Genomic DNA, 57,671 nt, shown 5'->3' with positions numbered 1-57,671 from the left:
AATGTTGCGGCGTGTCGAAGTTTGTTGATCAAAAAAGAAGGTCATTCTTCCGAAAACGACAAAAAATTCACCCCCTTCCGTCTATAATAGGGTCTGTTAGAAATTCAGACCATGCAAAAGGCGCAGGGGGTGTTTTTTTGCACTATGAGATCTTTCTGGATCTTCTCTTTGCAGAGAATCTTCTGCTGAATTATACTATTCTGCGCCTTTCCTCCTTTCTTCTGAAACGATCTGCCACGCGAAGAAGGAGTTTTGCGGCAGCCGCGCTCGGCGCCGGTTATGCGGTGCTGTATGCCGTGTTTGCACGGTATCTGCCGGGTGCGCTGCTCGCCCTGGTCGGAATCGGAATTACAACAGGGATGGTGAAATCTGGCTGCAGAATCACGACAGTACGGGATCTTGTGGTGGGAATGGCAGGCTATATACTGTCCGGTTTTCTGATCGGCAGTGCATACCGCCTGTTCCGGGAGCTGATGCCGGGAAGGGGAATTTTTCTTTTTCTTCTTTCCGGGAGTGCCGCATATGCGGGAACACTCCTCCTGCTGAAGATCCGAAAGGAGATACTCCTGGAACACGCCAGGCAGGTTACGGTACAGCTTGTGCAGAATGGGAAATGGAAAAAAGTAAAAGGACTGTACGACACGGGCAATACTTTGCGGGATGCCACAACCAAAAAGCCGGTCTCGGTCGTACCGTACACTGTGATACTCGAATTGTTCCCGGACGAAATGCGGACAGGGATTGCGGCGCTTGCAAGGCACGAGACGGTGCCGGAGCCGGAACGGCTTCTTGCGCTGCAGCCCCGTTACATACCGTTTCGCGGACTGGAAGGCCGGGGCTTTCTGCCGGTGATCCGGATCTCGGAAATGATTCTTGTGACAGAACATACAGCCAGGCACATAAGCGGACCGCTGATTGCGCTTGGCGGAGAAAATAGTTCATCTCCCAGGGGCTATGAAATAATTTTGCATCCAGATCTCATGGAAGGACAGGAGGAATGAAGTATGCTGCAGGCTGCACTGCCAAACGGATTCCGGCTTCGTATGCTGCCGCGGTCCGTGCCGGCTGTATTTCGTCAGACAGGGGAAATTTTTTATATCGGGGGCACAGATGTTCTCCCGGCGCCTTTGGAAGGACAGGAGGAGGCCGATGCGATTGCGGGGCTTTCCGATCCGGAAAACGAGACGGCAAGGAGCGAGCTGATCGAACACAACCTGCGTCTCGTCGTCTACATTGCACAGAAATTTGATAATACAGGAGTTGGTGTGGAGGATCTGATTTCGATTGGAACCATCGGCCTCATCAAGGCAATTAACACGTTCAATCCGGAAAAAAAGATCAAGCTTGCCACGTACGCGTCCCGGTGCATTGAGAACGAGATTCTGATGTATCTGCGGAGAAATAACAAGACACGGATGGAGGTCTCGATCGATGAGCCGCTCAATGTAGACTGGGATGGAAATGAGCTTCTTTTGTCGGATATCCTCGGAACGGAGGAGGATGTGATCTATCAGGGGCTCGAGCAGGAGGCGGAACATCGCGTGCTGGGAAGCGCAATCAGCAAGCTCTCTGAGCGGGAGCAGGTGATTGTGAAGCTCCGGTTCGGCATCAATATGCCGGAGGGACGGGAGAAAACGCAGAAAGAAGTCGCGGATCTTCTCGGGATTTCCCAGTCGTATATCTCGCGGCTGGAAAAACGGATTATGAAGCGGCTGCGGAAAGAGATTGCGCGGTATGAATAGAGCATAAAAATGCCCTGCCCGGAGGAAAAACCATTGTTTTGGTCCCGGGCAGGACATGATTTGCTGCTTGTTTTAAGAAATGATCGTTTTATCGTGTTTCAAAACGGCATACGCTGCAGGCGTGCGGAGCAAGAGAAGCAGAAAAACCGCCGTTTAAAGAAAGTGCTTTACCGCTCCAGAGTTCTTTCGCCGCAACAGACTCCAGTGGGCAGTCTGCATCGGCAAGTGTGGAAGAAACCGTCTGCGGTGCATCCGAAAGATTAAAAAGTGCAACGTAGGTTGTTCCGGTTGTGTCATCCTTTGCATACCACACAGCTTCATTGTCTGTACGCGTGATCTGATGCGGACGAACGGACGGAGGCAGCATCGCGAGAATATCCGTGTTCGTAAGAAGTGCCAGTGTATCGTCATCGAGAAGCGTCATTTCGGCACCGAGCATCAGTGGAGAGCCGAAGAGACACCAGAGTGTCATCATCGTTTTCTGCTCATCCGGGGTAAAATACGTATGATGTTCTGTAGCAAAACCTTTTCCGAGTTCGCCAAGCGGCAGCATATCACAGTCCGGATAACAGCCGGCAGAGACGTGGCTCTGCCAGAGCTCGCAACGCTGGAACATATCCTTTAACTGTGCCCAGTTGTCCCAGAAATCATCGGTGATGCGCCAGAGATTCGCGTGCTTTTCATAGAACCATGCTTTCTCTATGAGCGCAGGTCCCGGAGACAGAGAGAGGACGATCGGCCGTCCGCATTTTTGGATGGCATTCGAGAGCATCTCGATCTCATGCGCAGCTGCAAACGGATTTTTGTGCATGTTGGTATTACAGATATCATCGCATTTAATGTAATCAACACCCCAGGAAGCGTAGAGCTCCAGCAGGGAATCATAGTAAAGCTGTCCTTCCGGAAGATCGCGTACACCGTACATATCCGGATTCCAGCCGCAGATGACCGTAGGATCGGCAACGTGTTCAGCACCAAGAGAACTGTTCTTGATCTTTCCGTGATGATGTGCAGCGATTCGCGGAATACCGCGCATGATGTGAATTCCGAATTTCAGCCCCAGACTGTGTACATAGTCGGCAAGTGGTTTAAAGCCGGAACCGTCTGCAGAAGATGGAAAACGTTCGGGATCCGGCAGCAGACGGGAGTATTCGTCCATTTCCAGTTCAGAGAATGGAATATACTGATACCGGTCGCGCATGGAACCGGCCTTTTTTGCATACCACTGGATATCCACTACAATATACTCCCAGCCATATGCTTTTAAGTGCTTTGCCATATAGTCGGCATTTGCCTTTACCGCAGCCTCGTCCACGGTTGTATCATAGTAATCGTAGCTGTTCCAGCCCATCGGTGGGGTTGGTGCACATGTATTTTTGTTTGTCAGATGCATAAGAAAAAACTCCTTTCTAAAGCAATGCTTGTTTTTTTCTGATAAGAAAAGTATAATAAAGGACATAGTGCAAAACAAGAAGACAAACCGGATAAAAGAGGTAATTTTTTGATGGAAGATCTGATCGGAGTATATGGAATCCTGGATCTGGATCACTGGCCGAACGCTCCGTTTTTGCTGCTGGACGGCGGGGTGGAAAAGAGATGGAAGGAACCGTATGCATTTCATAATACAGACCGCGGAACATATTCCGGATGGCTGATGCAGTATACGCTTTCGGGAACAGGATGGTTTGAAAAAAACGGAAAAACGTATGAAATGCGTCCCGGGAGAGGATTTTTGTGTCAGATTCCGGAGAATAGCAGATATTATCTGCATCCGGAATCCGAAGAACCATGGATTTTTCTGTATTTTCATTTTCGTGGAAGTGCAGTGTCCTATGCGGCAGAACGACTGTTTGAAAAAACAGGAGATGTTTTTTATGCGGATGCAGATAGCGAGCCAATTCGGACTGCACTGCAGATGCATCGAAAACTGAAAAACGGTTACCGGTCGGAACCGTATGAATGCGGTGTGTTTTTGTATCAGTTTTTTTGTTCTCTTCTGCGGGAGGTACAGCGTCCGGAGCGGAAGCAGACACATTTTTTTGTTCGGGAAGCGATACGGCAGATGGATACCGACTGCGCATCTGTGCAGGGGATTGAACAGCTGGCAGAACAGAGCCGGGTTTCCTTTGCCCATTTTACGAGATGCTTCCGGGAGGAAACAGGCGTTTCTCCCATGCAGTATCTTCAGGAAGCGAGAATTCGCAAAGCGATGACGCTGCTCTTGAATACCGGAAAGAGTGTGGAAGAGATTGCAGCAGAAACCGGATTTTCCAGTGGAAACTATTTTGGAAAAGTATTCCGTCACCATATGGGAATCTCGCCGTCGGCATACCGGAAAGAACGGCAGAACGGTGCTGTCTGAAGTTTTGGTTTTGTACGAAGATGTACTTGCGGAGAAATTCCGGGAGTATGGAAGAAAAAAGGGAGGAACAAAAAGAAATGGAACGAGAAACATTCCAATCGCGCCTTGGCTTTCTTCTGCTTTCGGCAGGATGTGCCATCGGCATCGGAAATGTATGGAAATTTCCGTATATGGTAGGAAACAACGGAGGCGGCATTTTCGTGCTGTTTTACCTGCTGTTCCTTGCCATCATGGGAGTTCCGATTCTGTCGATGGAGCTTGCCATCGGAAGAGGAAGCAAAAAGAGTACCGTGCGCGCGTATGGGGAACTGGAAAAGAAAGGGCAGAAGTGGCATATCCACGGATACGTTGCCCTCATCGGAAACTATCTGCTGATGATGTTCTACACCGTCGTTGCAGGCTGGATGCTGTACTATTTCTACAGCTTTTTAATCGGAAAATTCAGCGGCCTGACAGGCGACGCCGTAACCGGAAAATTCAACGAGATGCTTTCATCTCCGTCGATTCTTGTCATTACCATGCTGATTATTACAATTGCAGGCTTTCTGATCTGTTCGGTGGGTCTGCAGAACGGCGTGGAGCGTGTTACAAAGGTGATGATGATCGTGTTGATGGTCATCATGATTTTCCTTGCGGTTTACAGCTTTACGATGCCGGGTGCCAAAGAGGGACTGAAATTCTATCTGGTGCCGGATATGCAGCAGATCGAACAGGTGGGACTGTTCCACATTATCACAAACGCGATGAGCCAGGCATTTTTTACGCTGAGCCTTGGTATCGGCGCGATGCTGATTTTCGGCAGCTACTTAAACGGCGGAAAATCCCTGCTCGGCGAGGCAGTCAGCATTGCAGCGCTCGATACGTTTGTAGCGATTACCGCAGGCCTCATCATTTTCCCGGCGTGCTTCTCCTACAACGTACAGCCGGACAGCGGCCCGAAGCTGATCTTTATGACGCTGCCGCACATTTTCACCTCGATGAAGGGCGGACGGATTTTCGGAAGCTTCTTCTTCCTGTTCCTGTTCTTTGCGGCGCTGTCTACCATCATCGCTGTATTTGAGAATATCATGTGCTGTTTTTCTGAGATTTTCGGCGTTTCCAGAAAACAGTCAGCCATCATCAACTGCATTCTGGTGATCTTAGGATCCCTGCCGTGTGCACTCGGCTACAATGTGTGGTCCGGATTCCAGCCGCTCGGCGCAGGAAGCACCGTTCTTGATCTTGAGGACTTTATCGTCAGCAACCTTCTGCTGCCGGTCGGCTCTCTGATTTACCTTCTGTTCTGTACTTCAAAATGGGGCTGGGGCTTCAAAAACTACCAGGCAGAGGCAAATAAGGGCGGGGGCCTGAAAGTGCCGGACTGGGTACGGGTTTATCTTTCTTATATTCTGCCGTTGCTGCTTCTGGTATTAATTGTCCAGGGACTGATCGGATAAGACAGGAACAAAAAGGTCAATATCAGACGAAAAAAAGATAAGAAAAGAACTGGAAAAAAAGCCAGGAATACGAGATAATAAAAGACAAGAGACCAGAACAGGTGCCGGGACCCGGAAGTATCAGGTGTCCCGGCACTTGTCGGATCAGAAAGGATACAGGAGAAAGGGGAACAAAATGGGAAAATTTACACCACTGGATTTCAACAAATATGCAGCACTGGCCCGTCAGGCAGCGGCAGAAGGCTGTGTACTTCTGAAAAACGAAAATGAGGCACTCCCGCTTCGAAAAGGAGACAAAGTGGCTGTTTTCGGAAGAATTGCATTCCACTATTATAAGAGCGGACTTGGCTCCGGCGGTCTTGTCAATACGAAATACGTTGTCGGTATTCTGGATGCCTTAAAAGAAGAAAAAGACATTACACTCGACGAGAATCTTCTTGGAACATACGAAAAATGGATCGAGAAAAATCCGTACGACGAAGGACAGGGCTGGGGCAAGGTGCCGTGGTCCCAAAAAGAGATGGAGCTGACCGACGAGATCGTGGAGAGTGCAAAAGGCGCCGATGCAGCCATCGTTGTTGTAGGCCGTACCGCAGGTGAGGATCAGGACAACAAAAATGAGGCAGGCAGCTATCTCTTAACCGATACTGAAAAAGAGATGGTAGAAAAAGTCAGCAAAGCATTTGCAAGAACAATCGTTGTGCTGAACGTCGGAAATATTATCGACATGAAATGGGTGAAAGAGTGCAATCCGGCAGCTGTTCTCTATGTATGGCAGGGTGGTCAGGAAGGCGGAAACGGTGTTGCCGATGTACTGATGGGAAGAGTCAATCCGTGCGGTAAGCTGACCGACACGATTGCAGAGAATATCGAGGACTATCCGTCCCAAAGCTGCTTCGGCGATCTGACCCGCAATGAGTACAAAGAGGATATCTACGTCGGATACCGCTACTTTGAGACCTTTGCAAAAGAGAAAGTATTGTATCCGTTCGGTTTTGGTCTTTCCTATACGACATTTGCCGTGACCGCAGAGGCAGAAGAGAAAGATGTTGACAATGTAACCGTGACGGCAACCGTTGAAAATACCGGCAAAACGGATGGTAAAGAGGTTGTTCAGGTTTATGTAAAAGCTCCGCAGGGTGTTCTTGGAAAACCATCCCGCGCACTCGTCGGTTTTGCAAAGACCGGTGTTCTTGCACCAGGCGCAAAAGAGACGCTGACGATCGATGTGACCAAAGAGAGCTTTGCATCCTACGATGACAGCGGTGCAACCGGCCACAAATCCTGCTACGTACTCGAAGAGGGCAGTTATGAGTTCTACGTCGGAAGCGATGTCAGAAGCGCAGCCTTTGCCGGTGCATACGAGCAGCCGTTCAAAGTGGTTGAGATCCTGACCGAGGCTATGGCTCCGGTAGAAGCATTTGAGCGCATGAAAGCTGTTCCGGGCGAAGACGGAACGTTAAAACCGGGATATGAGGCAGCTCCTCTGCGCACCGTAGATCCGATCGAGCGCATGAAAGAAAACCGCATGGAGCCGATCACCTATACCGGTGACAAAGGCTACAAGCTCGGTGATGTCCTGGATAAGAAAGTAACGATGGAAGAGTTCGTGGCACAGCTTTCCGATGAAGATCTGATCTGCATCTTCCGCGGCGAGGGCATGTGCAGCCCGAAGGTTACTCCGGGAACCGCAGCAGCATTCGGCGGCCTGACACCGGAACTGCAGGAATTCGGTATTCCGGCAGCCTGCTGTACCGACGGCCCGTCCGGACTCCGCTTTGACTGCGGAACGAGAGCCTTCTCCATGCCGAACGGAACCCTGCTTGGCTGTACGTTTGACCTTCCGCTGGTAGAAGATCTGTACGAGATGGCAGGACGCGAGATGAGACAGAACCGTGTCGATGCCTTGCTCGGACCTGGTATGAATATTCACAGAAACCCGCTGAACGGCCGTAACTTTGAGTATATCTCCGAGGATCCGTACCTGACCGGATGGATCAGTGCCGTACAGATTCTTGGTATGGAAAAATCCGATGTAACCGGAACCATCAAACATTTCTGTGCAAATAACCAGGAGTCCAACCGACATCATGTGGACGCCGTTGTTTCCGAGCGTGCCCTGCGTGAAATCTATCTGAAGGGATATGAAATCGCAGTCAAAGAAGGCGGCGCAAGATCCATCATGAGCACTTACGGACCGGTCAACGGCATCTGGACTGCAGGAAATTACGATCTTCTGACCACGATTCTGCGCGGCGAGTGGAACTACGACGGCTTCGTTATGACTGACTGGTGGGCAATGTCAAACCGTGAGGGATATGAAGCAACCAAAACAACCCATGCACCGATGGTATCTGCCGGAAACGATGTCTTCATGGTATGCACCGACTGCTCCGATATGGGACAGGACGATGTGAAAGAGGCACTGGAAAACGGCGAGATCACAAGAGGCGACCTGCAGAGAAATGCGATGAATGTCCTGCATTTCATCCTTGGAACTCCAAGCATCTTACGGTTCCTGGACCGCATCAGCGAGGAAGAGAAAGAAGCACAGGAGCAGATGGGCGACAACGATTTCGTTGCAGCAGATCTTGTAACATACGAGGCAGATCCGGCAACGGGAGATGTTGTGATTGACGCATCCGCATGGAACACGAAAAAAGGAAACAGTGAAGTATGCGGTGTTACGATTCTGGCTGACAAGATGGGAACGTACGATATCGAAATCGAGATGAAATCCGATCTGGAAGACCTCGCACAGCTGCCGGTAACCGTGTACATCGACAATATCGTAAAAACTATGATCAGCATCCGCGGAACAAAAGGTGAGTGGATCAAAGAGACGAGAGACCTTGGCTTCTTCTTCGGCCCGAACCACTACCTGAAGCTGTACTTCGGCGCAAATGGTCTGGAGCTTGGAAAGATCCGCCTGAAGTTAAGAGAAGGCATGGAAGTACTGAGCAAACACGAGGAATAAATAAAAAAAGAAATACAGAGAAAAACCGGAACCCGGGAGCCGCTGTTTGAAAGCGGTGCCGGGTTCCGGTTTTTCGTATGAAAGAAGATTTTTATGGAAGAAGCTGTTTTTTAGTGAAGCTCGTCCTCATCCACATCAATCACATTGTCATCGTGCAGGATTTTCTGCTGGTTGATCTCGGTCTGGATGACGTTTTTGATCCGGCGTTTTGCGCGGCCCATGTAGTAGGTGGTGACAAGATCGGAAATGCCGCTGTAGACAAGGCAGATACCGATGAAAATGTTTGTGGTTGCAACGGCATCAAACGGATTGGTACAGATGATGATGCCGAGAACGCTGGTTAAAAGAGCCAGCAGGAACTCAAGCCACCATTTTTCCAGCCCTGTTTTTTTGAGGTTGAACGCCTTCTGAATGCTGAGCAGTCCGTTTGCCAGAAGGATGATACCGATGACAACCGGGATGAATGCGATTACAAGGTCACTTTCAAAGATAACGAAGCAGCCGAACAGAATCAGTACCAGGGCAACGAACAGATCGTAGCGGAAGAAAAACGGCTCGCCGCGGCTTGCAATGTAGCGGATCAACGCAACAACGCCGCCAAACAGGAGCAGTGCTCCGGCGATATAACAGATCAGCAAACTCGTTTTTACGGGGTAGACGATCAGCACGATACCTAGTATAATAGAGACAGCGGCTGAAAGCAGGAAACTGTTTTTCACATCCTGAAAAAATTGTTTCATAAGGATTCTCCTTTCCACTTGAATGTGGTTTTTCGTTTGCTTTTATAGTAGCTTTTCAAAGCAGAAAAAGCAATGGACAAATTGAAAAAAATGTACGAAGAAATGGAATCGTGAAACGGAAGAAAGAGAGGGTAAAAAAGATGCAGGACGAACAGAAAAAGTTCCAGGAGAAGCTCTCCGAATTGCTGTCATACGCCAGAGACCATGAAAATAAAGTAACGATGAAAGAAGTCAGAGACTTTTTTGAAGACTTTGCACTGGATGAGCAGAAAGTCACCTTTGTCTGCGAATATCTGACGATGGAGCAGGTCGATGTGGCAGATTATGAGCCGGGCGTCGTGCCGGAGGAGACCGAAAAAGAAAAGAAAAAACCGGAGTTTTCCGAGGAGGAGCTGCGTGCCTTACAGCAGTATCTTGACGAACTGCCGGAGACAGAAACACCGTCGGAGGAAGAAACGGCAGAGCTTTACCGGAAAGCGGCAGAGGGCGATTCCCTTGCAAAGAGCATGCTCGTGCAGCTCTGGCTTCCGAAAGTTATTGAGACCGCAAAAGAAATGCACACCCGCGATTTCTTCCTGATGGATCTGGTGCAGGAGGGAAATGTCGGACTTTTAGTAGCGCTGGAGTCCGTTGTAAAAGCTGAGACGGCGGAGCAGGCGATTGATGCGGCTGTGCGTGAGACGATCAGCGATTTCATGGAAGAACACAGAGTTCAGAAACACAAGGACAATACTGTAGTCAATAAAGTAAACCGCTTAAAAGACGCCATCGAGGAACTCTCCGACGGCGATGACATGGATTTCAGTGTGGCAGAGCTTTCCGCGTATCTTGACATGTCCGTGGAAGAGATTGAGGATATTCTGCGGATTGCAGGCGAAGAGCCGTAACAAAAGGCTGGTATTTGCACAGAAACTGTGTGAATTGGCAATAAAACAAAAGCAAAGGAGAAAAATACAATGGTACATCATATTGTTATGTGGAAATTCAAACCGGAAGTAGAGGATGCAAAGAAACCGGAGCTGAAAAAAGCGATGGCAGAGAACCTGAAAAGCCTGGTCGGCAAAGTGCCGGGACTGTTGACGGTTGACTTTGTAGAAGCACCGCTTGCATCTTCCACCCATGATATGGCACTTGTCACAACACTGGAAAAAGCAGAGGATGTAGCTGTATATGCAAAACATCCGGAGCACGTAAAAGTAGCAGACACCTATGTACGTCCGTACACAACGGAGCGTGCAGCACTCGATTACGAAGAGTAAAAACAAGCACGGACTTTAGCTCGTTGCCCGTTTAAATAAAAAAGTATCCCGCTTCCCCAAAAGGAACGGGATACTTTTTTTGTGCCGAGAAGATCAATTCCTGATCTGGTGAATACGTTTCATTTAAGTGTTTTTCTGTTCTTCCTTCTGCAGTTCGTCAATTGTAAGCAGCAGCTCATCGATGGAAACCTTTTCGTCCTTCGGATTTTCCGTAAATTCTCTGACCAGTTCTTCGTACGTTCTTCTTCTGTGTTCCAGCGCTTTCCGCGACCGCTCCCGCCGGATGCGGCGGACATACCGCAGGCGGAGGACAAAGAGCAGAATCAGAACGAGAAGGACAAACGGCATCGCCAGAAAAACAGGATCTGCCTTCCGGATACGGGCAAAAAGGGATGCACCGGCCGAGGCAAGATGGCGGAACCAGGAAGCGGCATGCACAGTGCCTTTCCAGAACGCTGCGAAATGGGAAGCCACAGATGAGAAGGAAACCGTGGATGATGCCGGTGCTTTGGAAATGGCCGGTTCCGGTGTCTGGGTTATGGCCGGTGTTTCGGTCGGCGTCGCAGTGGCAGTCGGCGTCGGTGTCGCCGTCGGAACCGGTTCAAACGTTACGGCAAGGGTATGATCCTTCTGGATATCGGAAAATGTGTAGCTGTCCGGATATTCCGTCACCGGCAGATACAAGCCGTCCACCGAGAGCTTCGCGAGCCGGAAGCCTTCGTCTGCCGTGTAGGAAACGGTTTTTTCCTCTCCGCTGGAAACTTCCCCGCCCTCGGACACCGAGCCATGCTCCGCCGCGGAAGTGGAAACCGTGAACAGATACGGCACCCGGGTGCGGTAGAACTGCACGTACCGTCCACCATCTGCCTTTGTTACGTTTACAATCGCAATAAATTCCCCAGGATTTGTCTCACAGAGGCCCTCTGGTTCATTGATGGTGATATCGTCGGAAAAGCCAAAATCAACCGTGTCGTCCGCAAGCAGTGTTTTCTGCGAGAGCGAGTATGTCTGGATAAAGTTTCCGATTCCGAGATGCATCGTCAGCGGAAAAAGAAAAAAGAGATCGCCGGAAACACAGAGATCCTGAAAGTTTTCCATGTAAAAATCGAAGGGATACGTGCCCCAGTCATCCATCACCTGAAGTGAGGCATCGAGGAGTTTAAAGCCGTAGCCGCCGTCCGCATCGGTCTGGATCAGATAGCCGCCGGTGGAGGGAAGATAATCAATACCGAGAATATTGTAGCTTGTCGAGAGCTGGATCCGCTCTTTCTGCTCGAGAGTATCCGGGTCGAGGCGGAAGATACATCCGTAATTGGAAGCATCCGGGCTGCTGTAGCCGCTCACGAGGATTTCATGTGTGACGGGATTGTATGCCATACCGTTTGCGTGAGCAAAGTCTGCGTCCCTTACCTGATGCGCGAGGGAATACTGCGTAACGGGATTTCCGTCTGCGTCTGTATCATTTTTATAGTAGGCAGAGACTACGTCCGGCTCTGTCGTCAGATCATTAAAATTTTCGATGCAGATGATATAATCTTCCGTCGCACAGACGGACTGCACCGCGCCGTTGCTGCCGAGAATCGGATATTCCCCGACCAGTTCCCAGGAGGCACCGGTAAACGGCGTACTGGAGGCAAAACCAGCCTGACAGAGTATGGGATGAGCGAGGAAGAGAAAAATACCCAGAAAAAGGGCAAGAAAAAAACGGCCGGATTTCTTGCCAGTGGGAGATTTTATCGAAAAATTTGTAAATGCAAGCCGCATATGATGTGTAGGTCCTTTCTTACAGAAAAAAGGTGAACTTTTTCTGTCATCCTATCTTACCACGGAACCGGCGGAAAGTAAATGAAGGAGGGATGGAGATTTTCTTACATATCGTTTAAGAAAATGTAATAATTTTGTAGTGTTTGCCGATGCAAAGTAGTTGTAAACATTTTACCGTCTTGGTAAAATAAACATAACAGAATTCAGAAAATTGTGAAGAAAAAGGAAAGGCAGAGAACCGATGATTAGAATCAAAGATATTGCAGACCGCGCAGGAGTCAGCCCGACGACGGTTTCGAATGTAATACACGGAAAGACAGGGCGCGTCTCAAAGGCGACGGTCGAGAAAATCAACCGGATTTTAAAGGAGATGGAGTACGTGCCGAGTATCAGCGCGCGCATGCTGGCGAACAACAGCTCCGGTCTTATTGGTGTGGCGCTTGGTTTCATGAAGAAAGGAAATGCATCTTCCTTTGAGGATCCCTTTGTGTCGGCAATGCTCGGAAATCTGGAGTATCAGATCCGGGAACACGGCTACTATATGATGCTGGTTGCGCGCCATGAGCAGGATGATCTTATGCAGCAGGCGCTCGGCTGGAATTTTGACGGCATGATTGCGATGGCTCTGAAGGAAAAGGAGATTGCAGAGCTCTCGGAACGTCTCGGAAAACCGCTGGTAACCATTGATCAGTATCTCCCGCCGGAACTTGGAGTCCGCTCCATTACGATGGATGACCGCGGCGGTGCGTACCAGATGAGTCAGTACCTGATTGGAAAGGGACATAAAAAATTTCTCTTTTTATCCGACTGCGATCTCGGTGTTGACCACTATCGGTGGCTCGGTGTGCGTCAGGCAATGGAGGAGGCGGGAATTGAGGACTTTGAAAGCCGCCATATTGTGATCCCGTGGGATCCAGAGCAGAGGGAGAAGGCATATGAGGAGATGCTTCCGTTCTTCAAAAAACAGACAGCGCTCTTTTTTTCATCGGATTACTATGCACTTGAAGCATCCAACTTTCTGCAGAACAGGGGAATAAAGGTTCCGGAGGAAATTTCAATTGCGGGCTTTGATGATGTTACTTATGCGACACTTGCGCGGCCGAAGCTGACTACCGTGCATCAGATGGTGGATGGAAAAGCACGCCGTGCCGTAGAGGTCCTGATGCACCTGATCCAGAATGAGCCGGTACAAAAAGATATTCCGCCATTGCCGACAACGCTGGTGGAGAGGGAGTCGGTAAGAGATCTGACGAAGTAAATAGTTACCAAAATTACAGAAAAACTCTTGTAGAAACTGCTGGTTTTGCGCAAAACTATTGAAAAATCACCGTGAAGTATGGTAAACTGTGCTTGCAAACGACAGAATCAAAGAACCAGACACGTTCTGGGGATGAAATAAAGGAGGTAAAAAAATGGACAAAAAATGGTGGAAAGAAGCCGTAGTGTATCAGATTTATCCGCGCAGCTTCATGGACAGCAACGGAGACGGTATCGGCGATTTAAATGGTATCACATCCCGTCTGGATTATCTGAAGGATCTTGGCGTGGATGTTATCTGGCTGTCTCCGGTGTACCAGTCACCAAACGATGACAATGGATATGATATCAGCGATTACCAGGCAATCATGCAGGAATTCGGAACAATGGAGGATTTTGACCGCATGCTTTCGGAGATGCATAAAAGAGGCATCAAGCTGGTCATGGACCTTGTTGTCAATCATACTTCAGATGAACACAAATGGTTCGTGGAGAGCCGCAAATCGAAAGACAACCCGTACCGCGATTATTACATCTGGCGTGATGCAAAAGAAGGAAAAGAGCCAAACAACTGGGGAAGCTGCTTCTCCGGTTCTGCATGGAAATACGATCCGCAGACCGAGATGTATTACCTGCATCTGTTCTCAACAAAACAGCCGGATCTGAACTGGGAGAATCCAACGGTTCGAAAAGAAGTTTTCGATATGATGAACTGGTGGTGTGAAAAAGGCATTGACGGTTTCCGGATGGATGTCATCAGCATGATCTCCAAACCGGAAGGGCTGCCGGACGGAAAAATTCCGGAGGGCGGACTCTACGGTGATTCCGGCTGCGTAAACGGACCGCACGTTCATGAGTATCTGCAGGAGATGAACAGGGAAGTCCTCTCCAAATACGATCTGATGACGGTTGGTGAGTGTGCCGGTGTCACGATCGAGGAGGCAGAAAAATATGCATCCGCAGACGGCAAAGAGCTCAGCATGGTATTCCAGTTCGAGCTGGTTGAGCTGGCAAGCGGAAAATACGGCAAATGGACGGACAAACGCGTACCGCTCAAAGATTTCAAACGCGTCATGACAGCATGGCAGACGGAGCTTGAGGGCAAGGCATGGAACAGCCTCTTCCTTGGAAACCATGATCAGCCGCGCTGTCTGTCCCGTTTCGGTGATGATTCACCGGAATATCGCGTAGTCAGTGCCAAAATGCTGGCAACCTGCCTTCATATGATGCAGGGTACCCCGTACGTATACCAGGGCGATGAGCTCGGCATGAAGAACGTTCCGTTCCACGATCTGTCCGAATTCCGCGATATTGAGAGCATCAACGCGTTTCACGAGCTGACCGGAGCCGGAAAAGTAGCGCCGGACGATATGATGCGCTACCTGAACCTGCGCGGAAGAGACAATGCAAGAACTCCGATGCAGTGGGATGATACCGCTTCGGCAGGATTTACCACAGGAACCCCGTGGATCAAAGTCGGACCGGATTACGAGACCGTCAATGCAAAAAATGAGATGGCGGATCCGGATTCTGTATACAATTATTACAAGAAACTGATTCATCTCCGGAAAGAGAAGGATATCATGGTTTACGGAACGTACGAGCTGCTCGATCCGGAGGACGAGGCACTGTATGTATATACCAGAACCTTAGGCGATCAGAAACTCCTCGTGATGTGCAATTTTACAAAAGAGGAGCAGGAGTACACGGTTCCGGAAACCTTTGCAGGAGCAGAGGTACTGATCAGCAACTATCCGCAGGACGGCGCGGCAGCAGGGACACGAAAACTGCGTGCGTATGAGGCAGTTGTTCTGGAAACCAAATAAAAAATGCAGAGGAACCTGTGGCAGAACGGATTTTTGCCACAGGTTCCCGTTCTCAAAATACGGCAAAAACCGGTAAGAGTAAGAAAGGGGAAAATAAAACATGAAATCATATCTGAAAATGGAGACACATCCGCTTGCAGATCCGAAGAATGTAGTAAAGGGCGATAAATATCGTATCACGGTGCTGACGGAGCATCTTCTTCGGCTGGAATACAGTGAGGACGGTGAATTTATCGATGCGGCATCCCAGACGGTTGTAAACCGTGATTTTCCAGCAGTGGAATTTTCCGTCAAAGACACAGGCGATGAGCTGGAGCTGCGTACAAAGTATCTGCAGCTGAATTACAACAAAAAGGCATTCTCTGCAAACGGACTTTCCTGCAAAACAACGGCAGTCGGCATCAGTTCTGTACCGGCATGGCATTACGGAGATCCGACACAGGATCTTGGAGGAACGGCCCGTACGCTTGATCAGGTCAACGGAGCATGCGAACTGGAACCTGGTATCATGTCCTGGTTTGGTTCCGCTGTTCTGGATGATTCGAAGTCGCTTCTGATGACAGAGGACGGTTGGGTGACCCCGAGAAAGAAAGGAGTGCAGGATTTGTACTTCTTCGGCTATGGCTGGAATTTCCGTTTGGCATTAAAGGATTTCTACCACCTTTGTGGCAAGACACCGATGCTTCCGAGGTTTGCGCTTGGAAACTGGTGGAGCCGTTACTGGCGTTACAGTGAAACATCCTATATGAAACTGATGGAAGACTTTGACAAAGAGAACGTTCCCTTCTCGGTTGCTGTTATCGATATGGACTGGCACCGTGTAGACGATGTGGATCCGAAATACGGCAGCGGCTGGACCGGCTATAGCTGGAATAAAAAACTCTTCCCGGATCCGGAGCGTTTTCTTGGAAAACTCCATGCACGTGGCATGAAGACAACACTGAACGTCCATCCTGCAGACGGAATTCGTGCGTATGAGGACTGCTATCCGGAAGTAGCAGAAGCTATGGGAGTGGATGCAAAAAAAGAAGAGCCGGTCAATTTTGACATTGCGGATCCGAAATTTGTTGATGTATATTTCGACAAAGTTCATCATCCGATGGAAAAAGAGGGCGTCGATTTCTGGTGGATTGACTGGCAGCAGGGACAAAGTACCAAGATCGAGGGTCTTGATCCGCTGTGGATGCTGAATCACTATCATTTTCTTGACAGTGGAAGAGACGGAAAACGTCCGATGACCTTCTCCCGCTATGCAGGACCGGGCTCCCACCGCTATCCGGTCGGATTTTCCGGAGACACCCATATCACCTGGGAATCCCTGGATTTCCAGCCATACTTTACCAGCACAGCCTCCAACATCGGCTACGGATGGTGGAGTCATGATATCGGCGGCCATATGCTCGGCTACCGTGACGATGAGCTTGAAGCAAGATGGTATCAGTACGGAGTCTTTTCTCCGATCAACCGTCTGCACAGTTCTAACAGTGCCTTCAGTGGAAAAGAGCCTTGGAACTTCAGTATGGAAGTGCGCAGCACAATGGATGATTTCCTTCGTCTGCGTCATAAACTCGTACCGTATCTGTACACGATGAACTACCGTGCATGGAAAGAAGACACACCGATCGTTGTTCCGATGTATTATGATTACCCGGAGACGGTTTTCTGGGGCAAAAATCAGGCACCGAATCAGTACTTCTTCGGAAGCGAGCTGATGGTAACACCGGTGACAACGAAATGCATTCCGGAGCTGAAGCGTGCAAAAACAAAGGTGTGGCTGCCGGAAGGTACGTGGTTTGATTTCTTCAACGGAATGATTTACGAGGGTGGCAGAAGTATGGATCTGTACCGTACGCTCGAGGAGATCCCGGTTCTTGCGAAAGCAGGTGCGATTATCCCGATGACAGAGAAGATCAGTGCGCTGGATGTAGAATCCAACCCGGATGAGCTGACGGTACGCGTTTATGCGGGCGCGGACAATACATTTGCCCTGTACGAGGATGACAATACTACCATGGCATATGAGAAGGATGACTGTGCAAAAACATCGATGACGCTCGACTGGGGTGCGCGGAAATTTACGATTGCACCGGTTGAGGGCAATCAGAGCCTCGTTCCGGAAAGCAGAATGTACTGCGTAGAATTCGGCGGAAGTACGGCAAAAGAGGCGAAGGTCTTTGTAAACGGCGTGGAAGCGGATGCAGAAGTCAAAGAGAAAGACGGACTTCTTACGATCGCGGTAACAGATGTAAAACCGCAGGATACTGTGACAATCTGTCTGCCGGAAGATACGGAGATTGCAAAGAACGATGTCATGACACGTGCGATGGATCTGCTGCTGCACGCCGAAATCAGCTACATCACCAAAGAGCAGATCGCAAATCTTCTTCACAAAGCAGACGGAAAGGTAGCAATTCTGGCTGCAGAGCTGCAGAGCATGGAACTTTCAAATGATCTGCGCGGTGCGTTGCTGGAGATCATTACGGCATAAATTGCTGCAGAAAAACACGATTTGATTTACAGAAAAAGAATTCTGTGATACGATACATACAAAGAAAAGGAAGAGAGCGTGGCAGTGGATTCTGTCAGGCTCTCTTCTTGAAATGTGAGACAGGAGGATTTTTAAACGTGGGAAAATACATCATGGCACTTGATGCCGGCACAACGAGCAACCGCTGTATTCTGTTTGATCAGAAAGGACAGATCGTAAGCCTTGCGCAGAAGGAGTTTACCCAGCGTTTCCCGAAACCGGGCTGGGTGGAGCACGATGCCAATGAAATCTGGTCCACGATGCTCGGTGTAGCCGTGGAGGCAATGCAGAAAGCGGGCGCGTCCTACGAGGATATTGCGGCAATCGGCATCACAAACCAGAGAGAGACGACGATCGTCTGGGACAAAAAGACGGGAGAGCCGGTCTACAATGCAATTGTATGGCAGTGCCGCAGAACATCGGAATACTGCGATTCCCTGATGGAGCGCGGACTGGTTGACCGTTTCCGGGAGAAAACAGGTCTTGTGATCGATGCGTATTTTTCAGCCACGAAGCTGAAATGGATTCTAGATGAAGTTCCGGGCGTGCGCGAGCGGGCGGAGCGAGGCGATCTCTATTTCGGAACGGTGGAGACGTGGCTGATCTGGAAGATGACAAAGGGAAAGGTACATGTCACCGATTACACCAACGCGTCCCGTACAATGCTGTTCAATATCCATACCCTGAAATGGGATGAGGATATCTTAAAAGAGCTGAACATTCCGCTCTGTATGCTGCCGGAAGTCCGCCCGTCGAGCTGTGTCTACGGGGAGACGGCATCCACATATTTCGGCGGCCCGATTCCGATTGCGGGAGCAGCGGGAGACCAGCAGGCGGCGCTGTTCGGCCAGACCTGCTATGCGCCGGGCGAAGCGAAAAATACATACGGAACAGGCTGCTTCCTGCTGATGAACACGGGAGAAAAGCCGGTTTCTTCGACACACGGTCTTGTTACCACGATTGCATGGGGCATCGGGGACAAGATTACGTATGCGCTCGAGGGATCCATTTTCGTCGGCGGAGCCGCAATCCAGTGGCTGCGCGATGAGATGAAGCTGATCGAGTCCTCGGCGGATTCCGAGTACATGGCGCAGAAGGTGAACGACACGAACGGCTGCTACGTCGTGCCGGCGTTTACCGGCCTTGGCGCACCGTACTGGGATCAGTATGCGAGAGGAACCATTCTCGGCCTGACCCGCGGCGTCAACAAATACCATGTGATCCGCGCAACACTGGAGTCGATCACGTATCAGGTGGATGATGTCTTAAAAGCGATGGAGGCAGATTCCGGCATGAAGCTCTCTGCACTGCGTGTGGACGGCGGAGCAAGCGCCAACAATTTCCTGATGCAGTGCCAGGCGGACATCAGCCAGGCGCCGGTGGAGCGGCCATGCTGCATCGAGACGACCGCGATGGGAGCAGCTTATCTTGCGGGACTCGCCGTCGGCTACTGGCCGGATCAGGAGACAGTAAAACAGAACGGAGCCATTGACCGTACGTTTGAGCCGGAGCTCTCGAAAGAGGAGCGCGATGAGAAGATGAACGGATGGCACAAAGCAGTCCGTTACGCCGAAGGATGGGCGAAATAGAAAAAGATTTTGGAAATGCAGAAAAGGAACGGCTTCGTAATGAAAACCGTTCCTTTTCGCGTAAGGTATGTACTGATGTTAAAGAATGTCGATGTGTTCGCCGTTTAAAGCTTTGTTCATGCTTCGCACGGCACAGAATTTACCGCACATCGAGCAGGTATCTTCCTGTTCCGGCGAGCGGTCAGCACGGATGGCTTTTGCAGTCTCCGGGTCCAGTGCGCAGTCCCACTGTGCTTCCCAGTCGAGCACGCGGCGGGCATCGCCCATCTTGTCGTCAATATCACGCGCATGCGGAACACCTTTGGCGATGTCGGCAGCGTGTGCGGCGATTTTGCTTGCGATGATGCCCTGTTTTACATCATCCAGGTTCGGAAGAGCCAGATGCTCTGCCGGCGTTACGTAGCACAGGAAAGCAGCGCCGTTCATGGCCGCAATCGCGCCTCCGATGGCAGCGGTGATGTGGTCGTAGCCCGGTGCAATATCGGTCACAAGAGGGCCGAGGACATAGAACGGAGCGCCCATGCAGATGGTCTGCTGTACTTTCATGTTGGCCGCAATCTGATCCATCGGAACGTGGCCCGGTCCCTCAACCATAACCTGAACGTCTTTTTCCCAGGCACGTTTGGTGAGTTCGCCGAGGCGCACCAGCTCCTCAATCTGGCAGACATCCGTTGCGTCGGCAAGGCAGCCAGGACGGCAGGCGTCGCCGAGAGAAATGGTCACATCGTATTCACGGCAGATATCGAGAATCTCATCGTAATACTCGTAGAACGGATTCTCCTCGCCGGTCATGCACATCCAAGCGAACACGAGGGAGCCGCCGCGGGAAACAATATTCATTTTCCGTTTGTGTTTGCGGATCTGATCGATGGTTTTTCTGGTGATGCCGCAGTGCAGGGTGACGAAATCGACACCGTCCTCGGCATGGAGGCGGATGACGTCAATAAAATCTTTGGCGGTCAGCGTATCCAGGTCTCTCTGGTAATGGATCACACTGTCATATACCGGCACGGTGCCGATCATGGCCGGACATTCGGAGGTCAGTTTCCGCCGGAACGGCTGCGTATTGCCGTGGCTCGACAGGTCCATGATGGCTTCTGCGCCCATATTGACCGCGGAGAGTACCTTCTGCATCTCCACATCGTAATCTTTACAGTCTTTCGAAACACCGAGATTTACATTGATTTTCGTGCGCAGCATCGAGCCGATGCCCTCCGGGTCGATGCAGGTGTGCAGCTTATTGGCCGGAATGGCAACCTTTCCGCTGGCAACGAGCGGCATCAGGTCTTCCACGGCCATATACTCTTTTTCTGCGACTTTTTTCAGCTCCGGTGTTACAATGCCGCGGCGTGCGGCGTCCATCTGTGTTGCGTAATTGCGTTCCATCTGTTGTTCTCCTTTATTTTCAAAATCAGATCCGGTAAGCGTGGTTCAGCGGTCCCGAGCCGTGGCCGAGATCCATCATGCTCGCGAGTGCGCCCGAAATATACTCTTTTGCGGCGGAAATGGCATCCGGAAGGGAAAGCCCCTTTGCGAGCCCCGATGCGATGGCGCTGGAGAGTGTACAGCCGGTGCCGTGTGTGTTCGAATTGTCGATGCGTTTTCCGGTGAACCAGGTAAATGTGCCGTTGTGATATAAAAGATCGTTGGCATCATTGATACTGTGGCCGCCCTTTAATAGAACGGCACAGCCGCAGGAATCCCCGATCTCTTTTGCGGCGCGTTCCATATCGCTTTCCGACTGGATTTTGATGCCGGAGAGAACTTCTCCCTCTGGGATATTCGGTGTGATGACTTCGGCCAGAGGAAAGAGCAGTTTTTTCATCAGGTCAGGCACGCCGCCCGAAGCGAGCGCGGAACCGCTTGTAGCGACGAGGACCGGGTCCACAACGATGTGTTTGGCCTGGTAGAAGCGAAGCCGTTCGGAGATGACTTCGATCAGTGCCGGGGAGGATACCATACCGATTTTGACGGCGTCCGGGAAGATGTCCGTAAAGACGGCGTCAAGCTGTGCGGCCAGAAACTCCGGTGTTACATCGAAAATACCGGAAACTCCGGTGGTGTTCTGGGCGGTGAGTGCGGTAATTGCCGACATGGCGTAAACTCCGTTTGTGATCATGGTTTTGATGTCTGCCTGAATGCCGGCGCCTCCGCTGGAATCACTTCCCGCGATTGTTAATGCTGTTTTCATGTTTTTCGCGTCCATGAGAATTACTCCTTTGCATTACTTTTCTTTTTGGACAGGCGACAAAGAAAGTGGTGCCCCCAGTCTGCCGCCTGGTGTGAGGATGAATGGTTACGTAAAATTATTTGTTTTCCAGCATGCGCAGAGTCTGTTCTTTCAGATCCTTCGTTGCGGAAACAATGTCTTTCTGTGCAAAAATGGCACTGATGACGGCGATGCCGCAGATGCCGCTGCCGGAAAGCTCCGTCACGTTATCGCGTGTGATGCCGCCGATGGCGATGACAGGGATTTTAACGGCATTGCAGATAGCAGTCAGCGTTTCGTGGCTGACATCCTCCGCATCCGCCTTGGAACCGGTGTGGAAGACTGCGCCGACGCCGAGGTAATCTGCCCCGCGCTGCTCGGCGAGAATGGCCTGTTCCACGGTCTGTGCCGAAACGCCGATGATCTTGTCCGGGCCAAGCTTTGCACGGACATCGCCGGCCTCCATATCACTCTGGCCGACATGAACGCCGTCCGCATCCATCTTAGCTGCGATTTCCACGTTATCGTTGATGACGAAAGGAACATGGTATGCGGCACAGAGTTTTTTCAGTTCCAGTGCCTCTTCCATAAAGTGATCCTGGTCAAGATTTTTTTCGCGGAGCTGGATAAACGTTGCGCCGCCCTGCAGAGCCTTTTCCACCTGGCTGTACAGTGTCTCGCCGTTCAGCCAGCTGCGGTCTGTCACAGCATATAAAAGCAGGCCTTTTTTATCGCACTTCATACTTTGCACCTTTCTCCAGCGTCTCGCCGTCCATGTGGTAGATGGCGTCGATGATGCGGTTCCGGTAGGTGGAGTTGCCGTCTTCCGGTTTCATATGGCTCCAGCCGATCTCGCCGGCAAGTCCCATCGCGCAGACAGCGGCAGCAGCGGCTTTTAACGGCTCGTCCGGGTTGGCAACGAGGTAAGCGGTCATCATGCCGGAGAGCTGGCAGCCTGTTCCGGTGATGCTTCCCATCTCGGCGCGTCCGTTGCGGATCACGTAGCAGGTGTCAGCATCGGCAACGAGGTCGATCGCTCCTGTGATGGCGACAACACAGTTGTGGTCTTTCGCAAAGTTTTTTGCAAAAGCAACGGCGCTGTCGAGGTTTTCGTCTGTTACTTTATCGGCAACGTCTGCGTCAACACCCTTTGTCGTTCCGCTTCCGAGTGCCAGTGTTTTGATTTCGGAAATATTTCCGCGGATGACGGTGAACGGGATTTTTTCCATCAGTCCGACTGCGGTCGAAGTACGTAAGTGGCTTGCGCCTGCGCCGACTGGATCGAGCAGGATTTTGTGGCCGAGCGAAGCTGCTTTTGCACCGGCACGGTACATGCCGTCGATGCTCGTTCTGTGCAGCGTTCCGATGTTGATGTTCAGACCGCCGCAGATGGAGGTGATATCCTCGACATCCTCCGGTTCATCGGACATGATCGGGCTTGCGCCGCATGCCAGCAGAATATTGGCGACATCGTTTACTGTAACGTAATTTGTGATGTTGTGTACGAGAGGGGTTGTTTTTCTGACATTGTCAAGACAAGTGCCTAACATAATTTTTTGTTCCTCCTGTGTGAGTATTTTTGCAGAAGCAAATTCCCTTGTGGTACTGGAAGAACCTGTTGATGATGTGTTCATAGAGATTAAAAAAGCAGATATACGTGGAGGTATATCTGCAGAAAATGTGCATATCGTATCTCCCTACGTTGGCATTACCCAAATCAGGTTCAGGGTCTAGGAGATGCATCCTACTCTCAGCCCGCTTCGCACGCGAGCTCCCCTTTGCTTTCTGCAGACAATTATATACGCATAAAAACAATTGTGCAAGAGAAAAACGGAAGATTTAAAAAAATTTCAGAAAAATAAAAAAGACATGCAAAATATTGGAAATGTAATGTTATTTGGGTTGACAGAGAAAATAATATCAGCGTAAAATGAAGTATAAAATATGCGTGGAAGTCATGGACGTGATGATGCCGCTTCCATTCCGATTTTCGCCATGAGCGCCAACGCCTTTGTTGAAGACCGGCAGGCCGCAAAAGAGGCCGGCATGGACGTGCATATCGCAAAGCCGATTGATGCGGAATTACTGAAAAAGAAAATTGCAGAGTATTGCAGGTGAAAAGAAGTGCCCCTGCCCGGCATCTGATGTGTGCCGGGCAGGGGCTTTTGATGTGCGAATCTTATTTTTCTTCCTCCGGGTACGTATAGCCCCAGGTTCTGCGGAAGGAGGTCATCAGATCCATGACGTCCTTCGTGTAGTCGAGGTGCATGGTAGATGCATCTCCATTGATGGCGCGTTCCATGTCGGCGAGCTCATAGGCGAGTGCATCGGCGTTGTCACCGGCTTTGATGATTTCGGATTCGCCGGTGGAAGCGTCTGTGATTTTTGCTTCCCAGGCACGCGGGTACTCCATGATCTCGATAAATCCGTTCTCACAGGAAACCATGCCGCGTTTCGGCTGTTTGGAGTGGAGAGAGAGCATCACACTTGCCATCTGTCCTTCCTGATTGGTGAGAAGGAGGCCGGCCTGCTCGTCCACACCGGTCGGAGCGGGCTTTACCTGGGAAAGGAGCTGATCCGGCTTAGAGTCGAAGAACCAGCGGATGAAGGAGAGTGCGTATACGCCGATATCAAGCATCGCGCCGCCTGCGAGATTCCGGTTGAAGAAACGGTTCTTCATGTTGTACTCTTTGAAACTGCCGAAGTTCATCGTGATCAGATTGACTCTGCCGAGACTGCCGGAGTCGAGAAGTTTTTTCAGCTCTTTGTAGATCGGCATATGGTAAATCGTCATTGCCTCTCCGATGATGACATCTTTTTCTTTTGCAAGCGCTATGGCCTCGTCGAGCTCGTCACTGTTCAGCGTAATCGATTTCTCAACGAGAATGTGTTTTCCATTGGCAATCGCCTCTTTCATAAAGCCAAGATGCGTGTTGTGCGGCGTCGTGATATAAATGACATCGACCTCCGGATCGGTAAACATCTCATGGAAATCATCGTAAACTTTTCCAATTCCATATTTCTCCGCAAAAGCAGCCGCCTTCTCATGGGTCCGGTTGCCGACCGCGTAAATATTCTTTCCGTTTTTCTGTAGTGCGACCGCCATTTCATTTGCAATCACACCGCATCCGAGTACAGCCCATTTGATTTCTTTCATCGTGAGATTCTCCTATCGTATCTATTTCGACCAGAGCGGTTCTTCGCTTCCGCTGTAGTCAAACCGTCCGTCGTTTTTCTCTTCCAGTGCTTTGATCATATGGTACGTAAATTCATTGTAAGGCGTTGGAATTCCAAGCTCTTTTCCCATGCGGATCAGCGCACCCGAGAACATATCAATTTCCGTATGGCGTCCCGCATCGAGATCCTGGAGCGTCGAGTAGCGCGCTGTCGGCGGAACCGCACTTCCGCGTCCCGAGGAGACATCCGCCTTGCTGATATCAATTCCCTTTGCCTCCGCAATCGCCATCAGTTCTGCGCGGAGTCCGTCGCTGATCGCCTTCATATGCACACTGTCGCGGTAGCAGCCGACCCCGGCACCGAGAATAGCCTGCGGCAGGTTATTGCAGACATTCAGCCGGAATTTGCTCCATATTTCCTCTAAAATACAATCGGTTGCCCGGTAATGCAGCCCTGTGCCGGAGAACAGATCCAGAACAGCCTGCACACGCTCACTGTCGTACGGTGCCGAAACTTCGCCGAAAATGATGCCGAGCGTCGCCTCAGGGTTGAAAACGTAGCCGTCATTCTCTTTATGAGAAGCTACTTTGATAACAGCATGAAGCAGATGCTCCGCACCGACTTTTTCCGCGATGATCTCCTCACTGTCCACGCCGTTCATCAGACTCATGATCACAGTATTCTCGCCGGTAACGGCAGTAATATTGTCAAGAGCCCCCGGCAGTGCGCCGTATTTGAGCGAGACGATCAGAAAATCCACGCCGTGTGCCTCTTCCGGCGTCCATACCTCCGGGTGATAAACCGTATCGTTAATTTTGCATCCTTTGTTTTTCAGACGCTTCGCCCGTTCCCCGGATGCGATAACGCCAAGCCGGATGTCCTTTTTCTCCGAAAGCCCCCAGATCACATAAGACCCAACCGCTCCGGCGCCCAGAACAGCAACTGATTTTATTATCATAATAGCCTCCTTTGTAACTATTTGAATTACCCTTACTATAACAAATTTTGCGGAGATCCTCAATTTGTTTTTCAAAATAGAAAATTTCGGAAAAGGAAGCCAACGGTGTCCGCGGCGAATTCCAGATCAACTACGCTTGCGGCTTCGCCTTCTCCGGCGACTACCCCGAAGCCTCCATCTCCGATCTGCTGCACGAGGCAGATCTGAAAATGTACGAAGACAAAATCCGGACGAAAGAAGAACAGAAGGCAAAAGAAAAACAAGAGAAGAAATAAGAAACGAAGGAGAAACGAAATTCGAACATTTCTCCTTCGTTTTTTGCACGCATTTTTACCGGGAAATCATATTCTAAGGTTAGAATGAAAAAACAGGAGAATCTGTTGATGAAAGGAAAATGGCTGACAGGTGCGCTTGTACTGGCAATGGCGGCAGTGACGCTGGCGGGATGCGGGGCAAAAGATGAGACAAAAGAAAAAGTGGAGCAGGTGACATTAAATGAGGTTGCCCACTCCATTTTTTACGCCCCGCAGTACGTGGCAATTGAGGAGGGGTATTTTGCGGACGAGGGCATTGATCTGACGCTGATAACAGGATTTGGTGCAGATAAAGTGCTGACGGCGATGATTTCCGGCGAAGCGGATATCGGGTTTATGGGGGCGGAGGCAACCGTCTACGCGTACCTCGAGGGAACCGCAGACCCGGTTGTGAACTTCGCGCAGCTGACGCAGCGGGCGGGAAACTTTGTTGTGGGAAGAGAGAAAGACAATTCGTTTACCTGGGAGAAATTGAAAAACAAAGAGGTATTAGGGGGAAGAAAAGGCGGTATGCCGGAAATGGTCTTTGAGTATGTTCTGGCGCAGAAAGGGATTGATAAAAAAGACGTAAATATCAACCAGAGCATCGATTTTGGTTCCACAGCTGCCGCGTTCTCCGGCGGGCAGGGGGATTATACGATTGAATTTGAACCGTCCGCGACACTGCTCGAGCAGAAGGGCGACGGCTATGTCGTGGCATCGGTCGGAACGGAATCCGGGTATGTGCCGTATACGTCGTACAGCGTCAAACAGAGTTATCTGAAAACGCACGGCGCAACCGTAGAAAAATTCACGAAGGCACTGCAGAAGGGAATGGACTTCGTGCAGACGCACACACCGGAGGAGATTGCAGAAGTGATTGCGCCGCAGTTTGCAGAAACCGAGCTGGAAACCATCACCGCGATCGTGCGCCGCTACTATGAGCAGGATACGTGGAAAGAAAATCTGATCTTTGAGGAAGAAAGTTTTGATCTTCTGCAGGAGATTCTGGAGCAGGCGGGAGAGCTGGAGAAAAAGACACCGTACAAGACACTCGTGACAACAAAATACGCCGAAGAGGCCGCCGCCAAAGGCTGATTCCGGCGGAATAGAAAAGCGAAAAAAGACAGAAAAAGACACTTTTCGACATTCGTCGACAAACAGCGACATTTAATTCGAAAAAAATAAAGAAAATTGGAAAAGAAAAGCAGAAAAATAGAGAAAAAGTATTGCAAAAAAGTAAATTTTGTTGCATACTATGGGTGTCGCATATATTTTTTACAACACAGGCATACGGAGGCGAACAGACATGAAAGTAGGTTTTATCGGCGGCGGCAACATGGCGAGTGCCATGATTGGCGGAATGATCCAAAAAGGAGTTGTATCTGCAGATGACATTCTGGTATCGGTCCGCACGGAGAAAAGTGTGGAACGCTTGACCAACCAGTTTGGAGTCCAGGCGACTATGGAGAACGAAGCGGTCGTAGCCGGATCCGATCTTGTATTCCTGGCAGTAAAGCCAAACCAAATAAAAAATATAATAAACCTCGTCAAAAACTTCATCTCACCCGAGAAGATTATCGTATCGATTCTTCCCGGTAAGTCTTTACAATGGCTGGGTACAGAAATCGGAAAACCAACAAAGTTAATTCGCACCATGCCAAACACACCAGCACTCGTCGGAGAAGGAATGACCGGCGTCTGTGCCAATGATCTCGTGACGGAGGAAGAGCTGCAGCTCGTTTTAACCCTCCTGAAAAGCTTTGGCCGCGCAGAAGTTGTTCCGGAGTATCTGATGGATACCGTCACAGGTGTCAGCGGAAGCTCGCCGGCGTACGTATTTCTTTTCCTGGAGGCTCTTGCAGATGCGGCCGTAGCCGAAGGAATGCCGAGAAAACAGGCATATGAATTTGCTGCACAGTCTGTCCTTGGAAGCGCCAAAATGCTTCTCGAGACAGGAATGCACCCGGGAGAATTAAAAGACATGGTCTGCTCGCCAGGCGGAACCACCATCGAAGCGGTTGCCGTACTGGAGCGGGAGAACCTGAGAAGTGCTGTTATTGATGCAACACGAGCCTGCATCCGGAAATCAAAGGGAGTGGATTAGAAGGAGCAGCACCGCCGCTTTGACAGAATGACGCTAATGTGAAAGCAGCAAAATAAAGAATGTATGCACAAAAAAACAAACCAAAACAAGCAAAAAGCAAGCACAAAAAAGAGTAAAAAAACAAACGAGCGGAAAAATCCCGGCAGCCGTGGAAAAGGCACCGGGATTTTTTCTGGTAATTTATAGTTTTTTTCCTTTACTGAGCGTACTGTTGTGATAATCGGAAGAATAGGTTACATCCTTTCCAAACCATACCGGAGGAACAAAGGCGTTTGCGGATGCTTCGTCCGGAAACTCCACCTCTGCGAGGTAAAGGCCTTCATACGGCGCATCAAAGACATCGAGCTCGATCGTCAGATCCGTTCCGGTAAGCGGCAGCAGATAGCGTGTTTTTGAGATGAGAACGCCGTCTGCCTTTTCCCGCAGATGCAGGTAGGATTCCTTTGTGAGCGGAAGATTATACTCTTCACGCACCATCAGCCCTTTTGACTTGTAGGTCAGATAATATTCGTCGTCAGAGCGGCGGATGCGGACAACCGGTTCGGTGGAAAGATAGCCCTGCTCGATTTTTTTACATGGATAGCTTGTAAGATTTTCCGGAAGCTGATCCAGAAGGTATTTGCGTTCGATTTCCATAAAAGAGACTCCTTCTCGTGATTGCATCACTGCTTTTTTCAAGAGTTTACCATGCTTTTCCCGTGATGTTAAGCGAAATCCGGCTTTTTGCGAAAAAAGTCCTGAAATTTTTATGAAATGCAAGCATTCTGCGGAAAAATGTGGTATAATAGCGGCGGTTTGTTACAAAGAAAAGCAGAGAATATCACGTGACAAAACACACGAGACTGATCATACAACACAGGAGGACAAAACCATGGCAAAGATTTATGTATTTCTGGCAGACGGATGTGAAGAGATTGAGGCACTGACCCCGGTGGATCTGCTGCGCAGAGCCGGAGAAGACGTATGCACCGTTTCTATTATGGGAAGAAAAGAAGTAACAGGATCCCACAAAATCACCATTCTTGCAGATGAAACCATCGAAGAGGGAGAGTTTGATGACGGAGACATGCTGGTACTTCCGGGCGGAATGCCGGGTACATTAAATCTGGCCGGAAACGAGACGCTCGCAGCGCTGATTCGTTCCTATGACGATCAGGGAAAGAAACTGGCAGCCATCTGCGCAGCGCCGAGCATCCTTGGTGTGATGGGCATCTTAAAAGATAAAAACGCCGTCTGCTTCCCGGGATTTGAAGAAAAGCTGGCAGGCGCAAACGTACTCGATGTACCGGCAGTCACCGACAAAAATGTGACCACCGGCCGCGGCATGGGAGCAGCCACTGACTTCGCACTGGAGCTGATCCGTGTTCTGCAGGGAGAGGACAAAGCAAAAGAAATGGCGGAAAAAATCGTATTTCATTGCTAAAAAAAAGCCTAAAAACCACAGAAATATAAAAAAATCACTGGCGTTTTTGAAAAGAGTATGCTATACTCGATAAATGACTGTAGAATGGAGAGGTGTGCAGGTTTTCTGCCGCTTTTCAGATAAATCAAGGAGGAAATTGATAAAATGAGTGTACAGGTCGAAAATTTAGAAAAGAATATGGCCAAACTTACCATTGAGGTTCCGGCTGAAGAATTAGAGAAAGCACTGGAGAAAGCTTACCAGAAACAGAAAAAGAACATCAGCGTTCCGGGCTTCCGTAAAGGAAAAGTTCCGAGAGCTATGGTAGAAAAAATGTATGGCCCGGCAGTATTCTATGAGGATGCTGTAAACAGCCTTGTTCCGGAAGAGTATTCCAAAGCAGCAGAAGAGAGCAAACTGGACATCGTATCCCGTCCGGAGATCAACGTAGAGCAGATCGAAAAAGGCAAAGCTTTCATCTTTACCGCAACTGTAGCAGTAAAACCGGAAGTTACCCTTGGCGAGTACAAAGGTCTGGAAGTAGCAAAAGCTGACACAACCGTTACAGATGAAGAAGTAGAAGCTGAGCTGAAAAAAGAGCAGGAGAAAAATGCAAGAACCATCAATGTAGAGGATCGTCCGGCAGCAGACGGAGATACCGTTACACTTGACTTCGAAGGTTCTGTAGACGGCGTTCCGTTCGACGGCGGCGCTGGAAAAGATTATCCGCTGACCCTTGGCTCCCATTCCTTCATTCCGGGATTCGAAGAGCAGCTCGTTGGCGCAGCTCTGGAAGAGGAGAAGGAAGTAAACGTTACTTTCCCAGAGGATTATCAGGCAGAAGAGCTTGCTGGAAAAGCAGCAGTATTCAAATGCACCATCCACAAAATCGAAGCAAAAGAGCTTCCGGCACTTGATGACGACTTCGCAAAAGACGTTTCCGAGTTCGATACTCTGGATGAGTACAAAAAAGAAATCAAAGACAACCTGACCAAGAAAAAAGAAGAGCAGGCTAAGACAGAAAAAGAGAACGCTGTCGTAGATAAAGCAGTAGAGAACGCAACAATGGAGATTCCGGAAGCTATGATCGATACGCAGGTAGAGAACATGGTTGACGATTTCGCAAGAAGAATCCAGTCCCAGGGTCTGTCCATGGAGCAGTACATGCAGTTTACAGGCGCTACCGTTGATTCCTTAAAAGAGCAGATGAAACCGCAGGCTGTTAAGAGAATCGAGAGCAGACTGGTACTTGAGAAAGTTGCAGAAGCAGAGAACATCCAGATCAGCGATGAGAAGCTGGACGAAGAGCTGGCTAAAATGGCTGAAATGTACAAAATGGAGCTGGATAAATTCAAAGAGCTCGTTGGCGAATATGAGAAAGAGCAGATGAAGAAAGATCTCGCTGTTCAGGAAGCAGTAACTCTCATGGCCGACAGCGCAAAAGAGGCGTAAGACCTCGGAAAGAGAGGCAATTGAATGAGTTTTGTACCTTATGTCATCGAGCAGACAAGCAGGGGAGAGAGAAGTTACGATATTTATTCAAGACTGCTGAACGACCGTATTATTTTTCTGGGAGAGGAAGTCACTGACGTATCGGCAAACCTGATCGTTGCACAGCTTCTGTTCCTGGAGTCTGAAGATCCGGGAAAAGATATCCACATGTATATCAACAGTCCGGGAGGTTCTGTAAGCGCAGGACTTGCTATCTACGATACGATGCAGTACATCAAATGTGATGTATCTACGATCTGTATCGGTATGGCTGCCAGCATGGGAGCATTCCTTCTTGCCGGCGGTACCAAAGGAAAGAGAATGGCTCTGCCAAACTCTGAAATCATGATTCATCAGCCATCCGGCGGTGCACAGGGTCAGGCAACCGAGATCAAAATCGTTGCAGAACAGATTCTGAAAACCAAACGGAAATTAAATGAAATTCTGGCGGCAAATACAGGAAAACCGCTGGAACAGATTGAGATCGATACCGAGCGTGACAACTACATGTCCGCAGAGGAAGCAAAAGCATACGGTCTGATTGATAATGTAATTACGAACCGATAAGAGAGGAAAGGTGTCCAAAAGCGTAGTTCCGGCAATGAGGCTTTTGTGGCACCTTTTGCCTTATCCGGCGATAAGGTTTAGTTGTAATATGTTGAAAGGAAGAAAACGATGGCTATAAAAGGGAATGATACCAAGATCCGCTGCTCTTTCTGCGGAAAGACAGAAGACCAGGTACGCAAGCTGATCGCAGGCCCGGACGGGGCATACATCTGTGATGACTGCGTGGCAATCTGCTCGGAGATCATTCAGGAAGAATTTGAGGATCTGTACGGCGAGCAGGATACCGACGAGATCAACCTGATCAAACCAAAGGAAATCAAAGCATTTCTGGATGACTACGTAATCGGACAGGATGAGGCGAAAAAAGTGCTCTCCGTTGCTGTTTACAACCATTACAAACGAGTGCTTTCCGGTGCATCCTCCGACATCGAACTGCAGAAGAGCAACATTCTGATGCTCGGACCGACCGGTTCCGGAAAAACGTATCTGGCACAGACACTGGCCAAACTGATCAACGTTCCGTTTGCAATTGCAGACGCAACGGCGCTCACCGAGGCAGGTTATGTCGGCGAGGACGTAGAAAACATTCTGCTCCGCCTCATTCAGGCAGCAGACTATGATATCGAGCGCGCTGAGCACGGCATCATCTACATCGATGAGATCGATAAAATCACAAGAAAATCCGAAAACGCTTCGATCACACGAGATGTTTCCGGCGAGGGTGTACAGCAGGCACTGCTGAAAATCCTGGAGGGAACTGTAGCTTCCGTTCCGCCGCAGGGCGGAAGAAAGCATCCGCATCAGGAGTTTATTCAGATTGATACGACGAATATCCTCTTTATCTGCGGCGGTGCATTCGAAGGACTCGAGAAGATCATCGAGACGAGACAGGATACGAAATCCATCGGATTCAACAATCCGATCGGCCATGCAAAAGATGAGAATGTCGGAGATCTGCTCCGTCAGGTCATGCCGCAGGATCTGACCAAGTTCGGCCTGATTCCGGAGTTTGTCGGACGTGTGCCGATTGTCGTTACGTTAAATTCTCTGGATGAGACGGCCCTGATGAAGATTCTGGTTGAGCCGAAGAATTCTCTGGTCAAACAGTACAAGAAGCTGTTTGAGCTGGACGGCGTACAGCTTGATTTCAAAGAAGATGCACTCGAAGCGATTGCAAAGAAATCCCTGGAGCGGAAAACAGGCGCCAGAGGTCTCCGCGCAATCATGGAAGATACGATGATGGATCTGATGTATGAGATCCCGTCGGACAATACGACAAAAGAATGCGTCATCACCAAGGACGCTGTAGAAAAGAAGGCGGAGCCGGAGATTATTCACGGCGAACCGGCCCCTGTTCCACGGCGGAATATGGGAAGAAGATCCGGAAGACCGGAAACCGCCTGAAAAACGCAGGAGGAAACTTAAATGGAAGAAGTGACAAAAGTATTACCGGCGATTGCGCTGCGTGGAACAACGATTTTGCCGGATATGATTGTACATTTTGATATCAGCAGACCTAAATCGGTCCGTGCGGTCGAGGAGGCGATGCTGGGAGACCAGAAAATTTTCCTGATTACACAGAAAGACCCGGATACGGAAGTACCGGGTCTGCTTGATGTGTATAAAATTGGAACAATTGCGGTCATCAAACAGGTTGTGAGAATGCCAAAGGATGTTCTTCGGATTCTCGTAGAAGCAGAAAGACGCGCAGAACTGCTGAACTTCGAGGAAGAGGAGAGCGAGTATCTCCGCGCCGAGGTGGCGCTGTTTACCGGCTCGGACGAAATGCAGTTTTCCGATATCGAGCAGGAGGCAATGCTGCGCAACTTAAAAGAGCTGTTTGCCGTCTACTGCGAGCAGACGCAGAAAGTCAGCAAGGAACTGGCAGGCCAGATCCTCGGAACCGAAGAAGTTGGAAAGCTGGTGGACCAGATCTGCATGAATCTGCCCCTCGACTACGTAAACCGCCAGAAACTGCTGGAGGCTGTGGAGCTTTCCGAGCGGTATGATACGCTCTGCGTCATGATCGCCAACGAGATTCAGATTCAGGAGATCCGTTCGGAGATTCAGGGAAAAATCAAAGAGCGGATCGATAAGAACCAGCGTGATTATATTCTGCGCGAGCAGCTTAAAGTCATCCGCGAGGAACTCGGCGAGGACAATTCCCGGACCGAGATTGAAAATTATAAGAAGCAGCTTGAGAAGCTCAAAGCCTCCAAAGAGGTAAAAGAGCGGATTTCCGAGGAGATCCACCGTCTGGAAAATTCGGCAAACAATCCGTCCGAGGCAGGCGTGATCCGCGGCTATATCGAGACACTGCTGGGGCTTCCGTGGGATAAGGCATCCCGTGACAATCAAGATCTGGCAAGAGCACGCGAGATTCTGGAGGAAGATCACTACGGTCTTTCGAAAGTAAAAGAGAGAATCCTCGAATTCCTGGCCGTACGCACCCTGACGAAGAAAGGCGCGAGCCCGATTCTCTGCCTGGCAGGCCCTCCGGGAACCGGTAAGACCTCGATTGCGAGAAGCGTGGCGCGAGCCCTGAATAAAAAATACGTCCGCATCTGTCTCGGCGGTGTGCGGGATGAGGCGGAGATCCGCGGCCACAGAAGAACCTACATCGGCGCGATGCCGGGACGCATTGCGGCGGGACTCCATCAGGCGAAGGTGAAAAATCCGCTGATGCTGCTCGACGAGATCGACAAAGTAAGTGCAGATTACAAGGGAGATACCTCTTCCGCACTTCTTGAGGTCCTCGATTCCGAGCAGAATAATAAATTTGCCGATCATTACGTAGAGCTTCCGATCGACCTTTCGGAGGTGCTCTTTATTGCAACCGCAAATGATATTCAGAACATTCCGCGTCCGTTGCTGGACCGTATGGAAGTGATTGAAATTTCAAGCTATACGGAAAACGAGAAGTTCCATATCGCAAAAGAACATCTCGTTCCGAAGCAGAAGAAGGCGAACGGTCTGAAAGAAGCACAGCTTGTGATCGAGGATGAGGCGCTGATGGAAGTGATCAGCGGCTACACCAGAGAGGCCGGTGTCCGCTCCCTGGAGCGCCAGATCGGCAGAATCTGCAGAAAGAGCGCGAGAAAGATTCTCGAGGAACAGGTAAAAGAGGTTGTTGTGACGAAAAAAAACCTGGAAGAGTTCCTCGGAAAAGAGAGGTATGAGTTCCAGCCGGCCAACGAAAAACCGGAGATTGGTATTGTGCGCGGTCTTGCCTGGACGGCAGTCGGCGGCGATACGCTGCAGATCGAGGTCAATGTGATGCCGGGAAAAGGAGAGTTTCTGCTGACCGGCCAGCTCGGCGATGTGATGAAGGAGTCTGCGCAGGCGGGCATCAGCTTTATTCGTTCCGTGGCAGAGCAGTATGAGATTCCGAAAGAATTTTTCGAGAAACACGACATCCACATTCACATTCCGGAGGGAGCCGTTCCAAAAGATGGCCCGTCTGCCGGTATTACGATGGCGACGGCGATGGTTTCCGCGATCACAAAGGTTCCGGTAAAAGCAGACGTTGCGATGACCGGAGAGATTACGCTCCGCGGCCGTGTGCTTCCGATCGGTGGCTTAAAAGAGAAGCTGCTGGCGGCAAAGAAAGCCGGTATCCATATGGTTCTCGTTCCGGAGAAAAATGAGCCGGATGTAAGAGAACTGGATGCGGAGATCACAGACGGACTGCAGATCGAATTTGTCGGCAGCATGGAACAGGTATTAAAACTGGCACTTGTGGAAAAGAAGTAAGGCCAGAAGATGCAAAAAACAGGAGAAGAAAAGTATGGTAATTAAACAGGTAGAGCTGCAGCATGTCTGCGGAATCACCAGTAAACTGCCGGATACCGGTCAGGTGGAAGTGGCATTTGCGGGAAAATCCAATGTTGGAAAATCTTCTCTCATCAATGCCCTGATGAATCGGAAATCACTGGCGCGTACCAGTGCGCAGCCGGGAAAAACACAGACGATCAACTACTACCACATCAATGAGGAAATGTATCTGGTGGATTTGCCGGGATACGGTTTTGCGAGAGCCTCCGAGGAGGTTAAAGCAAAATGGGGCAAGCTGATCGAGGATTATCTGCATCAGTCAAAAATGCTGCACGCAGTATTTCTTCTGATTGATATCCGTCATGCACCGTCCAACAACGATCGCATCATGTACAACTGGATTCTTCGAAACGGCTATCAGCCGATCATCATTGCGACGAAGCTGGACAAGATCAAGCGCAGCCAGCTTCAGAAACAGATCAAGCTGATCCGCGAGACGCTGGAGGTTGAGAAAGATACGATTGTGATTCCGTTTTCTGCAGAGACAAAACAGGGACGCGAGGAGATCTGGAATCTGATTGATGAAATCCGCTCGGATGCAGAAGAAAGCGGGGAATAATGTCATGGGTATGATACGTGCTGCAGGCCTTGGGTATGAATACCTCCGTTACGAGGAGGAAGGACAGGAGCCGGAAGTAACAAAAGCGATCGAGGACGTCAGTCTGGAAATCCAGAAAGGTCAGTTTATCGCGGTGCTCGGGCATAACGGAAGCGGAAAATCAACGCTTGCGAAACATATCAACGCTCTGCTGGTGCCTACAGAAGGCACCATGTGGGTGGATGATATGAAGACGACAGATGAGGAGGATGTCTGGAAGATCCGCCAGAAAGCCGGTATGGTATTCCAGAACCCGGATAACCAGATCATCGGAAATGTGGTGGAAGAGGATGTCGGCTTTGGACCGGAAAATCTGGGTGTCCCGACCGATGAAATCTGGAAACGGGTGGAGGAGAGCCTTACGGCGACCGGGATGATTTCATACCGGGCCCACTCTCCGAATAAGCTCTCGGGAGGTCAGAAACAGAGGGTTGCAATTGCAGGAGTGATGGCTATGCAGCCGGAATGTATTGTTCTTGATGAACCAACCGCGATGCTGGATCCGAACGGACGAAAAGAGGTTCTTCGCGCTGTGCGTAAGCTGAATGAAGAAAAGGGCGTTACGGTTATTCTGATTACGCATTACATGGAAGAGGTTGTTTTTGCGGACCGTGTGTTCGTTATGGACAACGGTAAGCTGGTAATGCAGGGGACGCCAAGGGAGATTTTTTCCGAAGTGGAGAAATTAAAAGAACTCCGTCTTGATGTACCCCAAGTGACACTGTTGGCTTATGAATTGAGAAAAAATGGTGTAGATCTCCCGGAGGGAATTTTGACCATTGAAGAACTGGTGAATGCATTATGTCATTGAAACTTGAAGATGTAACGTACACATACAGCCCGGGAACGGCATATGAAATGCACGCCCTGGAGCATATCAATCTTGAAATTCCGAATGGCCAGTTTGTTGGGATTATCGGCCATACGGGAAGCGGAAAATCGACGCTTGTGCAGCATTTGAACGGTCTGATCCGCCCGACATTGGGACGGGTGCTGTATAACGGAGAGGATATCTGGAAAGAAGGATATCCGCTAAGAGAGCTTCGAAGCCATGTGGGACTGGTTTTTCAGTACCCGGAGCATCAGCTTTTTGAGACGGATGTGATCACAGATGTCTGCTTCGGACCGAAAAATCAGGGACTTTCACCGGAGGAATGCAGAAAACGGGCGGAAGAGGCGCTGGATCATGTCGGATTTCCAAAGGAAATGTATGAAAAATCGCCGTTTGAACTCTCCGGAGGTCAGAAACGTCGTGTTGCGATTGCCGGTGTGCTTGCCATGAACCCGGATTTTCTGGTGCTTGACGAGCCGACTGCAGGCCTTGATCCGAAGGGACGCGATGAAATCCTCGATCAGCTTGCATTGCTGCATAAGACGCGCGGCATTTCGGTCGTGCTCGTATCGCACAGCATGGAGGATATTGCAAAATATGTAGAGCGGATTATTGTCATGAACCACGGTCATGTGGCGTTTGACGATACACCGAAGAAAGTCTTCGCTCACTATAAAGAGCTCGAGAAAATCGGTCTTGCGGCGCCGCAGATGACGTATATTATGCATGCGCTAAAGGAACACGGCATGGACGTGGACGTAACGGCGACGACGGTTGAGGAGGCACGCGATACGATTCTTGCGGCACTGGAAAGTCAGAAGAAAAACGGGAAAAAAGGAGCAGAAGTATGTTAAGAGATATTACTCTGGGACAGTATTACCCGGCAGATTCCATTCTGCACCGGCTTGACCCGCGTGTGAAATTTGTAGGAACGATCGTTTATGTCGTTTCCCTCTTTTTGTTCCACAATTGGGGCTATCTGCTTGGAACCGTATTCCTTGCGGTGATGATTAAACTGTCGAAGGTACCGTTCAAATTTATCACGAAGGGTCTGAAATCAATTTTTGTGCTGCTTGCGATTACGATGGTGTTTAACATCTTATTTACGCCGGGTGAGGTGCTCGTCCGTATCTGGAAAATTACGATCACCCGTGAGGGTGTGGCTATGGCATGCCGTATGTCGGTGCGTCTGATTTTCCTGATGATCGGCTCTTCGCTGATGACGCTGACGACAACACCGAACCAGCTGACGGATGCACTCGAAAGCCTGCTCGGACCATTGAAAAAAATCCATGTGCCGGTGCATGAGATTTCCATGATGATGTCAATCGCGCTCCGTTTTATCCCGATTCTTCTGGAAGAGACAGACAAGATTATGAAAGCGCAGATGGCGCGCGGCGCGGATTTTGAGAGTGGAAATATTATCCAGAGAGTAAAGAACATGGTGCCGCTTCTGGTGCCGCTGTTTATTTCAGCCTTCCGCCGTGCAAATGATCTGGCGCTGGCGATGGAAGCACGCTGCTACCATGGAGGAGAGGGAAGAACACAGATGAAACCGCTTCGGTATCAGACGCGCGATTATGCAGCGTATGGCGTTCTTATGGCATACCTTGTGTGCAGTATCGGCCTTCGCGTGTGCGGACTCTGACTTTGACGAAAACGGAGGAGAAGAATGCGCAGAATTAAGCTGATTGTAGCGTATGACGGCACAAATTACTGTGGATGGCAGGTGCAGCCAAACGGCATTACAGTACAGGAAGTATTAAATCAGGCTCTTTCCGATCTCTTTGCAAAAAAAATTGCCTGCATCGGCGCAAGCCGGACCGACGCCGGGGTACATGCTCTCGGCAATGTTGCGGTATTTGATACGGATGCGAGAATGCCGGCGGACCGTATCGCTTTTGCGCTGAACACACGGCTTCCGGCAGATATCCGTATTCAGGGATCATCCGAAGTGCCGCCAGACTTTCACCCGCGTTTTACCGCAACAGTCAAAACATATGAGTACAGGATTTTGAACCGCACCTTTGCAGATCCGACGCGGAGACTGAATTCCTATTTCTGGTACGGTCCGCTGGATGTGGATGCGATGCGGCAGGCAGCATCGTATCTGGTTGGCATGCATGATTTTAAAAGCTTTGCAACAGCAAAACCGGAGGTGACCGACACGGTCCGTACCATCTATGAAACGAGTTTGGAAAAAGAAGACGATCTGATCCGCTTCCGGATCACCGGAAACGGTTTTCTCTACAATATGGTACGGATTATCACCGGAACACTGCTTGAGGTTGGAAAGGGTGATTATCCGCCGGAGAAAGTAAAAGAAATCCTTGCGGCGAAAGATCGAAAAATGGCGGGAGCAACGGCAAGGCCGGAGGGTCTGACACTGGTACAGATCCGGTATCCCGAATGGAATTTCGAGTAAAGACATAAGTGGTCTGTATTTCCCGCAAAATGGGACTCGCAGTTTACGAAAAAATGCAAAATATGGGTAAAAAACAGTTGACATTCCAAAATTCGTATAATATAATTACTAAATGTGTGACGTAGTTTGAAAACGCCGATGCCATAAGCCCCGGTAAGGCGGTTTCCTATATACATGAAACAGTAAATTGAATTTTTCACAGGAGGTTATATCCATGAACACCTTTATGGCAAATCCAGATAAGATTGAAAGAAAATGGTATGTTGTTGATGCAGAAGGATGTACATTAGGACGTCTGGCATCTGAAGTAGCAAAAGTATTACGTGGAAAAAACAAACCGGAGTACACTCCGCACGTAGATACTGGTGATTACGTAATCGTAATCAACGCTGATAAAGTAGCAGTAACCGGTAAAAAACTGGATCAGAAGATCTATTACAGCCACTCCGATTATGTAGGCGGAATGAAAGAAGCTACTCTTCGTGAGATGATGGCTAAGAAACCGGAGAAGGTTGTTGAACTTGCAGTGAAAGGCATGCTTCCAAAAGGACCTCTTGGAAGACAGATGTTCACAAAACTTCACGTATACGCTGGTGCAGAGCACGCTCATGCAGCTCAGAAACCAGAAGTATTAACATTTTAATAGGGAGGTAAAGAACATTGGCTAGCGCAAAATATTACGGAACCGGAAGAAGAAAAAAATCTATCGCAAGAGTATATCTTGTACCGGGAACTGGTAAAGTTACCATCAATAAAAGAGACATCGATGAGTATTTTGGTCTGGAGACCCTGAAAGTTATCGTTCGTCAGCCTCTGGCAGCTACAGAGACATCCGATAAATTCGACGTGATCGTAAACGTTCACGGCGGCGGATACACAGGACAGGCAGGAGCAATCCGTCACGGTGTTGCACGTGCCCTTCTGACTGTAGATAACGACTACAGACCAGTTCTGAAAAAAGCAGGATTCCTGACTCGTGATCCTAGAATGAAAGAGCGTAAGAAATACGGTCTCAAAGCAGCTCGTCGCGCTCCGCAGTTCAGCAAGCGATAATCGACTGCTCAGACTATATCAAAAGGTTTACAAAACCCCGGAAAATCAAGGCTTAATAGTGACAAGTAACTATTTTGTCGCAGAGAACGGTGTGACCCGAAGGTCACGCCGTTTTTCTGTGTTCATAGGTTGTTTGCGTGATGATAGGCTCGGAAATAACGGGAATATCTACATCGTCCACGAAGTTGAAGAAAATCTTCACTTTCTGCTTGCGCTTGCCGCTGGATTTGTCCGGGGCATAGACGATGATTTTCTTGATATACTCGTTCACGATGGTCTGTGTCAGCTCCTCCACATCCACATATTTCTGTGTCAGGGCGATAAAGGCATCCAGACCGTCGTTCATTTCTTCCCGCTGTTCCACCCATTCTTCGATAACTTCAATTTCGAGCTTTAACCGTTCCTGCTCCGCTTCATAGTCCGCAGATATCTTTCTGTATCTGTCCTGATTGAGATTTCCAAGAACATAGTCCTCGTACAGCCGGGCGATGATGACATCCAGATCGGCAAGGCGTTTCTTTGCCTGTTCCAGCTTCTTTTTGTCATCCCGGATGCTGCGCTCCTGGTCAGTCCTGCGGCATTGCAGCCATTCCTCCTGAAAACCGTCCACATCGCTTCGGATATACTCATTGACTGCCCGGATGCGTTCCAGAACGATTTCACGAAGCACATCTTCCCGGATATAGTGGGCAGTACAAGTACCACGGTTGCTCTTGTAGTTGTTGCAGACGTAGTGATCCTGCTTGCCCTCAAAGTTTTTGCTTGTGGCAAAGTGGAGCTTGCCGCCGCAATCGGCACAAAACAGAAGCCCGGAGAACAATCCCTGCCGTTCCGCTTTTGCAGGGCGGCGTTTGTTTTTCCTCAGTTCCTGCACCCTGTCAAACTGTGCCTGAGATACAATCGCTTCCTGTGTGTCCGGCAGATAAAACATATTCTCCGGCTCATTGGGAATCCGCTTTTTCAGCTTGTAGGACTTGGAATAAGTCTTGAAGTTGCAGGTACAGCCTGTGTACTCCTGCCGTTCCAAAATCCCTACAATGGACTGGTTGCCCCAGTGGTACGGTCTTTCCGGCATCGGCTTTTTCTTTCGCTTGGCATAGAGTGCCTTTGCAGTCAGAATCTGCTTTTCTTCCAGAATCCTTGCAATCTGCTCCGGGCCTTTGCCGTCAATGCAAAGGTCGAAGATGAGCTTGACTACCGGAGCCGCTTCTTCATCCAGAATCCAGTGATCCTTGTCCTCCGGGTCACAGCGGTATCCGTAGGGCGGTTTGCCCATGTGCTTCCCACTGGTTCCTCTCTGCCGCAAACTGACACGGACTTTCTTGCTGGTATCACGGGGATACCACTCGTTGAACAGATTACGGATTGCGGCGAAGCCCTCGCTGTCTCCCCGGTTGCTGTCTACGCCATCATTTATAGCGATAAAGCGGACATCATAACTCGGAAAGATAATATCCGTATATTGTCCAACAGTCAGATAGTCACGACCAAAGCGGCTGAGGTCTTTGACCAGCCAGCAGCCCACAAGCCCCTGCTTGACAAGCTCAAAGCCTTCCTGCACACCGGGACGATTGAAGTTCGTCCCCGTATAACCGTCATCCACCAGAATTTTCAGGTTTGTATACCCGTGGTCACGGGCATATCGGGTTAAATACTCTCTCTGATTTGCGATACTGTTACTCTCGCCTTCCTGGGCATCCTCGTTGCTCAGACGGCAATAGAGAATGGTAATTTTCTGCTGATCCAACATAATATCCTCCTTCGGTGGTTGGTCAGCCGACAGTACCGTTGTGCATATTGGAATTATATCATGCTTTTGTGTCGCAGTCATTAACAAATCACCCCCTTGTCAGAAAAAATGAGCCGTTTTACCTTGTCGGTAAGTGGCTCATTTCCATCACACTCCGTTTCAATCACATACCATGTGTTTCCGATCTTGCACTCAATGGTTTTGCAGAAAGAGGACTGTGCCGCTTCCCAACGCTTGCGGCATTCTTCCAGAAAATCAATAGGCGGCTCAAAAATCGGATCGAAGCAGGAGCAAATATCAATATAGCCGATGGCATCGTTGATTTCTTCCATCGGGGCATCTTCCATAATCATCTTGTTAATTTCATCTACGGTTTTCTTCATAGGCAAATAGTTCCTTTCTTAAATTTCCATGTCCTGTCCACGATTGCGGGCAGGGTGTTTGTGTTCATACAGTTCCTTTCCCCTGGCGAGGATGGCATTGATAAAAGCCCAGACCTTTTCAGATGCAATCTCAATCGCATCCAGGAAAGGCTGGGCTTTTTGTTTCAGCTCCTCATAGTCTTTGTTCAGTTTTTCAAAACGGTCTTTCCATATCTTTGCGTTTTTATCTGCCTGCTCGAATTTCTGCTTGTATTTCAGCTTCTCAGACTTTTCCGCAAAGCTGCTGACCGCATAATCCTTTAGCGTGCGGCACTCATCCGCCGTCATGGTAACATTTCCCGTAATGGGATTTTTCTTGCCCATCGACTCAATCTCATGTGCAGTCATAGCAACAGACTTAGCAGCCTGAGTTTCCTTTTTCAGAGCTTCCAGTTTCTTTTTCTGCTTCTCCGTGGCAGCTTTGGCATCCGCTAAGCTCTGCTCGGCCTGTGCCACCTGTCCGGTCACAGCTTCCAAACGCTGCTGTTCGGCCTGTACCTTGAACTGTGTCACCGTCAGATGTTCTTCGGTGCTGCCACATTCTCCACGCTCTACATCGGTATAACCAGCGTTTCGCATGAAATTGAAAAAGTCATCCTGCAGCACACTGTAGGACGACTTCAAAATCTTTTTCCCTTTTGCGTTCAACATAGGATTTCCGTTTTCATCAAGAACGGGTTTGGATTCCCACTTCTTACTGCGGCTGACCTGTGTGATCGTTTCCTTTACCGTTCCCCGGAGGGATTCATCCTTGCATCGCTTCGACCACAGGATTTGTTTCTCCACCACCGGGATATAAACCACATGAAGGTGATAGTGGTACACATCCTCACCCAGAGCTTCCGACATTGCCCGGTTGCGCTCGTCGGCATGCATTACAGCGGAGAGGATATACTGCTCACCGCCCACAATCTCCACGGCGGCTTTGTAGGCATAGGCATAGAACTGTTTGGCATATTCATAGCCGCCGTGGTTGTGGAAGTAGGCAGAGTTTACATCAAACAGCAGCTCCCCATATTTCACCGCATCGGCTTTCAGACCACGGGTGGAGATAACACCATCTGCAATCATCTGATCGAACATGGCGGCATAGCTGCCGGTAGGTTTCTTGAAGTGGACATTGCGGTGGGTCTGGGTGGTATCAATATCTTGATTGGAGTAGCTGTCTTTTTCTCGCTCGTTATGCTCCTGAACTTTCGCCACATCGTCGAGGGTGGGCAAGTCCTGGTTACGGGCAAAGGTACGGTCAATTCCATCGTTTCTTGCCATAGGTTTTTTCCTTTCTTTCGAGAGTAGCAGACGGGCGGGGCTGCGGGGATGCACTTCTGCGGAAGTGTAATAACCCACTATAACACTTTCATCCATTCTGGCTGCAAAGTGCCGTGGGCTCTCCCGAGGGGGTGTGCGGTCACTGCGGTGACCTCTGCTGACCAAGGCAAAATGTCTGCAACTTTTCCCATGGTCAGCCCGTCTGCATGAAGCTGTTCTGCGGAACGTTTCTTGCAGACGTTGGCAGCGTCTTTCACTGCCATCCATAGGCAGCACTGCGGTGTGCCTATGGGGACGGGAGATGCGAGGGGCTGTTGCCGGGGGCATCACTTCTCCCGTCTTTGCTGCCATACAATGTCGCATCCCAGCACATCGGCAAGCTCCAATACTTCCTTGTATCGGATGCTTTCCCGCTGTAATTTTGCGGACAGGTTGGAAACGCTGTCGCTCCATCCGTACTCGTCCGAGAGCAGGTCAACAACTTCCTGCATGGTCATCCCAGCACGGATGATCTGTGCCTTGATTTCATTGCGTACATTCATATTGAAAAATCCTCCATAATTCTGTTTGTGGTTCGGTACAATCTCTGCACCCCAAAACGGAGCAGATACACCGAACAGTGAAAAATCTGCAATCTCTGAAATCCGTTCAGAATTTTGCTTGTGATGTCCTGTCCATATATGACCATATCCCGCTTTACTGTTTCGTGTGATTTGGTCTGGAAAAATGAAAACATCTATTGTTCCGTGAACAGGGTACACGGTTCAGAGAAGCACGATTTCGTGAAATAGCTTCGTCCTGCGGTCAAAAACTTTGCTGTTTCCATTGCCATTGATTTTCAATACCCGAAAACAGGTTGTCTCTGAAAGCCGTTGTTTCCTATAATGGGAGAAAACAGGGGTAAATGCTGCGTACATACGTACAGAGCATGACTGGCAAAATCAATCCCGCCATTCCTCCGGTACGTACGTACATGACGAAACATCGTAAAACCCATTTATATGAGGCCTTGCCACAGCTTCCACACCCATAAATCCCCACACCCGCCGTCCGGCAGAGTTGGTGATGTTGTTGCAATGTTCCAGATTGAATTTCTTGGCATTGGCAATCATGGCGTCGCTGAAGCTGCGGGCTTTCAGCGGTGCAAGGGAATTTTCTTCGCACCACATCCGATAGATTTCATAGAAATCCTTGGAGCTGATGGACGCATCCGCTTTACGCCGGATATATCCCTCGGAATCCATGAAATCAAAGATATTGTTGTTGTCACGCTTGACCGCTTCCCGGTTTTCCCGGATACGGTCACTCTCCGTAAACTTAAAGTTGTTGGCAACGAGCCGCTGCAATCCTTCGAACACCCACAGGAAGATGCCCTCAGCTTCGGCTTTCATCTTCTCAGCAAGGTCGGGATCGTCGGCTCTGCCCACGGGCTTTTCCTTGGTAGTCAGTACAAGCTGTCTGCGGTAAAAGCCGTCGCTGCGGTCATACAGGGCTTGCAGATCACCATTGCTGAATGCCAGCAACCGGGCAAACATCCAGCCCTGATAACTCTGCTTGCCCTTGCGTTCCAAGTCCATTTTGCCCTGTGCAGTCACGATGGATTTTACATAGTTGGTCTGACGCAGAGCTTCCATCCGCATATCATCATCCACGCACAGCAGGATGTGTTCCAGATCGGCACGGGCAAAACGGTTTTCAGAAATCTTCCCGATGCTGCCGTCTTTCATATTCGTGCCGAAGATGGTGGACAGCACCGCACCGATTTGGGATTTGCCCTCACCGCCGTTGCCCTTAATCACCATCATGCGCTGACCTTTGTTGGAGGGAATCAGACAGTAGCCAATGAACTCCTGCAAAGTGGGGATGTCCTCCGCATGGAGCAGCCCATCCAGAAAGTTCAGCCAGATCACCGGCGCAGTAGCATCGAGATTGTAAGCAACAGGCAGACGACTTCGCACGATAGCCGGTCTGCCCTCGGTAAATGTTCCGTTCAGCAGCAGCGTACCGTTGGACACATGAATGCGATCCTGCTCCGGCGGAAAGTCCGGCACTTGTGCTTCCAGTTTCAGCACTTCCAGAATGTTGGTGATCTTCCGTGGGATATTGTTCGCAGCACAGAATTTCAGCTTGTCGTAAATCTCCCCACGCAATGGGAGATCGTCCGTCACTCTACCATCGGGCGTGAAAAAAGCTCCGTTTGCAAAGATGATTCTGCGCTCATGCAGAAATTCTTCACAAAACAGAGCTTCGTTGATGTTCTGCCCATCAAACCACATGGGCAAGTTCATATCAGGCGTTTTTCGGTTCTTCGCCATGGTACGCCACCTCCTCCTTCTTTCGTGCGGTGTACTCTTGCAGAAAAGCAATCTTGCCCTCCTTCATCAGCTTGTCCACCAATGCCACCCGTTCTTCCAGATCGCCCACGGTCAGCACGTCTGCCATATATTCGATATGGCAGTGCATCTGGCAGGCTTCCACAAAACGATCATCCAGAGCATTTTCCGGTGTCTTGGGTGCGTATCGTACTTTCCAATCTTCCAGCAGATGCAGATAATCCGTCAGCACCCGGAAGCACAGCATTTCATCCTCCCGGAACTGACGGATATAGGGACGTTTGAGCTTGGCCATAGCTGCGGCAGTGGGCGGTTTCGGGTCAAGTCCGAAGTCCGAAGCCAGCTTTTGCGCTGCTTCATAGCTGCTCAGATCGAACGACCTTGCCACGAAGTCGATCACATCCCCCTTGACTCCGCAGCCAAAGCAGAAGAAATAATCCTCATTCAGCTTCATGCTCGGATGCCTGTCATTGTGGAACGGGCAGCAAGCCATGCCGTTTCGGTTGACTTTCAGCCCGTAGTGTTCGGCGGCTTGCTTTACGCTGATTGCCACCTTGATGGTTTCATAGATTGTCATAGAAAACCTCCGTTCATAGTATTCAGAAAGCACGAAACACCCGCCGTGATTGGCAGGTGCTTCGCTCCGTCTACTATTGTTATGCCGGATTTTTCAAAAAACAGGCTAATCGGAGGACAACCCCGTTTCAAAAAACAGGACAACTTATGGATAGATGTAGATTTCTTTACATTAGCATGATAGAATTAAGAAAATGAAAAAACAGGACAGGAGGGGCAAGCATGAACCAAGAACTGATGACATTGGATTTTTGGCAGGATACGGTCATATATGAGGGAAAAACACTTCCTGTCGGCGCTCTTGCCTGTGATGCGCTGAATGTCCCTGCGGATACCATCGCAAAGATGAACGAGCAATGCGAGAAAATCAATCTGCTGCTTGGAATATTAAACGCCGGACAGGATGCTTCTGCACTCTGTCCTATTGCAACGGAAGCTGCTCTGACGATGCTTGATATTCTCAGTCAAACACCGCCGTTCTCCTATATGAATATCTCAAAGCACAGAGAACGGATTGAAAAAGTCTTTACTGTGGACAATGCGCTGAAATATGTGGAGTTTGCCATAAAAGCCGCAACCAATTCTTTGCAATTTGAAGAAATCCAGAACTTTGCCGATGCGATGATGCTCCAACGCTATACCGCAGTTTTCGGGCATCTGGCATACTCCCTTGGGGAATACCAAACGACCATGCTTGATTTTGCAGAAAAATCAGACGGCAACGAAGCTGACCGTACCGCAGAGGGCTTTGCCAGAATGTTCGGCAATTATTTCCCGCCGGAGTTTTCCATCACGGAGGGCAATGCCTGGATGTCTACCCTGAACAATTCCGTTCAGTATGTATCCGTCATCCGTCCCGGCGAAAAAGTTGCGAAGCTGGTCAAGCGGATGCACTATGTATCCTTTGTGGGGATGTTCCGGTCTGATCTCTTTGAGGGCCTGTGTGTTGGCCATGCACCGAAAAAATGCAAAATCTGCGGCAAATGGTTTCTGACCACCAATGCAAGGCACACCAAATACTGCGGCGGCTACGCTCCGGGGGACAAGCTGCACCGCACCTGCCGGCAGATCGGTAACCTGAAAGGCAGAGAACAGCGGGAACTTGCGGACGATCATCCGCTGAAACAGATTTATGAGAAGCGACTGAATACCATAAACCGCTATGTGAAGCGTGGCGCTCTGGACGCTGATCTTGCAGAGGTTATGAAAAAACTGGCGAAAGATAAGATGCTTCGGGCGCTGAGCAATGTCGCTTACGCCAAGGGTGATTATGAAAAAGAAATGGGACAGGCTGCGTTGAAGAAAGAAGCAATAAAAAGAATTTGAATTTAGCTAAGAGGTGAGCAACGTTATGTTAGAAGTAGTATTTAGCGACAGTGCCGCAGGGACTATGGCGGTTGCGATTGGACATAAGGGTTTTTTAGGCGGAGCAACCAGTGTAATTATCTCTGATGGGACAGTTTCAAAAGAAGAAATAGAAAAGTTCCAGCATCAAGCAGAAGAACGGGAGCGTTCTGGTTGGGAGAATGCTATACCGTTGGAAGGAAATCGTAAGGACATAGTTAATCTTCCGCTGGCATTGTCTGTGGGCAACATCTCCGAAGCAGGAATTTGTTTGGAGCGTGAGTCGGCATTATCTTTGCTACTAAGCATACTGCCCGATATGGCATCTGAAATCGTAACTGAACTTCTCAATACATCCCGAAAGAACTATGCTACACTACTGGAAAAAGCACAAAACGGAGAGCCGATTCGTGTTTGGGTCGGACGAGACCCAGATGATGTGTGCGGATTGTATTGGCTTCTGGAACAACTACGACCAATCGGCTTTGAAAAATTGGATATTACCATTGTGGAGCTTCCAATGTGGGAAACAAGACCAGATGGATGCATTGTCCAGTATAACGGTTGGGGAGAAGTTGAACCTTATCACTTGGGACGGATGGCATCTCTTGGGAAGAAGTTGCCAACAAATTACCTTCGTAGTTTGGCTAACCGCTGGAGAGAACTCCAACAGGAAAATTCTCCTCTTCGTGCTGTTATAAACGGCAAACTGGTCAGCGTATCAGAAACTCTGTATGATACATTTATTCTTCGAGAATTGGATACACTGGACGACGAGTTTAGGGAAAGCGTGCTTGTTGGACAGGTTCTTGGAAAGAATCAATTAGGGATCGGTGATGGGTGGATTGCTTTGCGTGTGGAACAATTTATCAAAGAGGGACTTCTGCTCCCAATCACAACTCCTGCACCAAATGCACCTATTTATCACCGTATGTTAAAGAAAATAAAGTAATAAATAACCCATTAGTTGATCACGGGATATTTATGAGTATTACTAAACTGGAAGGAGGTGCGCTATGCTGAATGATTTTTCATGGAATATGACCGGATACATACCGAAACACGCTGTCAATCCATCCGATGATGGCATCCCACCCTATGTTGCAGAGCGCATCTTCCAGCTGGAACCGGAACCGCCTACAGTAGACAATCCGAACGAATATATCCTGTCTGCCCTACGGGAAAAAGACTTGAAATATTTCTCATTCTTTCTCCACCACTACGAGCTGCAACTTAACAAGCGCATCAAAACCTTTCTCGGTGTGGATGGCGGCAATCGATACGACACAGACCGTTTTCTGGATATAAAACTGTCCTGCCGGGAGCAAATGCTCCAAAAGCTGATGGACTATGCTCCTGCCAAAGGTGCGGAGTATGCAACATACATTTTTCCGTTCATTCGGGATGCTATGCTCCGTTTCCGCATGGGCGAAGAAAAATGGTCGGTATCCTCTCTGACCAATTACAAAATGGTGCGGTCAATGGCGTGGCTGTACCATAACACCAAGGATGCGGTCAGTGAATTTGCAAAGAAATACAACTGCGACCTTGCCCTTGCGGAAGGATACCTGAAAGTAGTCCGTGGCATCCGCAATCAGCAGCCATTCTATGTAACGGACGAGGATGGCGAGGAAACAGGTGAAGATGTTGCCCTTGATGATACATGGAACTATACCGACATCCTCTGGAACGGCATACAGGCTGAAAAGGTGCAGCGGGCATTTGAGAAACTGAATTACCGGGAGCAAACCTTGCTTGAAAAGCGGCTGGCGATTTGTATGACCTGTGGGCGTGTCGGCTCATGGAAGAACCGCCCCACCTTTGAAGAACTGGCGGTTATGTTTGAGGGCAGCACAGCCAGCGGTGCAGAGCGAGCCTACCGGAAAGCAGTGGACAAGCTGACGGAGTTTTTGGTTGCCGAGGGTGCTATCCATGCAGTCCGGCTGAAACAGAAATCCAAAACCAAGCGCAAAAAGAAAATCACCGCCGCAATCTACGAATACCAGGCAGACTGCGACGGCGAATGGGGCGAAATATCAGTTGATTTTGAGAACGGCACAGCAGAAATCATTCGGCTTGCTGATTGGGATACAATTAAAACGAACTGGTTTGCCAATGAGGCGATCCGGTATATTTTATCATTGTCGCCTGATGCTCTTAAAAAATATATGCTCGTCCCCCTTGAGCCGCCACTTATATCCTGAATCCTTACAACAACTGTAAGTGGTATTTGCTGTGTTCCCATGCTATCATTTTATTACAAATGATAGGAGGTATTCACATGAAACCCATTTTGAATATTGAAAATTTAACAAAAATCTATGGCAATGTGCCAAGTCAAACAAATGCACTGAATGGGATCACCCTCCAGGTGATGCCGGGAGAGTTTCTCGGCATTATGGGAAGCAGTGGTTCCGGTAAATCCACGCTTCTCAACTGTATTGCAACTGTGATTCAGCCCACCGGTGGAAGCATTCAGGTGGAGGGCGATACTCTGCAATCCCTCAGGGGAAAGGCTCTTGCAGAGTACCGTGGCAAAAAAGTTGGTTATCTATTCCAGAACTTTGAATTGCTGGACAACCTGACTGGCAGGGAAAACATCCTGCTCCCGACTTCCTTGCATGGGGTATCCGAAGCAGAAAGCAGCCAGCGGCTGAAGCAGTTGGCTGACTATCTGGAAATCACTGATGTTCTGGATAAGTTTCCGTCCAAGATGTCCGGCGGCCAGCGTCAGCGTGTTGCGGCAGCAAGGGCTCTGATCTTACATCCCCAAATGATCCTTGCCGATGAACCGACGGGTGCGCTGGATTCTAAGAACGCAAGAAGTCTTATGGAGAAGCTGTCCGGCCTGAATCGTGACGAACAAGCTACGATCCTGATGGTAACCCATGATTCCAATGCCGCCAGCTTCTGTAAGCGCATCCTGTTCATCCAGGATGGCGTGATCTTTCATGAGCTTCGGCGTGGAGACGAAAGCCAGCAGGAGTTCTACGGGCGCATCCTGAAGGTGATGGCGCAACTGGGAGGGGGCAGCGCAAATGTTCTCTAATCTCATTCTTCGGAACAGCCGCCGCAGCCGAAAGGAAAACGGTCTGTTTTTCAGCTCCCTGGTGATTTCTATTGTTGCCTTTTACATGATTCTTTCCATCTCCACTCAAGATGTGATGCTCTTTTTGCAGAAAATGGAGAGTGACGCAGTTGACAAACTCCTGCTTCTGATTCCTGCGTTTTATGGGATGACCCTCGGTATTCTGTTCTTTTTGATCTATTTTGCCTGCAAGTATCAGTTCGAGCGCAGACGGCATGAGTTTGGTGTTTATCTAATGTTGGGGATGCGTAGAAGTAAACTGTTTGGTATGCTTCTGGCGGAAGATTTCCTGACCAGTATTCTTGCCATGCTCATAGGCTTACCTGTGGCTGTGGTGCTTTCAGAAATTGTCAGTCTTGTCACCGCCAAGCTGGTAGGCATGGGGATCATCGGTCATCAGTTTTCTTTATCCTGGTCTGCGATTGAATGGACGCTGGCAGGATTTCTGGCAATTAAGCTGACGGCACTTCTGATTTTGAGTGGACGAATCAGCCGCCAGGAGATCGGTACTTTGCTATCCCAGCCAACGAACCGCCCCAAAAAGCAAATGCCATCTGTTATCTATGGACTGGCTGCTATATGCGGAAGTGTGATGTTGGCAGTGGCTTACTACATGGCGATTCAGGGAATTGCATGGACAAAGGTAAGTATGATGGGACTGACTTTGCTGTTGGGCATAGTTGGTACGATGCTGCTTTTCTATGGGATGCGTGCGCTGATTGCTTTGATTGTTAAGAAAGGAAAAGGAAATAAGCAGCTTCATGTATTTACCTTCCGGCAGATTCAGGAGAATGTTATTCATCAGTCAACCTCCATGGCCATCAGCTCCCTGCTGATTCTGGCGGCGCTGTGTTGTTTTGGTGCGGGCGTAGGAATTGCAGGAACGAATAGCCTGTCTTCTGGCCATGTAATCGACTATACTTTTGAAGATCATACTGCAGAAGATTCATCGCAGGTTCTTCCGAATATAAAGGCAGCCCTGAAAGAAAACGGTTTGGAAAATCAATTTTCAGAGCTTTTTGAAATGAGGGTTGGGCGTATTCGCACCACAGAAGATTATGATAATGCCTACAGCATGGACGCTGTTATGGACTCTCTTCGGAGCCTGCCCCAGTCGGAAGACCGGGATGTCCTTCTGAACAATCTTGGTTATGCCACATACCCATATTTGATTTGTTTATCGGACTATAATCGTTTGTTGGAATTGTCCGGCAATCCGGCTCTCCAATTAGGCGAAAAGGAGGCCACTGTCTATATTGATACAGAGTTTACTACGGCAAGCCGTACCGCAATGCTGAACCAAGTATTGGCCGGGCAGCCCAAGGTGGAACTGGATGGTAGTCCGATTCATCTTACAGGAGAGGTTCAGTCTGTGAATTTGGTCACGGACCGTTCTATAACCTTGTCCTTTGCATTGATTCTTCCGGATGAAGCATTCCTATATTATAGTCAGGGAATGTATGATACCTATGTCAATGCGGTGCTCAGTGAGCAAGCTCTGAATGGAAATAGCCTTATGACTGCCTATTCCGATCTGAACGAGAAGCTGGACAAAATAGGTATCGAATATGAAAGCTATCTTCAGAATATGGGCCGCCAGCTTTTCTACACCGTAGCATCCATCTATATTACCCTCTATCTGGCGATTGTGTTCTTGGTGGTTGCCAACACCATTGTGGGTGTTCAGTTCCTGATGAGCCAGCAGAAAACCGGGCGTAGATACCAGACCCTGATCCGCCTGGGAGCCACTTACGAAAGCCTTTGCCAGTCTGCCGGAAAGCAGATTGCGTGGTTTATGGGACTTCCTGTATTGGTTGCAGCTGTCAGCAGTCTGTTTGGAGTCAGAGCGTTGTTTACAGGGATACTCTCGTCCCGAACCCGTGGGACAGTGCCTGAAATGCTGCTTGTATCTGCTACTATGATTTTGCTGCTTTGCGTGATAGAATATATTTATATGAGAGTGGTCAAGCACTCCAGTGATCGGTATTTGCTGACACTGATGCAGCCGCAGAGAGAAGAATAATTTGGAAGGAGGTGCTGTCGTGAAAAGAATTGCTGTTGTGGAAGATGAAGTCTATATGCGGGAAGAACTCTGCAATATGCTCCAAAAGGACGGGTATCTTGCGGAGGCAATCACCGAGTTTGAAGATGCCGCTCGGCTCCTGGCAGCCCTCCGTCCTGACCTTGTGATCTTAGACCTGAATTTGCCGGAGATCAGTGGCTTTCAAATCTGCCAGGAACTAAAGAATAAAACCGCTATCCCCGTCCTGGTACTAACTTCCAGAGATCAGGTAAAGGATGAACTGCAAGCGTTCCACTTGGGTGCCGATGAATATTTGACGAAGCCGTGCAGAAAAGACCGGCTTCTTGCCAGGGTATCCAATATTCTCAAAAGGTATGAAGGCCGTACCAATCTCATAGAGGGACCAGATTTCCTGTTAGACCAGCAGACCTACACGCTTTATATTCATAATACCTCTGTCGTGCTTCCAAAAAATCAGGGAAAACTGTTGGTTGCTCTTTTGTCCGGCGGCGATGCTCTGGTCACGACGGAGCAACTTTGCATAGCACTATGGGGAACCACGGAATACATAGACGAAAATGCCTTGCAGGTTAATCTGACCAGGCTGAAAAAGACGATGTCCGGTCTTGAGATGAAGCAGCGAATCGTTGCGGTTCGTGGGATGGGCTATCGTCTGGAAACGGGGGTGGCTCCATGAAGCAGCTTTGGCGCATAACAGAGCGATACTACCCCTGGCTATTGTTGCTGTTGGGCGTGGATTGCTTTTGTGCTATCATTCTTTGGATTTCTGACATTCAGGCATTTCAACCCTTGATTGGGTTAGTAGTTCTGACAAGCCTCCTTTTGTTTTCAGCGATTCTGTTTGTACTAAACAAGCGGGAGACTACCCGCCGAGAACTGTTCCGGGATTTCCTCAGTGATCCTACCATCTGCAACGAGGAACGGCTGCTCAGTGCCATCAGCCGGGAAGAAGGAGAATCTATCCGGCTTCTGGCATCAGTTTTACAGGAACACAAAACTGAGAGTAACAGTATGGCAGATGCCCTACAGGACTATGAAGAATATGTGGAGGGCTGGGCACATGAAGCGAAAACGCCCCTATCGTTGCTGACCATGCTCTTGGATAACCGGAACGATGAAATCTCTCCTTCCCTGCAAGCAAAGCTGGATTATGTCCGCAGTCAGCTTCAGGAGGATGTCACGCAGATGCTGTACTATGCCCGGTTGAAGAGCAGTACAAAGGATTACCGATTTGAGGATGTCAATTTGAATGACTGCTTGGGTGAAGTTCTGGAGGACTATGCCCCACTTCTTGAAGAGAAGCAGTTTGTCATTCTCAACAAACTGCAATCTGAAACAGTCTATACAGACCGTAGAGGACTTCAGTTTATGTTGGGACAAATCGTTAGCAATGCCATCAAATATAGCAGCGATAGTCCCATGCTTACAATTTCCGTGATACATTCGGAGACCGCAGATATCCTTTCTGTTGAAGATAACGGCATTGGCGTAAAAAAATATAATCTGCCGTACATTTTTCAAAAGGGCTTTACCGGGGATTCTACTGACAGCAGAAAGAAGGCTACCGGTATGGGACTTTACCTGGTTAAGAAGATGGCCGACGATCTAAATCTTCATCTGGAAGCAGCTTCCCAGTGGGGAAAGGGCTTCAAGATTGTCATCTTCTTTCCTAAATTGAGATCCAACGGAGGGAAATAATATAAACAGAAAAACGCCCGCAGGATTTTCTCCTGCGGGCAGCGTGTTGTCAGCTATCCCAAGGCTTGTATTCTGTTACAGTTTTCAAATAGGTTTCGGGATCGCCGTTCAAGATAAGGTCTGCATACTCCAAAGGAGCGTTGTAGATCAAATAATCCAGCTCTGACCGCTGATACATATTGTCAGCAATCTCGTTCTCAACGGCGATAGTGTCAATCGCAATCATACTGCCGTCGCTGAATTTCACTTCCACACAGCAATTATCCATATTGTAGGCACAAGATATTAAGGTTTTCATGGTATGTCCTCCATAATTCGTAATATAAAGCGAAAATCCCGTCTGACTTCCTGTTAGAAATCAGACGGGATTTGTCCGTATGCACCCCGGAAACCGTCAGCTAACAGTTGATAAGTAAATTAGTTCCTTATCACTGTTAAGCCAAGGTTTTCCGGGGTTTTCTTATACCTAAACAGGCTGATATAGTTTGACCTCATTTGACCAAACGAGAGCCGTTTTCACCCGATTTTTAGTGGTTAAATATAGGACAGTCGGCAAAAATGGGGTCAAAAAACGGTCTTAGTGGTTAAAAAATAGGACAACCAGAGAACAATTTCGGGGGTATTTTTGAGGGTGATTTGGCACTCTCAGACACCGGATTTTTCGCTGGAGGGTTTGGCATAATCTGACCAAATCTGAACAATTAAATACGATTCTAATGCAGGCACTCAGTAACAAATAACTGGGTGCTTTTTGTCATGGCGAGGAGGAAAGTGACTATCGTGCTTGCATCAGGGAGAGCGAGTGGATTTAACTTCGTCCCAAGTTGGGACGAAGTTGCGGGCTGACGAAATTTTGGCACAACAGGCGGGGTCAAGTAGAAATCAGGTTCAAAGATTTATTCGACTGACAGAACTGATTCCCGAACTGCTGGACAGGGTTACTTTTACTTCTGACACTCTGCGGAAGTATTTTCCCAAAAGCTACACACCAGCCAGGATGCAGGAGACCATTATCAAGCTATTGGAACAATGGCAGCGTAAACGTCAGAGAGACCAGGAGCGATGAAAGGAGCCGCCTATGAAAGATATTTTAGCAAGGGAGCTGAAAGGACATAACATTCTTGCTGTGGAACGCTTTAAGGACAGCACCCGATGGATGATTGAATTTGGTGTTCTCCATCCGTGCAGTGCTTACGGGAGCAGAGGTGATGAAATGCGTCTGTTTCTTGCAGAGGACAGCTATTAGAACGCTCTCCAAGATCATCAGCGCCGGAAAATCAAAATCAAGCGGTATGCCCGTGTTGTTGAGGGACACATCCTCGACTTTAAGCCGGGAAAGAAATGCACAAGAAAATATAGAGAAAGTTGAACGCCACAATTCTTTGATTTAGGATTGTGGTTTTTTTGTACCCAAAATTCAGAAGGAGTGAGGTCGATGGCCGTTTTTCGCATTGAACGGACCCGTGATTATACCGTGATGAGCAATCATCATTTACGAAATGCAAACCTGTCGTTAAAAGCCAAGGGACTGCTTTCCATGATGTTATCTTTGCCAGAGGACTGGAATTACACCACCCGTGGTCTTGCAAAGATCTGTAAGGAGGGCGTGGATGCCATAGGCGTTGCGTTGCGGGAATTGGAGGCTGCCGGTTACATTGTGCGGCACAAGCTGCGTGACCGGCAGGGACGCATCAGCGATACAGAGTATGTCATATACGAGCAGCCACAGCTTAGAAAACCGGATACGGATTCACCAGATACGGAAAACCCGTATATGGATAAACCGGATACGGAAAAGCCCGCAGAATTAAATATAGAGAAATCAAATACTCAAAAACAAAATATTTATGGATCAAGTACCGATTCCATTCCCTTCCGGGATTGCGCGGCAGATTGTCTGCCGGAACGGAAAGGAAGGGATGCGATGTCACTCACAGAGATAGAGAGTTATCGGGAATTGATTCAGGAGAATATCGGGTATGAATACCTGTGTCAGCAGTATGAAACTTATCGGGAGGATTTGGATGAGATTGTGGAGCTAATCGTGGAAACGGTCTGTGCAAAGCGAAAGACCACCCGTATTGCAGGAAGTGATTTTCCGCATGAAATCGTTCGTTCCAGATTCTTGAAGCTGGATAACTCGCACATTGAGTTTGTCATGGACTGTTTACAGAAGAACACCACGGAAATTCGTAACATGAAGCAGTATCTTCTGACCGTTCTGTTCAATGCACCGACCACGATAAGCAATCATTACACCTCACAAGTAAATCACGATCTGTATGGCGGCTGGTAAATGGTCGCTTTTTTATTGCCCGGAACTGCCGGGAGAAAGGAGCAAGCATGATGTCTGAGGGAAAGACCATAGGGCAGCTGATGGAAGAAATGCGGGCAAAGGCAGGAGCGCAGAATTATCACGGTCATGGATATATGGATCTCCAGCGTTTTGCGGAGGACACCCGGCACATGATTATTTTTGATGTGCTGACGAACGATTCCCCTGTTGGCTGGAAAGGTGAACGAACCCGCCTGTTCCTGTCGGATACCGGTTATGAAAAAGCACTGGATAGTCAGGAAAAGGGGCAGATTAAGATTTTGAGCCACGCAAAGGTACGTCAGGGCAATCTGCACTATGACCGTTCTGACCAGTTACGCTAAGGAGGGCGGTATGAAGCGTTATCTTCTGCGGCGGCTGGTGGTTCCGCCTTAGCAAAAAAAGAGA

The 57,671-nt window shown here is 49.2% G+C and carries 53 protein-coding genes, 2 pseudogenes and 1 riboswitch; of the genes and pseudogenes, 37 read left to right on the top strand and 18 right to left on the bottom strand.

Annotation, left to right across the window (positions count from 1 at the left end):
- Positions 1-137 precede the first annotated feature (137 nt).
- Both DWZ44_RS03065 and sigE read left to right on the top strand, forming a co-directional pair.
- Entirely contained in the window at positions 138-1,001 is an 864-nt protein-coding gene (locus DWZ44_RS03065; protein ID WP_055265761.1) for a sigma-E processing peptidase SpoIIGA, read from the top strand.
- Between the two features lie 42 nt (positions 1,002-1,043).
- Complete coding sequence (gene sigE / locus DWZ44_RS03060; protein ID WP_330377007.1) at positions 1,044-1,742, top strand: RNA polymerase sporulation sigma factor SigE; 699 nt, start codon at positions 1,044-1,046, stop codon at positions 1,740-1,742.
- 88 nt (positions 1,743-1,830) lie between these two features.
- On the opposite strand, the gene DWZ44_RS03055 is transcribed toward sigE, so the two are convergent.
- The gene (locus tag DWZ44_RS03055) at positions 1,831-3,135 is read right to left on the bottom strand and encodes a glycoside hydrolase family 27 protein (RefSeq protein ID WP_117801959.1); all 1,305 of its coding nucleotides are present in this window, start codon (positions 3,133-3,135) and stop codon (positions 1,831-1,833) included.
- Between the two features lie 111 nt (positions 3,136-3,246).
- Here DWZ44_RS03055 and DWZ44_RS03050 point away from each other — a divergent pair, with 111 nt between their 5' ends.
- The 3 genes from DWZ44_RS03050 (at position 3,247) to DWZ44_RS03040 (ending at position 8,517) form a co-directional block, all read left to right on the top strand.
- Positions 3,247-4,104 carry an AraC family transcriptional regulator gene (locus DWZ44_RS03050; protein ID WP_117509636.1) on the top strand — a complete coding sequence of 286 codons (858 nt, stop codon included), beginning with the start codon at positions 3,247-3,249 and terminating at the stop codon, positions 4,102-4,104.
- Between the two features lie 77 nt (positions 4,105-4,181).
- Complete coding sequence (locus DWZ44_RS03045; protein WP_055226948.1) at positions 4,182-5,540, top strand: sodium-dependent transporter; 1,359 nt, start codon at positions 4,182-4,184, stop codon at positions 5,538-5,540.
- Positions 5,541-5,715: 175 nt separating this feature from the next.
- Positions 5,716-8,517: a glycoside hydrolase family 3 protein gene (locus DWZ44_RS03040; RefSeq protein WP_117804196.1), complete on the top strand. Its 2,802-nt coding sequence runs from the start codon at positions 5,716-5,718 to the stop codon at positions 8,515-8,517.
- A gap of 110 nt (positions 8,518-8,627) precedes the next feature.
- On the opposite strand, the gene DWZ44_RS03035 is transcribed toward DWZ44_RS03040, so the two are convergent.
- A complete protein-coding gene (locus DWZ44_RS03035; protein ID WP_022462612.1) occupies positions 8,628-9,257 on the bottom strand; it encodes an HdeD family acid-resistance protein in 630 nt (209 codons plus the stop codon).
- 140 nt (positions 9,258-9,397) lie between these two features.
- Between DWZ44_RS03035 and DWZ44_RS03030 the strand changes: the two genes are divergently transcribed.
- Together DWZ44_RS03030 and DWZ44_RS03025 are read left to right on the top strand one after the other, a co-directional pair.
- On the top strand, positions 9,398-10,144 hold the full coding sequence (locus tag DWZ44_RS03030; protein WP_147342020.1) for an RNA polymerase sigma factor region1.1 domain-containing protein: 747 nt from the start codon (positions 9,398-9,400) through the stop codon (positions 10,142-10,144).
- Positions 10,145-10,213: 69 nt separating this feature from the next.
- Complete coding sequence (locus tag DWZ44_RS03025) at positions 10,214-10,516, top strand: Dabb family protein (protein ID WP_022462610.1); 303 nt, start codon at positions 10,214-10,216, stop codon at positions 10,514-10,516.
- A gap of 123 nt (positions 10,517-10,639) precedes the next feature.
- Here DWZ44_RS03025 and DWZ44_RS03020 read toward each other — a convergent pair whose 3' ends face one another.
- Positions 10,640-12,280, bottom strand: a complete 1,641-nt coding sequence (locus DWZ44_RS03020) for an InlB B-repeat-containing protein (RefSeq protein ID WP_117760480.1) — start codon at positions 12,278-12,280, stop codon at positions 10,640-10,642.
- Positions 12,281-12,521: 241 nt separating this feature from the next.
- Here DWZ44_RS03020 and DWZ44_RS03015 point away from each other — a divergent pair, with 241 nt between their 5' ends.
- The 4 genes from DWZ44_RS03015 to glpK all read left to right on the top strand — a co-directional run bounded on the left by DWZ44_RS03015 (position 12,522) and on the right by glpK (position 19,479).
- Positions 12,522-13,538, top strand: a complete 1,017-nt coding sequence (locus DWZ44_RS03015; protein ID WP_117804195.1) for a LacI family DNA-binding transcriptional regulator — start codon at positions 12,522-12,524, stop codon at positions 13,536-13,538.
- Positions 13,539-13,692: 154 nt separating this feature from the next.
- Entirely contained in the window at positions 13,693-15,363 is a 1,671-nt protein-coding gene (locus tag DWZ44_RS03010) for a glycoside hydrolase family 13 protein (protein WP_117804194.1), read from the top strand.
- Between the two features lie 100 nt (positions 15,364-15,463).
- Positions 15,464-17,851, top strand: a complete 2,388-nt coding sequence (locus DWZ44_RS03005) for a glycoside hydrolase family 31 protein (RefSeq protein ID WP_117804193.1) — start codon at positions 15,464-15,466, stop codon at positions 17,849-17,851.
- A 137-nt stretch (positions 17,852-17,988) separates the two neighbouring features.
- Positions 17,989-19,479 carry a glycerol kinase GlpK gene (glpK, locus tag DWZ44_RS03000; protein WP_055219824.1) on the top strand — a complete coding sequence of 497 codons (1,491 nt, stop codon included), beginning with the start codon at positions 17,989-17,991 and terminating at the stop codon, positions 19,477-19,479.
- Positions 19,480-19,557: 78 nt separating this feature from the next.
- Here glpK and thiC read toward each other — a convergent pair whose 3' ends face one another.
- From thiC to thiM, 4 genes are all read right to left on the bottom strand, one after another.
- Entirely contained in the window at positions 19,558-20,865 is a 1,308-nt protein-coding gene (thiC, locus tag DWZ44_RS02995) for a phosphomethylpyrimidine synthase ThiC (protein WP_022461338.1), read from the bottom strand.
- Positions 20,866-20,890: 25 nt separating this feature from the next.
- A complete protein-coding gene (gene thiD / locus DWZ44_RS02990; RefSeq protein WP_117804332.1) occupies positions 20,891-21,670 on the bottom strand; it encodes a bifunctional hydroxymethylpyrimidine kinase/phosphomethylpyrimidine kinase in 780 nt (259 codons plus the stop codon).
- A gap of 115 nt (positions 21,671-21,785) precedes the next feature.
- A complete protein-coding gene (gene thiE, locus DWZ44_RS02985; protein ID WP_055226936.1) occupies positions 21,786-22,430 on the bottom strand; it encodes a thiamine phosphate synthase in 645 nt (214 codons plus the stop codon).
- Entirely contained in the window at positions 22,417-23,238 is an 822-nt protein-coding gene (gene thiM, locus DWZ44_RS02980; protein WP_022461341.1) for a hydroxyethylthiazole kinase, read from the bottom strand. The genes thiE and thiM overlap by 14 nt, the downstream gene beginning before the upstream one ends.
- 126 nt (positions 23,239-23,364) lie before the next feature.
- Positions 23,365-23,476: riboswitch (TPP riboswitch) on the bottom strand.
- Between the two features lie 156 nt (positions 23,477-23,632).
- On the opposite strand from thiM, the gene DWZ44_RS02975 reads away from it, so the two are divergent.
- On the top strand, positions 23,633-23,806 hold the full coding sequence (locus DWZ44_RS02975; RefSeq protein ID WP_117760475.1) for a response regulator: 174 nt from the start codon (positions 23,633-23,635) through the stop codon (positions 23,804-23,806).
- 61 nt (positions 23,807-23,867) lie between these two features.
- Here DWZ44_RS02975 and DWZ44_RS02970 read toward each other — a convergent pair whose 3' ends face one another.
- The gene (locus tag DWZ44_RS02970) at positions 23,868-24,845 is read right to left on the bottom strand and encodes a Gfo/Idh/MocA family protein (RefSeq protein WP_117804192.1); all 978 of its coding nucleotides are present in this window, start codon (positions 24,843-24,845) and stop codon (positions 23,868-23,870) included.
- A 21-nt stretch (positions 24,846-24,866) separates the two neighbouring features.
- Positions 24,867-25,823: a ketopantoate reductase family protein gene (locus tag DWZ44_RS02965; protein ID WP_117804191.1), complete on the bottom strand. Its 957-nt coding sequence runs from the start codon at positions 25,821-25,823 to the stop codon at positions 24,867-24,869.
- A 383-nt stretch (positions 25,824-26,206) separates the two neighbouring features.
- Between DWZ44_RS02965 and DWZ44_RS02955 the strand changes: the two genes are divergently transcribed.
- Both DWZ44_RS02955 and proC read left to right on the top strand, forming a co-directional pair.
- Entirely contained in the window at positions 26,207-27,214 is a 1,008-nt protein-coding gene (locus DWZ44_RS02955) for an ABC transporter substrate-binding protein (protein WP_117804189.1), read from the top strand.
- Positions 27,215-27,425: 211 nt separating this feature from the next.
- The gene (gene proC, locus DWZ44_RS02950) at positions 27,426-28,223 is read left to right on the top strand and encodes a pyrroline-5-carboxylate reductase (protein WP_022461345.1); all 798 of its coding nucleotides are present in this window, start codon (positions 27,426-27,428) and stop codon (positions 28,221-28,223) included.
- A gap of 180 nt (positions 28,224-28,403) precedes the next feature.
- Here the strand turns inward: proC and DWZ44_RS02945 are convergent, their stop codons facing one another.
- Positions 28,404-28,859, bottom strand: a complete 456-nt coding sequence (locus DWZ44_RS02945; protein ID WP_022461346.1) for a CYTH domain-containing protein — start codon at positions 28,857-28,859, stop codon at positions 28,404-28,406.
- A gap of 235 nt (positions 28,860-29,094) precedes the next feature.
- Between DWZ44_RS02945 and DWZ44_RS02940 the strand changes: the two genes are divergently transcribed.
- The 12 genes from DWZ44_RS02940 to rpsI all read left to right on the top strand — a co-directional run bounded on the left by DWZ44_RS02940 (position 29,095) and on the right by rpsI (position 40,425).
- Positions 29,095-29,646: a DJ-1 family glyoxalase III gene (locus tag DWZ44_RS02940; protein WP_055219893.1), complete on the top strand. Its 552-nt coding sequence runs from the start codon at positions 29,095-29,097 to the stop codon at positions 29,644-29,646.
- Between the two features lie 144 nt (positions 29,647-29,790).
- Positions 29,791-31,077, top strand: a complete 1,287-nt coding sequence (gene tig / locus DWZ44_RS02935; protein ID WP_022461348.1) for a trigger factor — start codon at positions 29,791-29,793, stop codon at positions 31,075-31,077.
- Between the two features lie 24 nt (positions 31,078-31,101).
- Entirely contained in the window at positions 31,102-31,683 is a 582-nt protein-coding gene (gene clpP, locus DWZ44_RS02930; protein ID WP_022461349.1) for an ATP-dependent Clp endopeptidase proteolytic subunit ClpP, read from the top strand.
- 108 nt (positions 31,684-31,791) lie between these two features.
- A complete protein-coding gene (gene clpX, locus DWZ44_RS02925) occupies positions 31,792-33,087 on the top strand; it encodes an ATP-dependent Clp protease ATP-binding subunit ClpX (protein ID WP_117509624.1) in 1,296 nt (431 codons plus the stop codon).
- A 21-nt stretch (positions 33,088-33,108) separates the two neighbouring features.
- On the top strand, positions 33,109-35,436 hold the full coding sequence (lon, locus tag DWZ44_RS02920) for an endopeptidase La (RefSeq protein WP_117804188.1): 2,328 nt from the start codon (positions 33,109-33,111) through the stop codon (positions 35,434-35,436).
- 34 nt (positions 35,437-35,470) lie between these two features.
- Entirely contained in the window at positions 35,471-36,076 is a 606-nt protein-coding gene (yihA, locus tag DWZ44_RS02915; protein WP_055219842.1) for a ribosome biogenesis GTP-binding protein YihA/YsxC, read from the top strand.
- A 4-nt stretch (positions 36,077-36,080) separates the two neighbouring features.
- Positions 36,081-36,926 carry an energy-coupling factor transporter ATPase gene (locus tag DWZ44_RS02910; RefSeq protein WP_055219895.1) on the top strand — a complete coding sequence of 282 codons (846 nt, stop codon included), beginning with the start codon at positions 36,081-36,083 and terminating at the stop codon, positions 36,924-36,926.
- Positions 36,917-37,801: an energy-coupling factor transporter ATPase gene (locus DWZ44_RS02905; RefSeq protein ID WP_055265743.1), complete on the top strand. Its 885-nt coding sequence runs from the start codon at positions 36,917-36,919 to the stop codon at positions 37,799-37,801. Before DWZ44_RS02910 ends, DWZ44_RS02905 begins: the two co-directional genes overlap by 10 nt.
- Positions 37,795-38,595 carry an energy-coupling factor transporter transmembrane component T family protein gene (locus tag DWZ44_RS02900; protein ID WP_055265741.1) on the top strand — a complete coding sequence of 267 codons (801 nt, stop codon included), beginning with the start codon at positions 37,795-37,797 and terminating at the stop codon, positions 38,593-38,595. The genes DWZ44_RS02905 and DWZ44_RS02900 overlap by 7 nt, the downstream gene beginning before the upstream one ends.
- Before the next feature lie 24 nt (positions 38,596-38,619).
- A complete protein-coding gene (truA, locus tag DWZ44_RS02895) occupies positions 38,620-39,372 on the top strand; it encodes a tRNA pseudouridine(38-40) synthase TruA (RefSeq protein WP_117804187.1) in 753 nt (250 codons plus the stop codon).
- Between the two features lie 214 nt (positions 39,373-39,586).
- The gene (gene rplM / locus DWZ44_RS02890; RefSeq protein WP_055219851.1) at positions 39,587-40,015 is read left to right on the top strand and encodes a 50S ribosomal protein L13; all 429 of its coding nucleotides are present in this window, start codon (positions 39,587-39,589) and stop codon (positions 40,013-40,015) included.
- 17 nt (positions 40,016-40,032) lie between these two features.
- Positions 40,033-40,425: a 30S ribosomal protein S9 gene (rpsI, locus tag DWZ44_RS02885; protein ID WP_117509622.1), complete on the top strand. Its 393-nt coding sequence runs from the start codon at positions 40,033-40,035 to the stop codon at positions 40,423-40,425.
- A gap of 103 nt (positions 40,426-40,528) precedes the next feature.
- Here the strand turns inward: rpsI and DWZ44_RS02880 are convergent, their stop codons facing one another.
- From DWZ44_RS02880 to DWZ44_RS02845, 7 genes are all read right to left on the bottom strand, one after another.
- A complete protein-coding gene (locus tag DWZ44_RS02880; RefSeq protein ID WP_330411339.1) occupies positions 40,529-42,175 on the bottom strand; it encodes a recombinase family protein in 1,647 nt (548 codons plus the stop codon).
- A gap of 80 nt (positions 42,176-42,255) precedes the next feature.
- Positions 42,256-42,558: a hypothetical protein gene (locus DWZ44_RS02875; protein ID WP_033121834.1), complete on the bottom strand. Its 303-nt coding sequence runs from the start codon at positions 42,556-42,558 to the stop codon at positions 42,256-42,258.
- Positions 42,559-42,576: 18 nt separating this feature from the next.
- Positions 42,577-43,866 (bottom strand): plasmid recombination protein, encoded by a 1,290-nt coding sequence (locus tag DWZ44_RS02870; protein WP_117804185.1) that lies wholly within the window; start codon positions 43,864-43,866, stop codon positions 42,577-42,579.
- A gap of 77 nt (positions 43,867-43,943) precedes the next feature.
- The gene (locus tag DWZ44_RS02865; protein WP_109258816.1) at positions 43,944-44,129 is read right to left on the bottom strand and encodes a hypothetical protein; all 186 of its coding nucleotides are present in this window, start codon (positions 44,127-44,129) and stop codon (positions 43,944-43,946) included.
- 63 nt (positions 44,130-44,192) lie between these two features.
- On the bottom strand, positions 44,193-44,408 hold the full coding sequence (locus DWZ44_RS02860; RefSeq protein ID WP_109258817.1) for a phosphoribosylglycinamide formyltransferase: 216 nt from the start codon (positions 44,406-44,408) through the stop codon (positions 44,193-44,195).
- 399 nt (positions 44,409-44,807) lie between these two features.
- The gene (locus DWZ44_RS02850; protein ID WP_117804184.1) at positions 44,808-46,181 is read right to left on the bottom strand and encodes a DNA primase family protein; all 1,374 of its coding nucleotides are present in this window, start codon (positions 46,179-46,181) and stop codon (positions 44,808-44,810) included.
- Positions 46,156-46,776, bottom strand: a complete 621-nt coding sequence (locus tag DWZ44_RS02845; protein ID WP_117804183.1) for a CHC2 zinc finger domain-containing protein — start codon at positions 46,774-46,776, stop codon at positions 46,156-46,158. The genes DWZ44_RS02850 and DWZ44_RS02845 overlap by 26 nt, the downstream gene beginning before the upstream one ends.
- Positions 46,777-46,997: 221 nt before the next feature.
- Between DWZ44_RS02845 and DWZ44_RS02840 the strand changes: the two genes are divergently transcribed.
- The 7 genes from DWZ44_RS02840 (at position 46,998) to DWZ44_RS02810 (ending at position 54,949) form a co-directional block, all read left to right on the top strand.
- Positions 46,998-48,101, top strand: coding sequence for a DUF6076 domain-containing protein (locus DWZ44_RS02840; protein WP_117760464.1), 1,104 nt, complete (start codon positions 46,998-47,000; stop codon positions 48,099-48,101).
- A 25-nt stretch (positions 48,102-48,126) separates the two neighbouring features.
- A complete protein-coding gene (locus DWZ44_RS02835) occupies positions 48,127-49,071 on the top strand; it encodes a DUF3658 domain-containing protein (RefSeq protein WP_110442444.1) in 945 nt (314 codons plus the stop codon).
- Positions 49,072-49,135: 64 nt separating this feature from the next.
- Positions 49,136-50,323, top strand: coding sequence for a hypothetical protein (locus tag DWZ44_RS02830; RefSeq protein WP_117760462.1), 1,188 nt, complete (start codon positions 49,136-49,138; stop codon positions 50,321-50,323).
- A 77-nt stretch (positions 50,324-50,400) separates the two neighbouring features.
- Positions 50,401-51,168 (top strand): ABC transporter ATP-binding protein, encoded by a 768-nt coding sequence (locus DWZ44_RS02825; RefSeq protein WP_110442442.1) that lies wholly within the window; start codon positions 50,401-50,403, stop codon positions 51,166-51,168.
- Positions 51,158-53,230 carry an ABC transporter permease gene (locus tag DWZ44_RS02820; protein WP_117804182.1) on the top strand — a complete coding sequence of 691 codons (2,073 nt, stop codon included), beginning with the start codon at positions 51,158-51,160 and terminating at the stop codon, positions 53,228-53,230. The genes DWZ44_RS02825 and DWZ44_RS02820 overlap by 11 nt, the downstream gene beginning before the upstream one ends.
- Positions 53,231-53,249: 19 nt before the next feature.
- A complete protein-coding gene (locus DWZ44_RS02815) occupies positions 53,250-53,927 on the top strand; it encodes a response regulator transcription factor (RefSeq protein WP_033121503.1) in 678 nt (225 codons plus the stop codon).
- Positions 53,924-54,949, top strand: a complete 1,026-nt coding sequence (locus DWZ44_RS02810) for a sensor histidine kinase (protein WP_033121502.1) — start codon at positions 53,924-53,926, stop codon at positions 54,947-54,949. Before DWZ44_RS02815 ends, DWZ44_RS02810 begins: the two co-directional genes overlap by 4 nt.
- Before the next feature lie 49 nt (positions 54,950-54,998).
- Here DWZ44_RS02810 and DWZ44_RS02805 read toward each other — a convergent pair whose 3' ends face one another.
- Entirely contained in the window at positions 54,999-55,247 is a 249-nt protein-coding gene (locus tag DWZ44_RS02805; protein ID WP_110442440.1) for a DUF6061 family protein, read from the bottom strand.
- Positions 55,248-55,736: 489 nt separating this feature from the next.
- Here DWZ44_RS02805 and DWZ44_RS02800 point away from each other — a divergent pair.
- The 4 genes and pseudogenes from DWZ44_RS02800 to DWZ44_RS02785 all read left to right on the top strand — a co-directional run.
- Positions 55,737-56,015, top strand: a pseudogene (locus tag DWZ44_RS02800) (ParB/RepB/Spo0J family partition protein); the annotation flags it as partial.
- Positions 56,016-56,027: 12 nt separating this feature from the next.
- Positions 56,028-56,318 (top strand): annotated as a pseudogene (locus DWZ44_RS02795) (DUF5720 family protein).
- Positions 56,319-56,384: 66 nt separating this feature from the next.
- Positions 56,385-57,245, top strand: coding sequence for a DUF6017 domain-containing protein (locus tag DWZ44_RS02790; protein ID WP_117800731.1), 861 nt, complete (start codon positions 56,385-56,387; stop codon positions 57,243-57,245).
- 50 nt (positions 57,246-57,295) lie between these two features.
- On the top strand, positions 57,296-57,607 hold the full coding sequence (locus DWZ44_RS02785) for a DUF5720 family protein (protein WP_008728385.1): 312 nt from the start codon (positions 57,296-57,298) through the stop codon (positions 57,605-57,607).
- Positions 57,608-57,671: the final 64 nt, after the last annotated feature.

Source organism: Blautia sp. AF32-4BH, from assembly GCF_003460565.1.
GTDB lineage: Bacteria > Bacillota > Clostridia > Lachnospirales > Lachnospiraceae > Fusicatenibacter > Fusicatenibacter saccharivorans.
The sequence above is the reverse complement of the archived record's forward strand: the minus strand, read 5'-3'. Positions and strand labels throughout refer to the sequence as shown.

Coding starts and splice junctions, on each gene's coding strand:
- DWZ44_RS02825 (WP_110442442.1), top strand. CDS start 50,401: ATGAAACCCATTTTGAATATTGAAAATTTAACAAAAATCTATGGCAAT.
- DWZ44_RS03055 (WP_117801959.1), bottom strand. CDS start 3,135: ATGCATCTGACAAACAAAAATACATGTGCACCAACCCCACCGATGGGC.
- DWZ44_RS02835 (WP_110442444.1), top strand. CDS start 48,127: ATGTTAGAAGTAGTATTTAGCGACAGTGCCGCAGGGACTATGGCGGTT.
- DWZ44_RS03040 (WP_117804196.1), top strand. CDS start 5,716: ATGGGAAAATTTACACCACTGGATTTCAACAAATATGCAGCACTGGCC.
- proC (WP_022461345.1), top strand. CDS start 27,426: ATGAAAGTAGGTTTTATCGGCGGCGGCAACATGGCGAGTGCCATGATT.
- DWZ44_RS02865 (WP_109258816.1), bottom strand. CDS start 44,129: ATGGCAGTGAAAGACGCTGCCAACGTCTGCAAGAAACGTTCCGCAGAA.
- DWZ44_RS02870 (WP_117804185.1), bottom strand. CDS start 43,866: ATGGCAAGAAACGATGGAATTGACCGTACCTTTGCCCGTAACCAGGAC.
- DWZ44_RS03045 (WP_055226948.1), top strand. CDS start 4,182: ATGGAACGAGAAACATTCCAATCGCGCCTTGGCTTTCTTCTGCTTTCG.
- DWZ44_RS02910 (WP_055219895.1), top strand. CDS start 36,081: ATGGGTATGATACGTGCTGCAGGCCTTGGGTATGAATACCTCCGTTAC.
- DWZ44_RS02875 (WP_033121834.1), bottom strand. CDS start 42,558: ATGAAGAAAACCGTAGATGAAATTAACAAGATGATTATGGAAGATGCC.
- DWZ44_RS02810 (WP_033121502.1), top strand. CDS start 53,924: ATGAAGCAGCTTTGGCGCATAACAGAGCGATACTACCCCTGGCTATTG.
- thiD (WP_117804332.1), bottom strand. CDS start 21,670: ATGAAAACAGCATTAACAATCGCGGGAAGTGATTCCAGCGGAGGCGCC.
- DWZ44_RS02970 (WP_117804192.1), bottom strand. CDS start 24,845: ATGAAAGAAATCAAATGGGCTGTACTCGGATGCGGTGTGATTGCAAAT.
- DWZ44_RS03035 (WP_022462612.1), bottom strand. CDS start 9,257: ATGAAACAATTTTTTCAGGATGTGAAAAACAGTTTCCTGCTTTCAGCC.
- tig (WP_022461348.1), top strand. CDS start 29,791: ATGAGTGTACAGGTCGAAAATTTAGAAAAGAATATGGCCAAACTTACC.
- clpX (WP_117509624.1), top strand. CDS start 31,792: ATGGCTATAAAAGGGAATGATACCAAGATCCGCTGCTCTTTCTGCGGA.
- DWZ44_RS03010 (WP_117804194.1), top strand. CDS start 13,693: ATGGACAAAAAATGGTGGAAAGAAGCCGTAGTGTATCAGATTTATCCG.
- thiM (WP_022461341.1), bottom strand. CDS start 23,238: ATGTTAGGCACTTGTCTTGACAATGTCAGAAAAACAACCCCTCTCGTA.
- thiE (WP_055226936.1), bottom strand. CDS start 22,430: ATGAAGTGCGATAAAAAAGGCCTGCTTTTATATGCTGTGACAGACCGC.
- DWZ44_RS02820 (WP_117804182.1), top strand. CDS start 51,158: ATGTTCTCTAATCTCATTCTTCGGAACAGCCGCCGCAGCCGAAAGGAA.
- DWZ44_RS02945 (WP_022461346.1), bottom strand. CDS start 28,859: ATGGAAATCGAACGCAAATACCTTCTGGATCAGCTTCCGGAAAATCTT.
- DWZ44_RS02955 (WP_117804189.1), top strand. CDS start 26,207: ATGAAAGGAAAATGGCTGACAGGTGCGCTTGTACTGGCAATGGCGGCA.
- DWZ44_RS02840 (WP_117760464.1), top strand. CDS start 46,998: ATGAACCAAGAACTGATGACATTGGATTTTTGGCAGGATACGGTCATA.
- DWZ44_RS02785 (WP_008728385.1), top strand. CDS start 57,296: ATGTCTGAGGGAAAGACCATAGGGCAGCTGATGGAAGAAATGCGGGCA.
- DWZ44_RS02805 (WP_110442440.1), bottom strand. CDS start 55,247: ATGAAAACCTTAATATCTTGTGCCTACAATATGGATAATTGCTGTGTG.
- DWZ44_RS02940 (WP_055219893.1), top strand. CDS start 29,095: ATGGCAAAGATTTATGTATTTCTGGCAGACGGATGTGAAGAGATTGAG.
- DWZ44_RS03020 (WP_117760480.1), bottom strand. CDS start 12,280: ATGCGGCTTGCATTTACAAATTTTTCGATAAAATCTCCCACTGGCAAG.
- truA (WP_117804187.1), top strand. CDS start 38,620: ATGCGCAGAATTAAGCTGATTGTAGCGTATGACGGCACAAATTACTGT.
- DWZ44_RS02850 (WP_117804184.1), bottom strand. CDS start 46,181: ATGGCGAAGAACCGAAAAACGCCTGATATGAACTTGCCCATGTGGTTT.
- yihA (WP_055219842.1), top strand. CDS start 35,471: ATGGTAATTAAACAGGTAGAGCTGCAGCATGTCTGCGGAATCACCAGT.
- DWZ44_RS02830 (WP_117760462.1), top strand. CDS start 49,136: ATGCTGAATGATTTTTCATGGAATATGACCGGATACATACCGAAACAC.
- thiC (WP_022461338.1), bottom strand. CDS start 20,865: ATGGAACGCAATTACGCAACACAGATGGACGCCGCACGCCGCGGCATT.
- rplM (WP_055219851.1), top strand. CDS start 39,587: ATGAACACCTTTATGGCAAATCCAGATAAGATTGAAAGAAAATGGTAT.
- DWZ44_RS02900 (WP_055265741.1), top strand. CDS start 37,795: ATGTTAAGAGATATTACTCTGGGACAGTATTACCCGGCAGATTCCATT.
- DWZ44_RS02965 (WP_117804191.1), bottom strand. CDS start 25,823: ATGATAATAAAATCAGTTGCTGTTCTGGGCGCCGGAGCGGTTGGGTCT.
- DWZ44_RS03030 (WP_147342020.1), top strand. CDS start 9,398: ATGCAGGACGAACAGAAAAAGTTCCAGGAGAAGCTCTCCGAATTGCTG.
- DWZ44_RS03025 (WP_022462610.1), top strand. CDS start 10,214: ATGGTACATCATATTGTTATGTGGAAATTCAAACCGGAAGTAGAGGAT.
- DWZ44_RS03015 (WP_117804195.1), top strand. CDS start 12,522: ATGATTAGAATCAAAGATATTGCAGACCGCGCAGGAGTCAGCCCGACG.
- DWZ44_RS02845 (WP_117804183.1), bottom strand. CDS start 46,776: ATGACAATCTATGAAACCATCAAGGTGGCAATCAGCGTAAAGCAAGCC.
- DWZ44_RS03050 (WP_117509636.1), top strand. CDS start 3,247: ATGGAAGATCTGATCGGAGTATATGGAATCCTGGATCTGGATCACTGG.
- DWZ44_RS02880 (WP_330411339.1), bottom strand. CDS start 42,175: ATGTTGGATCAGCAGAAAATTACCATTCTCTATTGCCGTCTGAGCAAC.
- DWZ44_RS03005 (WP_117804193.1), top strand. CDS start 15,464: ATGAAATCATATCTGAAAATGGAGACACATCCGCTTGCAGATCCGAAG.
- DWZ44_RS02905 (WP_055265743.1), top strand. CDS start 36,917: ATGTCATTGAAACTTGAAGATGTAACGTACACATACAGCCCGGGAACG.
- DWZ44_RS02860 (WP_109258817.1), bottom strand. CDS start 44,408: ATGAATGTACGCAATGAAATCAAGGCACAGATCATCCGTGCTGGGATG.
- clpP (WP_022461349.1), top strand. CDS start 31,102: ATGAGTTTTGTACCTTATGTCATCGAGCAGACAAGCAGGGGAGAGAGA.
- DWZ44_RS02975 (WP_117760475.1), top strand. CDS start 23,633: ATGCGTGGAAGTCATGGACGTGATGATGCCGCTTCCATTCCGATTTTC.
- lon (WP_117804188.1), top strand. CDS start 33,109: ATGGAAGAAGTGACAAAAGTATTACCGGCGATTGCGCTGCGTGGAACA.
- DWZ44_RS02790 (WP_117800731.1), top strand. CDS start 56,385: ATGGCCGTTTTTCGCATTGAACGGACCCGTGATTATACCGTGATGAGC.
- sigE (WP_330377007.1), top strand. CDS start 1,044: ATGCTGCCGCGGTCCGTGCCGGCTGTATTTCGTCAGACAGGGGAAATT.